Source organism: Winogradskyella psychrotolerans (genome assembly GCF_018860545.1).
Classification (GTDB): domain Bacteria; phylum Bacteroidota; class Bacteroidia; order Flavobacteriales; family Flavobacteriaceae; genus Winogradskyella; species Winogradskyella psychrotolerans_A.
This window is the reverse complement of record NZ_JAHKPN010000012.1, coordinates 115,343-167,665: the sequence shown is the minus strand read 5'-3', so window position 1 is coordinate 167,665 and position 52,323 is coordinate 115,343. Positions and strand designations below refer to the sequence as shown.

The 52,323-nt window shown below is 33.8% G+C and carries 36 protein-coding genes and 1 tRNA gene (1 of these 37 running past the window's edge); 28 read left to right on the top strand and 9 right to left on the bottom strand.

The window, feature by feature from the left end; translation table 11 throughout:
• Window positions 1-43 precede the first annotated feature (43 nt).
• From glmS to KO515_RS07135, 3 genes are read right to left on the bottom strand one after another with little or no spacing between them, the layout of a single operon-like run.
• Window positions 44-1,891 carry a glutamine--fructose-6-phosphate transaminase (isomerizing) gene (gene glmS, locus KO515_RS07145; protein ID WP_215935696.1) on the bottom strand — a complete coding sequence of 616 codons (1,848 nt, stop codon included), beginning with the start codon at window positions 1,889-1,891 and terminating at the stop codon, window positions 44-46.
• Between the two features lie 12 nt (window positions 1,892-1,903).
• Window positions 1,904-3,634 carry a DUF4270 domain-containing protein gene (locus KO515_RS07140; protein ID WP_215935695.1) on the bottom strand — a complete coding sequence of 577 codons (1,731 nt, stop codon included), beginning with the start codon at window positions 3,632-3,634 and terminating at the stop codon, window positions 1,904-1,906.
• An 8-nt stretch (window positions 3,635-3,642) separates the two neighbouring features.
• Window positions 3,643-4,455: a glycogen/starch synthase gene (locus tag KO515_RS07135; protein ID WP_215935694.1), complete on the bottom strand. Its 813-nt coding sequence runs from the start codon at window positions 4,453-4,455 to the stop codon at window positions 3,643-3,645.
• 109 nt (window positions 4,456-4,564) lie between these two features.
• Between KO515_RS07135 and panC the strand changes: the two genes are divergently transcribed.
• The 12 genes from panC (at window position 4,565) to KO515_RS07075 (ending at window position 22,764) form a co-directional block, all read left to right on the top strand.
• The gene (gene panC / locus KO515_RS07130; protein ID WP_215935693.1) at window positions 4,565-5,416 is read left to right on the top strand and encodes a pantoate--beta-alanine ligase; all 852 of its coding nucleotides are present in this window, start codon (window positions 4,565-4,567) and stop codon (window positions 5,414-5,416) included.
• A gap of 13 nt (window positions 5,417-5,429) precedes the next feature.
• Window positions 5,430-5,780 (top strand): aspartate 1-decarboxylase, encoded by a 351-nt coding sequence (panD, locus tag KO515_RS07125; RefSeq protein WP_215935692.1) that lies wholly within the window; start codon window positions 5,430-5,432, stop codon window positions 5,778-5,780.
• A gap of 4 nt (window positions 5,781-5,784) precedes the next feature.
• Entirely contained in the window at window positions 5,785-6,744 is a 960-nt protein-coding gene (locus tag KO515_RS07120) for a lysylphosphatidylglycerol synthase transmembrane domain-containing protein (protein WP_215935691.1), read from the top strand.
• A gap of 45 nt (window positions 6,745-6,789) precedes the next feature.
• Window positions 6,790-7,935 carry an alpha/beta hydrolase gene (locus KO515_RS07115; RefSeq protein WP_215935690.1) on the top strand — a complete coding sequence of 382 codons (1,146 nt, stop codon included), beginning with the start codon at window positions 6,790-6,792 and terminating at the stop codon, window positions 7,933-7,935.
• Between the two features lie 78 nt (window positions 7,936-8,013).
• Window positions 8,014-9,201, top strand: a complete 1,188-nt coding sequence (locus KO515_RS07110) for an alpha/beta hydrolase (RefSeq protein ID WP_215935689.1) — start codon at window positions 8,014-8,016, stop codon at window positions 9,199-9,201.
• A complete protein-coding gene (locus KO515_RS07105) occupies window positions 9,185-9,340 on the top strand; it encodes a hypothetical protein (RefSeq protein ID WP_215935688.1) in 156 nt (51 codons plus the stop codon). Before KO515_RS07110 ends, KO515_RS07105 begins: the two co-directional genes overlap by 17 nt.
• A 61-nt stretch (window positions 9,341-9,401) precedes the next feature.
• Window positions 9,402-10,760, top strand: coding sequence for a DNA repair protein RadA (gene radA / locus KO515_RS07100; protein ID WP_215935687.1), 1,359 nt, complete (start codon window positions 9,402-9,404; stop codon window positions 10,758-10,760).
• A gap of 187 nt (window positions 10,761-10,947) precedes the next feature.
• A complete protein-coding gene (locus KO515_RS07095) occupies window positions 10,948-17,337 on the top strand; it encodes a GEVED domain-containing protein (protein ID WP_215935686.1) in 6,390 nt (2,129 codons plus the stop codon).
• A gap of 175 nt (window positions 17,338-17,512) precedes the next feature.
• Window positions 17,513-20,914, top strand: coding sequence for an isoleucine--tRNA ligase (ileS, locus tag KO515_RS07090; RefSeq protein ID WP_215935685.1), 3,402 nt, complete (start codon window positions 17,513-17,515; stop codon window positions 20,912-20,914).
• Between the two features lie 4 nt (window positions 20,915-20,918).
• Window positions 20,919-21,299: a TraR/DksA family transcriptional regulator gene (locus KO515_RS07085; RefSeq protein WP_215935684.1), complete on the top strand. Its 381-nt coding sequence runs from the start codon at window positions 20,919-20,921 to the stop codon at window positions 21,297-21,299.
• 70 nt (window positions 21,300-21,369) lie between these two features.
• Entirely contained in the window at window positions 21,370-22,026 is a 657-nt protein-coding gene (locus tag KO515_RS07080) for a hypothetical protein (protein ID WP_215935683.1), read from the top strand.
• Between the two features lie 66 nt (window positions 22,027-22,092).
• Window positions 22,093-22,764 carry a lipoprotein signal peptidase gene (locus KO515_RS07075; protein WP_215935682.1) on the top strand — a complete coding sequence of 224 codons (672 nt, stop codon included), beginning with the start codon at window positions 22,093-22,095 and terminating at the stop codon, window positions 22,762-22,764.
• Here the strand turns inward: KO515_RS07075 and KO515_RS07070 are convergent.
• Genes KO515_RS07070 through KO515_RS07055 form a run of 4 tightly spaced genes read right to left on the bottom strand, consistent with a single transcriptional unit; the run spans window position 22,718 to window position 25,550 of the window.
• Window positions 22,718-23,281 (bottom strand): 5-formyltetrahydrofolate cyclo-ligase, encoded by a 564-nt coding sequence (locus KO515_RS07070; RefSeq protein ID WP_215935681.1) that lies wholly within the window; start codon window positions 23,279-23,281, stop codon window positions 22,718-22,720. The genes KO515_RS07075 and KO515_RS07070 overlap by 47 nt on opposite strands.
• Window positions 23,281-24,246, bottom strand: a complete 966-nt coding sequence (locus tag KO515_RS07065) for a succinylglutamate desuccinylase/aspartoacylase family protein (protein WP_215935680.1) — start codon at window positions 24,244-24,246, stop codon at window positions 23,281-23,283. The genes KO515_RS07070 and KO515_RS07065 overlap by 1 nt, the downstream gene beginning before the upstream one ends.
• A gap of 3 nt (window positions 24,247-24,249) precedes the next feature.
• Complete coding sequence (gene rimK / locus KO515_RS07060) at window positions 24,250-25,125, bottom strand: 30S ribosomal protein S6--L-glutamate ligase (protein WP_215935679.1); 876 nt, start codon at window positions 25,123-25,125, stop codon at window positions 24,250-24,252.
• The gene (locus KO515_RS07055) at window positions 25,122-25,550 is read right to left on the bottom strand and encodes an ATP-dependent zinc protease family protein (RefSeq protein ID WP_215935678.1); all 429 of its coding nucleotides are present in this window, start codon (window positions 25,548-25,550) and stop codon (window positions 25,122-25,124) included. Before KO515_RS07055 ends, rimK begins: the two co-directional genes overlap by 4 nt.
• 89 nt (window positions 25,551-25,639) lie before the next feature.
• Here KO515_RS07055 and uvrC point away from each other — a divergent pair, with 89 nt between their 5' ends.
• Both uvrC and KO515_RS07045 read left to right on the top strand, forming a co-directional pair.
• Window positions 25,640-27,433 carry an excinuclease ABC subunit UvrC gene (gene uvrC, locus KO515_RS07050; protein ID WP_215935677.1) on the top strand — a complete coding sequence of 598 codons (1,794 nt, stop codon included), beginning with the start codon at window positions 25,640-25,642 and terminating at the stop codon, window positions 27,431-27,433.
• Between the two features lie 23 nt (window positions 27,434-27,456).
• Complete coding sequence (locus KO515_RS07045) at window positions 27,457-29,694, top strand: patatin-like phospholipase family protein (protein WP_215935676.1); 2,238 nt, start codon at window positions 27,457-27,459, stop codon at window positions 29,692-29,694.
• Between the two features lie 73 nt (window positions 29,695-29,767).
• Here the strand turns inward: KO515_RS07045 and KO515_RS07040 are convergent, their stop codons facing one another.
• Both KO515_RS07040 and KO515_RS07035 read right to left on the bottom strand, forming a co-directional pair.
• The gene (locus KO515_RS07040) at window positions 29,768-30,397 is read right to left on the bottom strand and encodes a 50S ribosomal protein L25/general stress protein Ctc (RefSeq protein ID WP_215935675.1); all 630 of its coding nucleotides are present in this window, start codon (window positions 30,395-30,397) and stop codon (window positions 29,768-29,770) included.
• Between the two features lie 168 nt (window positions 30,398-30,565).
• Complete coding sequence (locus KO515_RS07035) at window positions 30,566-31,507, bottom strand: ribose-phosphate pyrophosphokinase (RefSeq protein WP_215935674.1); 942 nt, start codon at window positions 31,505-31,507, stop codon at window positions 30,566-30,568.
• A 143-nt stretch (window positions 31,508-31,650) separates the two neighbouring features.
• Here KO515_RS07035 and KO515_RS07030 point away from each other — a divergent pair.
• The 14 genes from KO515_RS07030 to KO515_RS06965 all read left to right on the top strand — a co-directional run.
• A tRNA-Leu gene (locus tag KO515_RS07030) sits at window positions 31,651-31,732 on the top strand.
• Between the two features lie 372 nt (window positions 31,733-32,104).
• Complete coding sequence (locus KO515_RS07025) at window positions 32,105-34,420, top strand: chondroitinase-B domain-containing protein (RefSeq protein ID WP_215935673.1); 2,316 nt, start codon at window positions 32,105-32,107, stop codon at window positions 34,418-34,420.
• Window positions 34,421-34,501: 81 nt separating this feature from the next.
• Window positions 34,502-35,557, top strand: a complete 1,056-nt coding sequence (locus KO515_RS07020; RefSeq protein WP_215935672.1) for a polysaccharide lyase family 7 protein — start codon at window positions 34,502-34,504, stop codon at window positions 35,555-35,557.
• A 172-nt stretch (window positions 35,558-35,729) separates the two neighbouring features.
• Complete coding sequence (locus KO515_RS07015) at window positions 35,730-36,827, top strand: NRAMP family divalent metal transporter (RefSeq protein WP_252723805.1); 1,098 nt, start codon at window positions 35,730-35,732, stop codon at window positions 36,825-36,827.
• Window positions 36,828-36,895: 68 nt separating this feature from the next.
• Window positions 36,896-37,990, top strand: a complete 1,095-nt coding sequence (locus KO515_RS07010; protein WP_215935670.1) for a type I phosphomannose isomerase catalytic subunit — start codon at window positions 36,896-36,898, stop codon at window positions 37,988-37,990.
• A gap of 421 nt (window positions 37,991-38,411) precedes the next feature.
• Complete coding sequence (locus KO515_RS07005) at window positions 38,412-40,691, top strand: alginate lyase family protein (RefSeq protein WP_215935669.1); 2,280 nt, start codon at window positions 38,412-38,414, stop codon at window positions 40,689-40,691.
• 19 nt (window positions 40,692-40,710) lie between these two features.
• The gene (locus tag KO515_RS07000; RefSeq protein ID WP_178986130.1) at window positions 40,711-41,088 is read left to right on the top strand and encodes a cupin domain-containing protein; all 378 of its coding nucleotides are present in this window, start codon (window positions 40,711-40,713) and stop codon (window positions 41,086-41,088) included.
• A gap of 292 nt (window positions 41,089-41,380) precedes the next feature.
• On the top strand, window positions 41,381-44,500 hold the full coding sequence (locus KO515_RS06995) for a SusC/RagA family TonB-linked outer membrane protein (protein WP_215935668.1): 3,120 nt from the start codon (window positions 41,381-41,383) through the stop codon (window positions 44,498-44,500).
• Window positions 44,501-44,529: 29 nt separating this feature from the next.
• A complete protein-coding gene (locus KO515_RS06990; RefSeq protein WP_215935667.1) occupies window positions 44,530-45,972 on the top strand; it encodes a RagB/SusD family nutrient uptake outer membrane protein in 1,443 nt (480 codons plus the stop codon).
• 25 nt (window positions 45,973-45,997) lie between these two features.
• Window positions 45,998-46,876: a PKD domain-containing protein gene (locus tag KO515_RS06985; RefSeq protein ID WP_215935666.1), complete on the top strand. Its 879-nt coding sequence runs from the start codon at window positions 45,998-46,000 to the stop codon at window positions 46,874-46,876.
• Window positions 46,877-46,983: 107 nt separating this feature from the next.
• Entirely contained in the window at window positions 46,984-47,685 is a 702-nt protein-coding gene (locus KO515_RS06980; RefSeq protein ID WP_215935665.1) for a FadR/GntR family transcriptional regulator, read from the top strand.
• Window positions 47,686-47,695: 10 nt separating this feature from the next.
• Window positions 47,696-49,012: an MFS transporter gene (locus KO515_RS06975; protein ID WP_215935664.1), complete on the top strand. Its 1,317-nt coding sequence runs from the start codon at window positions 47,696-47,698 to the stop codon at window positions 49,010-49,012.
• A gap of 46 nt (window positions 49,013-49,058) precedes the next feature.
• Complete coding sequence (locus KO515_RS06970) at window positions 49,059-49,823, top strand: SDR family NAD(P)-dependent oxidoreductase (RefSeq protein WP_215935663.1); 765 nt, start codon at window positions 49,059-49,061, stop codon at window positions 49,821-49,823.
• A gap of 495 nt (window positions 49,824-50,318) precedes the next feature.
• A protein-coding gene (locus KO515_RS06965) for a SusC/RagA family TonB-linked outer membrane protein (protein WP_215935662.1) crosses the window boundary here: on the top strand, window positions 50,319-52,323 show its 5' portion. Its footprint extends 1,034 nt past the window's final position; 2,005 of the gene's 3,039 nt are visible here — the first part of the coding sequence; it begins with the start codon at window positions 50,319-50,321; its stop codon lies beyond the right edge, outside the window.

Below are 52,323 nucleotides of genomic sequence, written 5' to 3'. Positions count from 1 at the left end.
TCAATTTTAAAGCGTTTTTAAAAAATTCTATAACGCTTTAAAGTTATTCTACGGTTACCGATTTTGCTAAATTTCTCGGTTGATCTACATTTTTATCTAACATTACAGCAATATGATAAGATAATAACTGTAAAGGTATCGTCGTTAATAATGGTGTTAAGCATTCTAAGGTTTCTGGAACTTCGATGACATGATCGGCTAATTCTTTAACACTAGTATCTCCTTTCGTTACAATACCAATTATTTTACCTTTTCTAGATTTTATTTCTTGAATGTTGCTTACCACTTTTTCATAGTGGCCTTTTTTAGTTGCAATGACAACGACTGGCATTTGTTCGTCAATTAAGGCAATTGGACCATGCTTCATTTCTGCAGCTGGATAGCCTTCTGCGTGTATATAAGAAATCTCTTTTAATTTTAATGCCCCTTCTAATGCCACTGGAAAATTAAATCCACGACCTAAGTACAAGAAATTAGTTGAGTCTTTATATATATCTGACACTGTTTTTACGTAAGCATCAGATTTTAATGCTTCTTCAACTTTGCTAGGTATGGTTTCTAACTCAATGAGGTGGTGTCTAAATTCTGAACTCGACATGGTGCCTTTAGCTCTGGCTAAACGCAATGCAATTAATGTCAACACCGTAATCTGAGTTGTAAAGGCTTTTGTTGATGCAACTCCAATTTCTGGACCAGCATGTGTATAGGCGCCTGCGTCTGTTTCTCTTGCTATAGTTGAACCCACAACATTACATACACCAAAAACAAAAGCTCCTTTAGATTTTGCTAATTTGATGGCAGCCAAGGTATCTGCAGTTTCTCCGGATTGAGAAATCGCAATAACAACATCTTTTTCTGTGATTACCGGATTTCTATATCTAAATTCTGAAGCATATTCTACTTCGACAGGAATTCTTGCTAAATCTTCAAAAATATATTCTGCAACTAAACCAGCATGCCAAGATGTACCACAAGCTACAATGATAATTCGGTCAGCTGCTAAGAATTTTTTCATGTTATCTTCAACACCTGCCAATTTAATTAAGGCTTCGTTGCTTAATAAACGACCTCTAAAGGTGTCTAAAATCGCACTGGGTTGTTCGTAGATCTCTTTAAGCATAAAGTGATCGTAACCTCCTTTTTCAATTTGCTCTAAATTAAGTTGAAGTTCTTGAACATAAGGATCTACTAAGGTATCATTCTTAATTTTTCTGACCTTTATATGTTTACCTCTTCTAATAATTGCCATTTCTTCATCTTCAAGATAAATAGCATTTTTGGTATATTCTATAAAAGGGGAAGCATCACTTGCAATAAAAAACTCATCTTCACCAATACCAATGGCTAAAGGGCTACCGAGTTTTGCTACAACAATTTCATTCGGTTTGTTTTTATCAAAAACGGCAATAGCATAAGCTCCGACCACTTGGTTTAGAGCGATTTGAACAGCTTTGCCTAGCTTTAGATTATCGTTTTTCTTTACTTCTTCAATAAGATTAATTAATACTTCAGTGTCTGTTTCTGACTGAAATGTATAACCGCGTTTGATTAATTCTTTTTTAAGTGAGTCGTAGTTCTCAATTATACCATTATGGATAATGACTAAATCCCCAGAGTTGGAGTAGTGTGGGTGAGAATTGACATCGTTTGGTACACCGTGTGTAGCCCAACGTGTATGGCCAATCCCTAAAGTTGCTTTTGTAGAGATTTCATTCTCTATTTTATTTTTAAGGTCAGAAACTTTGCCTTTAGTTTTTGATAGCTTAATCTCGTTGCCATCATATAAGGCAATACCAGCACTATCATAACCTCTATATTCTAGTCTTTGAAGACCTTTAATAATAATAGGATAAGCCTCTCTATGGCCAATGTATCCAACAATTCCACACATAGTTCTTTGTTTTTAGAAATTTGGTTCTGTATAATATATTTCTAAATATACACGTTTACTTTCATCAGATTCAGGTGTATTATTACCATACAATATTGTTCCTCTAGGTGATAGAATAGAACTTACAGGGACTGTTAAATCTAAATCGTCAACGGTTTGTACCTTGTTCTGCGAAATGCTAACACTTGGGTCTTCAATATTTACATTGAGAGAAACCGCTAAGCCAAGTTCAACATTTGTAGAATCTCTTAGTAATAAATTATTGATATGCTCGGTTATTCTCAATTTGTATTTTACACCTTTATTACTTGGTTCGTCATCTACACGTTCTAACCGACCAAGATGTCTAATTCTAGAATACGAAGGTAAAGAGCTATTAGAGGCATCTAAATAATAATCGATTAACGGTGTTTTATTTACTGCATCATACAAGTAAAGACGATTAGGTTCGTTGTCTGGGTCTTCATTTAGCATGTCTAATTGATCTCTATCTACATAAAAAACAAGATTTGCCTCGTTAACTAAGCGTTTAGAACTCTCGAATTTATTATCTTCTAAATTGACAAAATCACTTTTAAATTTGTCATAGATACTCATGCCAGCTTCATCATCATAACCTTCAAATAATTTGATGCCAGCAATAGCACCTTGTCCACCTTTTAAATAGATTCTACTATCACCAGCATCAGAATCTCCATCAGCTAATGGTAGAGTAAAATCATTTTCAAGAAAATTAATTTTATTTGAACCTAAATTAAGAACGTAAGTTGAGCTATCTCTTTCATCTGCATCGTCTGTGGTTGATGCCGTCAATTTTGAGTAATAAATTGTGATGTTTGCGTTGTTTGCGCTTCCTGTGTTTAAAATCATAAAACTACCATCATCATCTACGGCCTCCGCTTTAAAATAAAGACCTCTAAAATAATCTGTAAAATTATTTAAGTTACTTAAAACAGCATCACCTTCTTTTGCCAATATTTTATTTTCCCAAAACTCTGGGTCTAACATAATTCTTATTGCCGGAGGTTGATTTGATAATAACGTTTTATCACCATTTTCATCTAATTCATTAACGTCTTTTAAGCTATAAGCTTTCTCGTTTATGTCAATTTCATTACCCACTACCGTCATAATACTACCCGTGTTATCGTCATAGTCAACAAACGTAAGTTCTGTACCCTCTAAAGCAGTAGTTGCTATTGTTTCAGATGCTGAAGCGGTTTTATCTGAAAAATAAGCTTGTTGTTCTCCAAAACCAGCAGTTGGGTCAAAATCTCTAATAAAATAGTTGTTTTCAAAGATGCTTAACTTTATTTTACTGTAATCCTCTCCTTTTGATATTACTGAATCTAGGCTGTAAGTAAGATTGCCATCATCATCAGTTCCGGTAATAGTACTAAAATATGGGAGCGTTACAACGACAGAGTCAACCTTAGCTTCATCTCCAAAATCTGGATTATAGGTCGTTGGTGTTAATTGGGTTACAAAACTTGAGGTTGTTCTACCATATATGTCATCATAAATGCCTAATGTGGTTAATTGAAGACGATTTGTTTGGACTGGTGCTAGAGCTTTTGTGTAAGTAATTACGTCGTATTGATCAGTGTCTATATCAAAATTTGTGGCTATACCACCGTTGATAACATCCGACTCTAGGGTTGCATAATCATCGTCACAGGCAATAAAACTTAAAATAATAAGGCCAAAAGATATGATTTGAAGGACAATTCTATTTTTTTTCATAGGTAATATTAACTGTTTGATACAGTGTTATTATAAAACTCTGTGTAAGGATCTGCAAATTCTTCAATTGAATAATACTCTAATACAGGTTTGGTTAGATCGTTTAAATAAGTGTCTAATTCTTCAGGTAATTCCTCAGAACCTCTAATAATAGCATCAGAGTTATCTATAGCAACTTTCATTAAATTAATATAATCAGGTTGCTTCAGCAGTTCCGTTGTTTCGGCATCTAATCCATCAAAATTCACTTTAGAAATCATGTCTTTATCTAACGTGCCTTCAAAGCTTTGATTGTATACAGAGGTAACTATTTTACTTTCAGTGAATAAAGGTTCTGTTTTGTAAAATTCCTTTAAGTATAATGGTAATAGGGAGGCTAGCCAACCATTCACATGAATAATATCTGGTGCCCAATTCAATTTTTTAACAGTTTCTATAACACCTTTTGCAAAGAAAATGGCGCGTTCATCATTGTCTGAAAATAATTGGCCGTTTTCATCAGTTAAAGTTGCTTTTCTTTTAAAATAATCTTCATTATCTATAAAGTAAACTTGAATACGTTCTTTAGGGATAGACGCTACCTTAATAATCAATGGCATGTCTAAATCATTAATCACTAAATTAATACCAGAAAGTCTGATAACTTCGTGTAATTGGTGTCTTCTTTCATTAATATTTCCAAAGCGAGGCATAAATATTCTTATTTGACCTCCTTGTTTGTTTACCATTCTTGGGGCTTCAAAGGACATTGAAGAAATTTCAGTTTCTGGTAAATATGGAACAACTTCCGAGGACACATATAATATTCGTTTATCTTTCATAAATCTGCTGCTTTTGATATTGATAGTAAAAAACATGCAAAATTACAAAATTTTGGGCAGATTGCTAGTATTATATTATGTTTGCATGCGTTAAACTTTTGTTACGGCATTGAAGAACTTTAAAAATAAAGAAGAATTATCAGCTCATATTGGTGTGTTAAAAGCTAATGGTAGTACTATTGGATTTGTACCAACCATGGGAGCATTACATCAAGGGCATTTGTCATTGGTTAATAGCGGATTGTTGGAAAACGATCTTGTGGTGGTCAGTATTTTTGTTAATCCTACCCAATTTGATAATAAGGAAGATTTGGTGAAATACCCAAGAACTTTAGAGGCTGATATGTCACTCTTAAGTACAGTGAATTCTGATCGTATTATTGTTTACGCTCCGTCTGCTGATGATATTTACGGAGACCATATTGCGTCGGAAACTTTTACCTTTGAAGGTTTGGAACATGAAATGGAAGGTGCTTTTAGAAAAGGACATTTTGATGGAGTTGGCACCATTGTTAAGCGATTGTTGGAAATAGTAGCGCCACATCGTGCTTATTTTGGAGAAAAGGATTTTCAGCAATTACAAATTATTAGAAAACTTGTAGAATTACATCATATACCTGTTGAGATTATCGGCTGTCCAATTCATAGAGCAGCGGATGGTTTGGCTATGAGTTCTAGAAATGCAAGATTATCTCTAGACCATAGAATTGCTGCTCCATTTATATACGAAACGCTAAAAGCTGCCAAAGTAAAGTTTGGCACAAAAAGTGCTACAACAGTAACGGAATGGGTTAATTCGCAATTTAAAAACCAACCGCTCTTAGAACTAGAGTATTTTATAATTGCCGACATAGCAACTCTAAAACCAGTAAAACGAAAATCAACAAAAAAGTCATATAGAGCGTTTATAGCTACATATGCAGGCGATATAAGATTGATAGATAATATCGCTTTAAATTAATTATCTTTGTGGTATGCAAATACAAGTTGTTAAATCTAAAATTCATCGTGTAAAGGTTACAGGTGCCAAACTTAATTATATTGGTAGTATAACCATTGACGAAGACTTAATGGAAGCTGCTAATATTATACAAGGCGAAAAGGTTCAGATTGTTAATAATGACAATGGTGAGCGCTTGGAAACGTATTGTATTCCTGGTCCTCGTAATAGTGGTGAAATTACCCTTAATGGAGCTGCAGCACGCAAAGTGGCTGTAGGAGACACGCTTATTCTTATTACTTACGCATTTATGGATATTGAAGAAGCGAAAGTATTTAAACCTTCATTGGTATTTCCTGACGAAGCTACGAACCTCCTAAAGTAAACCGGTGGCTAAAGCTAAATCCACTCTAAAAGTTGTATTGCCATTACTCTTAGGAGTTGGACTGGTGTGGTATTCTTTATCTAAAATTTCTATTCCTACGTTAATTCAGTATTTTAAGGATGCTGATTACACTTGGATAGTTCTTGGTGTTAGTTTAGGTATTTTGAGTCATATGTCTAGGGCATACCGTTGGCTATTTATGGTGGAACCTTTGGGATTTAAACCAAAATTTGGAAATAGTTTAATGGGAGTCTATGCCGCCTATCTCATTAATTTCACTATTCCACGTGCAGGAGAGGTTGCAAGAGCTACGATTTTAAAGAATTATGAAGACATTCCGTTTGATAAAGGTTTTGGAACTATAGTTGCGGAACGCATAGCTGATACAATTATGTTGCTGTTAATTGTATGTATTGCCTTTTTTTTAGAATTCGAATTTATATATACTTTTTTTAAAGGTAAATTTAATTCAACGTCTTTAGTGTTAGTTGGAGTACTAATGTTTTTGGGAGCTTTGTTGTTATTCTTATTTATAAGGAAGGGTAGATCTAAATTCGCATTAAAAGTTAAAGGATTTGTTTTTGGTTTATTGGAAGGAGCACTTAGTATTTTTAAAATGAAAAAAAAGTGGGCTTTTATTGGGCATACTTTGTTTATTTGGGCAATGTATGTACTGATGTTTTATGTGACTACATTTGCCTTGCCTGAATTACAGAACATAACATTAGCTGCAATTCTTATTGGATTTATCCTCTCTAGTTTCAGTATTGCAGCCACCAATGGTGGCATTGGTTCATTTCCTGAAGCAGTTGTTATTGCTTTTTCATTGTTTGGAATGGCGGATGATCCGAGTAGAGCGTTTGGATGGATAGTATGGTCAACCCAAACGTTAATTATTATTGTTATTGGTGGGTTATCATTGTTATATTTACCTATTTACAATAGAAAGAAATCAATAGTATAAAAAATATTTTTATCTTACTTCAAATAATTTTTAATTATGCATAATATGAAGAAATTTCACCTACTTCTTATAGCTCTTTTTATCGGCTTTAATGTTTATTCCCAAGCAATTTATAAAACGATTGATTCTTATAAGCTCGAGGGTACACGCGAATTGAAAATTCAATTACCAAGGAATTATAATCCTGAAGAAAAACGGACGTATCCTTTGATTATCGTTTTAGATGGTGATTATTTATTTGAACCAGTCGCTGGTAATATAGATTACCAATCGTATTGGGAAGATATTCCAGACTGTATTGTTGTTGGTATTAATCAGGCAGATACAAGGGTAGATGATTTTTATTATGATGATGAATCTTATTTTCCATCACATAATGGAGCTTCTTTTTACGAATTTATGGCTGCGGAATTATTGCCGTTTATTGAAGAAAATTATAACGCCTCAAATTTCAGAATTATCGTTGGGCATGATTTAAGTGCTAATTTTATAAATTATTACCTCTTTAAAGATGATCCTATATTTAGAGCTTATGTGGCCTTAAGTCCGGATTTTGCGCCAGAAATGACAAACAGATTGCAACAACGCTTATCTATATTACAGAAAGAAATGTTTTATTATATGGCTACTGCAGATGCTGATATAAAAGCGGTTAGAGCTTCAGTTGTAGAAGGTCACTCGGTTTTGTCAGCTATAGAAAATAAAAATTTTCTATATAAGTTTGATGATTTTGAAGATGCCAATCATTATTCATTAGTGGGTAGAGGGATTCCTAAAGCGTTAAATCAGATATTTACACCTTTTAAACCTATTAATGCTAAAGAATATTCAGAGAAAGTACTCACCTTTGAAGGTTCTCCTTATGATTATTTGATTAAAAAGTATGAAGACATAGAACATTTTTATGGTTTTGAAAAAACATTGATTGAAAATGATATTAGAGCTATTGCAGCGGCTAGTAATAAAAAGGATGATTTAGAATCATTGCAAAAATTATCAAAACTAGTGAGTAAGAATTTCCCTAAATCCATGTTAAGTGCTTATTATTCAGGTATGATCAATGAAAAAGAGGGGAATTTAAAGCGAGCGTTACAGCGCTATAAATCTGGATTATTATTAGAGCCTTCTCAATATATCGATAAAGAAATGATGTTAGATAAAATGTATGAAATACAGGATAAAATGAAATAACAGTGCATTTCATCGAAAAAAATTGACAATTTAGCGATAATTAAGTATGTTTGAAGTCCCAAATCAAACCTACTTGTCATGAGAAAAACTATTTTTGTTGTTCTTGCCTGTTTAATTTGCGCATTTTCTTATGCACAAATCACTTATCAAGAAATATCTTCGGCTAAACTGAATGCCGTTCGAAAACTAAAAGTTAAACTTCCAAAGGATTATGATGCGAATGCTGACGTAAAGTATCCTGTAATCATTGTTTTTGATGGAGATTATTTATTTGAGCCGGTAGTGGGGCAAATCGATTTTCAAACTTATTTTGACAATATGCCTGGGTCTATAGTTGTAGGTATTATGCAAGGTGAAAACCGCTTTTACGATGGCTATTACGATCCTGCTACAGGATTACCTACAGAATCTGGTCTTCGATTTCACGATTTTGTTTCAGATGAATTACTACCTTATATAGACAAAAAATACAACACCAGTAAATTTAAAGTGGCTGTAGGTCATGATAATATGGGTAATTTAATTAACTCGTATTTATTTAAGGAGGATTTAGTATTTCAAGCGTATGTTTGTATTAGTCCAGATTTTATAGGGTCTTTAAATAACTTTATAGGCAAACGTTTAAATCTTTTTAAGAAAGATGTTTTCTATTATTTAGCGACTGCAGAAAAGGATATTCCACATCTTAGAGAAAGTATTTTGTCAACAAATTCGCAATTACAAGAACTGGATAATCAGAATGTGACTTATTATTTCGATGATTTTAAAGATGAAAATCACTATACGTTAGTGACCAGTGCTTTGGCGAGATCTTTTGAAAAGATTTTCGATATCTACAATCCCTTAAGAGAGAAGGAGCTTGAAGAAAAAGTATTACCTTACGAAGGTACCTTAGATAATTACTTGACGGATAGATATAAGAGAATAGAAAAATTATTCGGTATTAAAAAGGAAATTAGCATCGATGAAATAGAGAAAGTGGTTAAAATTGCTGAGCAGCGCGAAGATTTAAAATCTCTTAATAAATTAGGTGATTTAGCTAATAAACTTCATCCAGAATCTTTAATGGGTACTTATTATTTAGCACAATCTGCAGAAAAATTAGGTAAAACTAAAAAAGCAAAAAAATTATACGAATCCGCTTTAACATTAAATGATGTAAGTCATATAAATAGGGAGTTCATCTTTTCTAAGATTGATGAATTAACTGTAGCTGATTTAGATGAAGAGATTGATGATAGTGAAGGTGATGATGAAGAAAACTAGAAGATACAGACTATCAACGGATTATTTCTTTGAGGCGGTGTACGGCAAAGCTAAGGTGTATATGTTCTCAGATTTACCTGCAAAATTAGCGACCTTAAAAATTTTAGCTATTATGAGTTGGTTTAAAGACATCAATTAAAAATATCTTAATTTTACCATATTTATAATTTAAGAGAGTTCCGACGTCTCGGAAAATAGATATGGCTAAAATAAAAACAACATTTTTTTGTCAAAATTGTGGTAGTCAATATGCCAAATGGCAAGGTCAATGTACATCTTGTAAAGAATGGAATACCATTGCCGAAGAAGTTATTCAAAAACCCGAAAAAAGCGATTGGAAATCACCAACATCTACATCTAAGCGTACGTCTAAACCATTATTAATTAATGAAATTGATACATCTCAAGAAGCACGTTTAGACATGCAAGATGGGGAGTTTAATCGCGTTCTCGGAGGTGGAATGGTTAATGGGTCACTAACCTTATTAGGTGGTGAGCCAGGAATAGGGAAAAGTACACTGTTACTTCAAATTGCCTTAAAATTACAATACAAAACCCTTTATGTATCTGGTGAAGAAAGCCAGAAGCAAATTAGAATGCGTGCAGAACGTATCAGTTCTAATAGCAGTAATTGCTATATTCTTACCGAAACAAAAACCCAAAATATATTCAAACAAATTGAAGCTTTGGAGCCGGATATTGTGGTTATAGATTCTATACAAACGTTACATAGCGATTACATAGAATCATCTGCAGGGAGTATTTCTCAAGTAAAAGAGTGTACATCTGAACTAATTAAATTTGCCAAAGAAACGTCTACACCGGTATTATTAATTGGTCATATTACTAAAGATGGTAATATTGCAGGTCCAAAAATCTTAGAACATATGGTGGATACCGTTCTTCAATTTGAAGGAGATCGAAATCATGTATTCAGAATTCTAAGAGCTAACAAAAACCGATTCGGTTCTACAAACGAATTGGGGATTTATGAAATGCAAGGTTCAGGGCTACGTGAAGTCTCTAATCCATCCGAAATATTAATTTCTGAAAAAGATGGAGAATTATCTGGTAATGCAGTTGCTGCTACTTTAGAAGGAATGCGACCTCTAATGATAGAAGTACAAGCCTTGGTTAGTACGGCTGTTTATGGAACTCCACAACGATCTGCCACAGGGTTTAATGCTAAACGACTAAACATGTTGCTGGCGGTTTTAGAAAAACGCGCAGGTTTCCGCTTAGGAGCAAAGGATGTGTTTTTAAATATTACCGGAGGCATCACCGTTGATGATCCTGCAATAGATTTAGCCGTTGTTGCTGCTATTCTTTCATCTAACGAGGATGTGGCTTTGCAAAGTGATTTCTGTTTTGCAGCAGAAGTAGGGCTTTCTGGAGAAATTAGACCAATACAACGTGTAGAACAGCGCATTCTAGAAGCTGAAAAGTTAGGTTTTTCTACCATTTTTGTATCGAAATACAATAAAATAGCTTTAAAAAATACAGTAATTAAAATTAAATTGATTTCTAAAATTGAAGATTTAGTTGGGTTTCTAGTCTGATTTTCAAAGTTTTCCATTTTCAAAATAGTAAGTAAAAACTTTATAAAAATACATTTAAACGAGAAAATATGCACTTTATCGTGTTTTTTACGTTTTTTATCCTATGTTTGCCTCAATAAATATTGAGAATTCTTAACATATTGATAACTAGTGTTTGATGTAATTTGCTATGATGATAAAAAATAATTTGAAATTATTACTTATAATAATTTCTATATCCTTTCAGGGTTATGCGCAGTATTGTGAACCTGCTAATATCGGTACTTATAACATAAATTATATTTCAAATGTTCATTTTGGAAGTATCGATAAGTCTACAAGTGGAACAACGGGAGGCTATCAAGATTATACTTCAGAATCAACGGATATATCTGGAGGAGATGTTTTAAGTGGTTCTGTTACTGTTATGGTTAATAATTGGAACACTACCGTTAGAAATCAAATTACAGTATGGATTGATTTTAATCAAAATGGTAATTTTGAAGATGATGGAGAAAGTTTTGTGCAATCCTTTTCTGGAACAGGAGGGGCTACAAATGTACCAATAAGTATCACTATCCCTTCTAACGTACTAGAAGGAGTTACCAGAATGCGTATCGGTTTTAGGGATATAAAAGATAATGAGGATTACACCTCTTGTGATTATAGATCAAAAGCTGGAGAAGTAGAAGATTATTCAGTGAATATTACAGATTCAACTACTGAAACAGAACCTGGAGATATAACTTATTGTGACCCTACTAATATCGGTACTTATAACATAAATTATATCTCAAATGTTCATTTTGGAAGTATCGATAAGTCTACAAGTGGAACAACGGGAGGCTATCAAGATTATACTTCAGAATCAACGGATATATCCGGTGGAGATGTTTTAAGTGGTTCTGTTACTGTTATGGTTAATAATTGGAACACTACCGTTAGAAATCAAATTACAATATGGATTGATTTTAATCAAAATGGTAATTTTGAAGATGATGGAGAAAGTTTTGTACAATCCTTTTCTGGATCAGGAGGGTCTACAAATGTACCGATAAGTATCACTATCCCTTCTGATGTACTAGAAGGAGTTACCAGAATGCGTATCGGTTTTAGGGATATAAAAGATAATCAGGATTACACCTCTTGTGATTATAGATCAAAAGCTGGAGAAGTAGAAGATTATTCAGTAAATATAACAGGTTCCAATTACTGTATTCCAACAAGTAACTCTGGTGAGAATTATTATATAACTAACGTTCTGTTAGAGGGAGATATCTATGATATTAATAATGATTCTGGAGATGATGCTGGATATGCAAATTATTTTAATACTGGAGGCTATGCTGATTTAACGATAGGTAACTCATACGCGTTAGAGGTTTCTTCAGATGCTGATACTGAAAATTTGAGTTCTACTGTATTTATTGATTATAACCAAGATGGTGTTTTTGATGACGATGAGAATGTGTCATATATAGAAGATGTTTATGATGATGGAAACTCTATGAGTTTCGCAGTGCCTACTACTGCTAGTTTAGGGGAAACAGTTATGCGTGTAGGTATTAAGCATTATTATAGAAATACAGACGACCCTTGCGGTAATGAAGACGGTGCATTAGAAGAATTTGAAGATTATAAGATTATAATTAATGGTGAGGAAGATGATAATTATGCAGATATTGATAGTGATAACGATGGTATACTAGATATTAATGAAGGTTCTGTATGCAATGTAATTAGTAATAGTCTGACTTATGAGTTTTATGATCTAAGTGTCTCACCAAGCGTAGACAATATTCCAACGACTGGTGCTACAGCAACAGGTAGTGTGTCTGAAATCGATGTTGACGCGCTTTGGTCTTCTATTACGCCAGGTGATCATGATACCTTTGCAATACGATATAGTGGTTTTATTAAGATAAATACCACCGAAACATATACATTTTATACAGGTTCAGATGATGGTTCTAAGTTGTTTATCGATGGAAACGAGGTTGTTGATAACGATGGTTTGCATGGTATGGTAGAAAACTCTGGAACTATAGCGCTTAACCAGGGTATTTATCCAATCACGATACTATTTTTTGAAAGAACAGGAGATGAGACTTTAACTATGTCGTATTCTAGCGCAACTATTTCTAAAATATTAATTCCTTTTTCTGTACTATCAGAAAATAGTTGTTTAGATACAGACTATGATGGGATCCCAGATTATTTAGATTTAGATTCTGACAATGATGGTATATACGATGTAGAAGAAGCTGGTAATGGGAGTTTAGACACCAATAACGATGGAGTAATAGATAGTAACGATGCCTCTTTTAGTGATGGTAATAATAACGGTGCTGATGATATTGCTGAAGCAACGACACCAATTGATACTTCTGGGGATGGTCATTTCGACTTTCAGAATATAGATAGTGATGGTGATGGCTGTTATGATGTTATAGAAGCAGGTCATGAAGATAGCAATGCCGACGGATACGTAGATGGTACGGGCATTAACGCTAATGGTTTAGTTACAGGTACTTCAACGGCATATACTGGTACAACTACAAATGTGACAACCGCAACAGAAGTTATTGTAGATGCTACAGCCTTAGCGGATCAGTTAGTTGTAACAGGCGGAGCTACAAGTTTTACTATAACTAGTGCAACAGCGACAAGTACAACTACGTTTGCGACGGGAGGTGTGCCAGATTATTCAAGTAGCTCCTCAGATGTGAGTTCAGGCTTAAGCTACCAATGGCAATTAAATGGTGCAAACCTAACTAATAGTGGTGTTTATACAGGGGTTACATCTAATACTTTGAATATTTCCGATGTTACAGGATTAGACGGTAGTGTATATACTTTAGTTGTAACACATGTAGCTAATTTGTGTGTTCAAATAGAACATAGTGCCACGCTTACGTTGGATTCAGATATGGATGGTGATGGTATAGGTGATACTACAGATTTAGATAGTGATAATGATGGTATACTAAATATAGATGAAGGTGCGGTATGTGATGAAATTAATCATATTCTCTCTTATGAATTTTATGATATAAATGTCTCACCAAGTGTAGACAATATTCCAACTACAGGAGCCACAGCAACAGGTAGTGTTTCTGAAATCGATGTAGATGCTCTTTGGAGTCTAATCACACCTGGAGATCACGATAATTTTGCGATTCGATATACAGGCTATATTACTATTAATACAGAAGAAACATATACCTTTTATACAACTTCTGATGACGGTTCTAAATTGTTTATAGATGGTAATGAGATTGTTGATAACGATGGGGATCATTCTTCACAAGAGAGATCTGGTACTGTAGCGCTAACTCAAGGTATATACCCAATTACTATATTATTTTATGAAAGAGGTGGATTAGAATCTTTAAGCGTGTCTTATTCTAGCGCAACTATTTCTAAAACATTAATTCCTTTTTCCGTATTGTCAGACAACATTTGTACAGATACAGATTATGACGGGATTCAAGATTATTTAGATATAGATTCAGATAATGACGGTATACCAGATAATGTAGAGGCACAATCAACAGGTGGTTATATTTCTCCGAGTGGTCATGGAGCAACAATGGTAGATTTAAACAACGATGGTGTAGACGATAATTACGGATCTGGTTTTGCAAGCCTAGAAGATACTGATGGCGATACTATCCCAGATTATAAAGACTCAGATAGTGACAATGATGGAACTCCAGATATTCAAGAAAATGGAATGGCTAATACGCTATCAGGAAATGATGCCGATGAAGATGGTTTAGATGATAACTTTGAAACTACTAATATTAACGATGCTGTTTTAGACATTAATGAAGATATTGAGAATCCATTAGACTTATCTGTTTTGCCAGATACTGATGGAGATTTATCTCTAGGAGGGGAATTAGATTATAGAGATGATATTGATGTTTATTTTTCTTCAGGATCAGTAGATTTTGATGGTTTAGATGATTACTTAGACACACCTGCTTTTATTGAAGATTGGAATGAAGGAACCATAATGGCTTGGGTAAAAATTAATGCTAATACTGCAACTGGGAATTTAAGTTCTGTTTATAGTATTGCTGGTCAGGAAAACATGCGTTTGACGATAACGAAAGGAAGAAAACCAGCATTTGTTGTCTATACACAAGAACAAGTCACCGCTTCGAGTAATTATCCGAGTAACAGTCTTAATGTAGAACAACTTTCTACAGACAACAGAAAAATGGAAAATGATGTATGGTACCATGTCACTGGTGTTTTTGATTCTACAACAAACTCTTTAAAAGTATATCTTAATGGGGAGCTGTTAAATACTGAAACGGATGCTAATTTGAATTCAACGTTACTTACTAAAAATTATAATGGTACTGATCACATTTATTCAAGTAGACCATTTACAATAGGGCGTTATCCAACAAATACAAGCCCATCCGGATCTGCCCATTTTAATGGAACTATTGATGAAGTAAGGATTTTTGAAGATGCTCTTTCTGCGCAACAAATACAACAAATGATGTGTCAAGAGATTGAAAATAATGAAGGTAATGTTAGGGGTAATATACTACCTAAGACTATTCAGGATTCACAAACTTTAGAACGTGTATCTTGGGGTAATCTTCAAGCTTATTATCCGATGTCTAATATTCTAAAATCAGAAATGTTAGATGAATCAACTCATTCACATAATTTAAAAATGCATAATATTAATACGGTAAAGCCGCAAACAGCACCTATGCCTTATGTCACTAGTGCTGATGGAGATTGGTCTAGTCCAGAATCTTGGTTATATGGAGATGTATGGGATATCTCAGACGAGATATTTGAAAAAGATTGGTCAATTGTGCATATCAAAAATAATATCACCTCTACAACTTCTCATACAAGACTTGGACTTATAGTAGATACTGATAAAACACTTACTATTGATGGAGAAAACGAAATTAATAATACCTGGTATTTAGAACTTAATGGTGTCTTAGACTTAAAGAACGATTCTCAATTAATACAAGGAGTTAATAGTGATTTAGTAACGTCCGCAACAGGTAAAATTTTAAGACGCCAAACAGGAACATCCAACTCATTTCGATATAATTACTTTTCTTCTCCAATTGGAGCTGTAGGAGCAACATCACTTTTAGATAATAATACAGCTTCTAATAATGTTAATAATTCTAACTTTCGTATTAATACTTTAAAAGAAGGCAACACTAATGCGGTTGAATTTACATCCGCATACAATGAAATAGGGAAAATCAGTACGCGTTGGATGTATACCTTCTTAAATGGGATTACGTATTACGATTGGGAAAGTTACTCACCAACGACTCAATTAAATCCAGGAGTGGGCTATATTCATAAAGGAACTGGTAATGCAGGTACAACGCAAGACTATATATTTGAAGGAAAGCCAAATAACGGCACTATTTTAATAGCTGCAGATGACGTAGATGGTGATTCTGCTAACGAGAGTGAACCCGATGTAACGCTTACGACAACATTGGTAGGTAATCCTTATCCTTCTGCTATCGATGCACATCAATTTATTGATGATAATGCAGGTGTTATTGATGGTACATTATATCTATGGGAGCAATGGGCTGGTAACTCACATTATATAAGTGAATACGAAGGTGGTTATGCTATTATCAATAAAATGGCAAAAATTAAAGCTTATCAATTTGAAGGTTTAAGTGGTGGGAACAATGGTTCTCAAGATGGGACACTAACACCCACTCAGTATATTAGTGTTGGTCAGGCGTTTTTCACAGAAGTCATAAATGATGGTCATATTGAATTTAATAACGGTCAACGTATCTATAAGAAACAATCTACCGGAGAGAGTGTCTTTTTTAGAACAGCCAACACCGCAACAGAAGCTAATGTTAGTTCAGAAAATGTTGAAGATATAATGCAAAAGCTTCATTTAAAATTTGAAGCAGATAACGAATTTAGTAGAGAAATGGTTCTTGGTTTTAGTGATTTTACATCTGAAGGTTTTGATTATGGTTATGATGGGAAGATGTCAGATGTACAAGCAAATGATTTTTATACGCTGTTTGAAGGCAGTTCAATGGTTACACAAGCGTATTCAGGCATAACTTTGGATAAAGTGATTCCATTAATTTACAAATCGTCCGAACAACAAATATGTACTATTTCGGCAACAGATTTTGAGGATTTTGAGACGTCTCAAGCCGTTTATTTAAGAGATAATTACGAAAATAGTTATACAGATATTAGAAATTCAGATTATAGTTTTGTTAGTGAGTCGGGCTTATTTTCAGATAGATTCGATATCGTGTTCCAAAATGAATATGCGCTTAGTGTTTCAGAGGTGCAATTAAATGATGTTCAAGTGTATGTCAATAATAAAGAACGAAAACTATATATTGAAGGACTTGTAAGCGGAGCACAATCTGTAAGTATCATTAATATGTTAGGGCAAACCATACACCAATACCACAATAAAGACCAACAAGAATTGAGTAATGGTATTGATATTTCTAAAGTATCTACCGGAACTTATATTGTAAAAGTAGTGAATCAAACCAATCAATGGATTACGAAAAAAGTAATCATTAAAAGGAACTAAACAAAAGGTCAGTGTACTTATATACTGACCTTTTCTATTTATTTACAATATCTTTTGAGAAACAAATATTTCAAGCAGAAAAACTGAAATTTTCACATTCTATACATAGCCCACAAAACGTTTAACTATTTCCACAAAATTCTGTAATTTCGCTCACTTATAAGAAAACAGAATAATGAGTACAAAGTTCCCTGAATACAAAGGACTTAACTTGCCAAACGTTGCTGATGAAATCGGTAAGTATTGGGAAGCTAACGACATCTTCGATAAAAGTGTAACTACAAGAGAAGGAAAACCACCTTTTGTGTTTTTTGAAGGACCACCTTCTGCAAACGGTTTACCAGGTGTGCATCACGTTTTAGCGCGTGCGATTAAAGATATCTTTCCGCGTTACAAAACCATGAAAGGGTTTCAGGTAAAACGTAAAGCAGGTTGGGATACACACGGTTTACCCGTTGAACTTGGTGTAGAGAAAGAACTCGGTATTACCAAAGAAGATATTGGTAAAAAAATCACAGTAGAAGACTACAACGAAGCGTGTAAAAAAACCGTAATGCGTTATACGGATACATGGAATAACCTTACTAAAAAAATGGGGTATTGGGTAGATATGGACGATCCGTACATTACCTACAAATCCAAATACATGGAAACAGTTTGGTGGTTGTTAAAGCAGATTTACGAAAAAGATCTCATATACAAAGGCTACACCATTCAACCCTATTCGCCAAAAGCGGGAACTGGATTAAGTTCACACGAATTGAACCAACCAGGAACCTACCAAGATGTAACGGATACAACGGTTGTGGCGCAGTTTAAAGCCAATGCAGAGTCGTTGCCAGATTTTCTTAAAAATGAAGGTGATATTTTCTTTTTAGCATGGACAACAACACCTTGGACGTTACCGAGTAATACAGCACTAACGGTTGGACCAAAGATTGAATATGTTTTAGTTGAAACGTATAACCAATATACTTTTAAACCCATAAACGTGGTTTTGGCTAAGAATTTAGTCAACAAACAATTCGATGGGAAATTTAAGCGTGTTGAAACAAAACAAGAATTAATAGACTACAAAGAAGGAGATAAAAAGATTCCATACTTTGTAGTTAAAGATTTCATAGGTAAAGATTTAGTAGGTATTACTTACGAGCAACTTTTACCATATGCCTTGCCGAATGACAATCCGGAAAACGCCTTTAGAGTTATTTCTGGAGACTTCGTAACGGTTGAAGACGGAACAGGAATTGTACACACAGCCCCAACATTTGGAGCCGATGATGCCTTGGTTGCAAAACAAGCATCACCAGAAGTACCACCACTTTTAGTAAAAGATGAGAATGGTAATTTAGTGCCATTGGTGGATTTACAAGGAAAATTCAGACCAGAAATGGGAGAATTTGCGGGTAAATATGTAAAGAACGAATATTATGACGATGGTGAAGCTCCAGAACGTTCAATAGATGTTGAGTTGGCCATCAAATTAAAAACAGAAAATAAAGCCTTTAAGGTTGAAAAATATAAGCACAGTTACCCAAATTGCTGGCGAACTGATAAGCCAATTTTATACTATCCTTTAGATTCATGGTTTATAAAAATCACGGATGTAAAAGGGAGAATGCATGAGTTAAATACTGGAATTAACTGGAAACCGGAATCTACAGGAACTGGTCGTTTTGGTAATTGGTTAGCAAATGCAAACGACTGGAATTTATCACGTTCACGTTTCTGGGGAATTCCGTTACCAATCTGGAGAACAGAAGATGGTAAAGAAGTCATCTGTATTGGTTCTGTAAAAGAATTGAAGGCAGAGATGGTAAAGTCGGTTGAAGCTGGTTTTATGTCGGAAGATATCTTTGCAGATTTTGAAGTGGATAATATGTCTGAAGACAACTACGATAAAATTGATTTACATAAAAATGTTGTTGATAAAATTGTACTAGTTTCAGCATCAGGTCAACCAATGCATCGCGAAAGCGATTTAATAGATGTTTGGTTCGATTCTGGTTCTATGCCTTACGCACAATGGCATTACCCTTTTGAAAATAAAGCAAAGGTTGATGATACTTGGAGAAAAGCAGATTTTATTGCTGAAGGAGTAGATCAAACGAGAGGTTGGTTCTATACGCTTCACGCCATTGCAACGATGATTTTTGATGATGTTGCCTATAAAAATGTCGTATCAAATGGCTTGGTTTTAGATAAAAACGGACAAAAGATGTCTAAGCGTTTAGGGAATGCTGTAGATCCTTTTGAAACCTTATCAAAGTATGGAGCAGATGCCACACGTTGGTACATGATTAGTAATGCCAATCCTTGGGATAACTTAAAATTTGATAGCGAAGGGATTGCTGAGGTAAGTCGTAAATTCTTCGGGACACTTTATAATACCTATTCATTCTTCACATTATATACTAATATTGATGGTTTTGATTATAGTGAAGCTGATATTCCACTAAATGAACGACCAGAAATTGATCGTTGGATTTTATCTGAATTAAACACCTTGATTCAAAAAGTAGATAAATTCTACGAAGCATATGAGCCAACAAGAGCAGCGAGAGCCATTTCAGACTTTACACAAGATTATTTGAGTAATTGGTTTGTTCGTCTAAGTAGAAGACGTTTCTGGAAAGGCGATTACCAAGCCGATAAAATTTCGGCATACCAAACACTCTATACGTGTATGGAAACCATCGCGAAATTGGGAGCTCCAATAGCCCCTTTCTTTATGGATCGTTTGTATTTAGATTTAAACGCAGTGACTAAAAAGGAAACTTTTGAAAGTGTACATTTAGCAGATTTCCCTAAAGTAAATGAAAGTGCTATTGATAAAGTTTTAGAGCGTAAAATGGAAAGTGCGCAAACCATCTGTTCATTAGTGTTATCGTTAAGAGCTAAGGAGAAGATTAAAGTGCGTCAGCCGTTGCAAAAAATTATGATTCCTGTTGATAGTCAACAACAAAAGGAAGAAATTGAAGCCGTTGCAAATTTAATAAAACATGAAGTAAATATTAAAGAAATTGAGCTTTTACAAGACGCTTCGGACATTTTAGTGAAGCAAATTAAGCCTAACTTTAAGACTTTAGGGCCAAAATATGGAAAGGATATGAAGCTGATTGCTAGTGCTATAAGTGCTTTTGATGCGAGTGATATTAAAAACATTGAGCAAATAGGTAACATAGAAGTTGAAATTAACGGAAAAAAGATTAATTTAGGACTTGATGATGTGGAGATTACATCGCAAGATATTGAAGGATGGCTTGTCGCAAATGAAGGTCCATTAACTGTAGCATTAGATGTTACTATCAATGAAGAATTACGTAAAGAAGGAATTGCTAGAGAGCTCGTAAATAGAATTCAAAACTTACGTAAAGATTCAGGATTTGAAGTTACGGACAGAATTGACGTACAAATTCAAAAAAATGATCAGATTGTAGAGGCTATTTCTTCAAATGAAGCGTATATAAAATCCGAAACCTTAACCGAAGAATTACAAATTATGGACACCGTAAATAATGGTATAGAAATTGTATTTGACGAGGTCAATACCAAATTATTTATTCAAAAACATTGATAATATGAATACAGAAACGAATAACAGATATTCTGATAAAGATTTAGCAGAATTTAAAGCTATACTTCAAGATAAAATTAAAAAAGCAGAGCATGATTTAGAGCTTATTAAAAGTGCTTACATGAATGACTTTGATAACGGGACAGATGATACATCACCAACGTTTAAGGCTTTTGAAGAAGGCAGTGCAACCATGAGTAAGGAAGCGAATTCGGCATTAGCTATTCGTCAAGAAAAGTTTATTCGCGATTTAAAAAATGCTATTATCCGAATTGAGAATAAAACGTATGGAGTATGTCGTGTAACAGGAAAATTAATTGCTAAAGAGCGTTTAAAATTAGTTCCTCATGCAACTTTGAGTATTGAAGCTAAGAATATGCAGTAACATTCTTGAGACTTATACTGAACTAACTTGTTACAGTAAAGCAGGAGTCTTATGAAATTGAAATTATATTTTGAGAAAAAATAAAATCATAAAGCCATGGAATGTAAATTTCATGGCTTTTTTGGTGCTTTTTATTTTGAGTCCTCTAGGTATCAAAGCCCAGAATAGATTAGAAAAGCATATTCAAGCAGATGGTATTAGCTCCATTTCAATAAATGGAAATCAAATTTTTAATATTTCAGTTTCTACTTCAAAAACGAATCAAATTAAGATGACTTCTACCTTAGACGGAGAATATCAAAATGATTTTCAGATGGTATCAATCAAGGAAAGTAGTAGTCTTAAGTTAAATTTAGAACACTTATCATTTACGGAGATACCAGATGATAAGCGAAATGCTCATAAAGTTATAGCTGCAACTTTACATTTGGAAATTCCTGAAAACCTCTCTTTAGATATTGTAAGTGATATTGCTTCAGTCGATTTAAATGGGAAATTTAAGACCCTTTTTATTGAATTACAACAAGGACAGTGTAGTATTCATGGTAGTGTTGAAACAACCACAGTAAATACTTTTGATGGAGACATTAACGTTATAACTAAAAGTGCAATGATTACTGCACAATCTAATCATGGTAACGTTGTTTTAGATAAATTTTACGATTTAGATTCGATTTGGATATTGAAATCTATAAATGGAGATATAACCGTAGAAAAACAGATATAATCGGTTATTTTTGTCACAATAGGATTAGTTAATTAAAAACACATTCTCACTTCCGTGGGAAAAATTATGTCTTTAAAGAAAGCCTCACTTATTATCGTTACAATTTTATTGATTGATCAGATCAGTAAAATTTATATTAAAACTCATTTTCAATTAGGAGAAGATGTAACGGTATTTTCATGGTTTAAAATTGCCTTTATTGAAAATGACGGTATGGCTTGGGGAACAAAACTCAGCGATTTTATAAGTTTCATTTCTGATGAATCTGCGAAGTTAATTCTAACTTTATTTAGAATTGTTGCGGTTACCGGAATAGGATTTTGGCTATTAGACGTTATAAAAAAGAAGAAATCTAAAACTTTAATTTTTGCCATTTCTATAATTTTTGCGGGGGCCTTAGGTAATATTTTAGATTCAGTATTCTACGGAGTATTGTTTAATGATAGTATAATGCAAGTGGCTACATTTTTACCAGAAGAAGGTGGTTATGCAAAAGTATTTCATGGTAATGTTGTGGATATGCTTCACTTTCCGATTTGGAGTGGTGTAATGCCGGATAACCTTCCATTTATTGGCGGGAAATACTTTTCGTTTTTCGATCCTGTTTTTAATGTCGCAGATATGGCTATTAGTACAGGAATTGGGATTTTAATTGTGTTTAATAAGAAGGCTTTTGCAGAGCAAGATCATGCTAAAATTGAAGTACACGATTCGGAGTTACACAATAATCCAGCTTAACATCATCTTCCGAAGCTTCCAAAATTTCACTTTCAGGGTCAAAAAAAGATAAGCCAATTTTTAAAGCTTCTGGTTTGCATTGCGCTAAAAACCGATCGTAGAAGCCTTTTCCGTAACCTACCCTATTGCCTAATTTATCGTATGCTAAAAGCGGAATAAAGATCACTTCTAATTGAGATGGTTGTATTTGTATACCATCCATAGGCTCTGGAACATTATACTTGCTTTTTTTAAGCGTTGTGTTGTCGGTTAGCAGAAAATGTGTCATACTGTAATCTTTAAGGTCACTTTTAGATATGATGATATTTTTATCCTTTCCTGCTAAAATATTTAGAATGTAATCCGTGTTAATTTCTTTTTGTTCTTCAATAGTTAGGAACACATGATAAAAGGATTTATCCCAAATATCTAGCGTGAGCAACTGATTAGCAATTGCTATGCTGTAATCGTCAACTTGAGTGTCAGATAATTGTTGACGTAACTTTTTATATGTTTTTCTTAATAATGGCTTATTCATTAGTGCTCAATCTCAGTTGAAATATGAAAAATAGCATCACCTTGATATATGATAGGAGATTCATTAACATTAAAAATATAACCTGCATTTGGGGCCTTTACAAAAAAGTTAAAGCTACCATAGGGATCGGTAATATTACCTAAAACGTCTCCTTTGTTGACATAGTCGTTTATATTAGCAGTGGCTTTAAACATACCAGAATATTTAGCTCTTAACCATTTACTTTCTTTAATAATTACAGCATCAACTTTAGGTCTAGAGACTTTAAATTTGGTTCTCAACATACCTAAATGGTGCAATACACGCTTAGCTCCATTAACACCTGTGTTGGTAATGGTATTATGAATATTAAAGGATTTGCCTCCTTCAAATAATAGCATAGGTACACCCGCCTTATCACAAGCATTTCTAAAGGATTTAGTCAAATTCTGAGAATAATAAATAAATGGAGCACCAAAAACATGTGCTAGCTCTGTAAGGCGTGCATTGTCTCTAACAATTCTAATTTGCGCAGCATTAAACCGATCTGATCCACCAGTATGAAAATCCATCGCAAAATCGACATGAGGTACCAATTCTGTCATCACAAAATTTGCTACTCTACTCGCTAATGAACCATTTGAATTTCCAGGAAACACACGATTTAAATCACGCCCATCAGGAAAAAGCCGATCCATATTTAAAAAGCCAAATACATTTATGACGGGGACACAGATTGTGGTACCTGTCTTAGGTTTGTTAATCCCTTTTGCTATGATTTGTCTTACAATTTCAACACCATTAACTTCATCTCCATGGATGCCTGCAGTCATTAAAACAGTTGGACCAGGTTTTTTAGAACGTTCAATTATTATAGGAACTTCTAATGTGTTTCTGGTATGTAATTTAGCAACTTCAAAAGTTACTGTAACGCTTTTACCAGGAGCAACTTCAACTCCTAAAATATTCAAAATATCCTTTGGCATGTTTTATTTTCTGTTTCGTTCAATAAAGGTAATAATTGCTTTTGCAATATTTTTGTGCGTTGCAGCTTCAATCCCTTCAAGTCCAGGAGTAGAGTTCACTTCTAATAATAAAGGGCCTCTTGAAGACTGTAGCATATCTACACCACAAACCGGTAGTTTTAAAACTTTAGCCGCTTTCATTGCTAAATTTAGTTCGTCTTCATTTAATTTTATGATATTGGCAGAACCTCCACGATGTAAATTAGATCTGAATTCTCCTTCTTTACCTTGGCGTTTCATAGCACCAACCACTTGACCATCCACGACTAAAGCTCTTAAATCAGCACCTTTAGCTTCTTTAATAAATTCTTGTACAATAACTCTTGCTTGCAAACCATTGAAGGCTTCCAATACAGATTCAGCCGCATTCTTTGTTTCAGCCAATACCACACCAAGACCTTGTGTACCTTCTAGTAGTTTTATAATTACAGGCGTTCCTCCTACATAATTAATAACTTCCTCAACGTCTCTAGAATAATTAGTAAATACTGTTTTAGGCATACCAATTCCTGCTTTACTTAAGCGTTGTAAACTTCTCAATTTATCGCGAGAACGGGTAATTGCATCAGATGGAGCAATAGTAAACACTCCCATTTCTTCAAATTGTCGGACAACAGCGCAGCCGTAAAACGTTATTGAGGCTCCAATTCTTGGAATTATAGCATCGACATAATCTAAATAGCGATCCTTATAATAAATGGTTGGTTTTTCTTTTTCGATAATAATATCGCATTTTAGCGGATCAATGATTTCAACGGAATGGCCTCTTTTACTAGCCTCTTCAACAAGTCGTTGCGTAGAATAGAGTTCTGCATTTCGTGAAAGAATAACTATGTTCATTTAGTTGTGGTTTGTTTATAGGATTGGTTTTCTAAATCGACATCGACCAAGAATTTATGTTTCAAAAATTGACGACCAATTAATACCGGAAATTTCATATCGTCTCTGGTGCTTAAAGTTAGGTTAATCTTGTAACTTTTTCCAAAGAATACAACGGTTGTTTTAATTTTGTAGCGATTTTCCTTAAAGCCATTGCTGCTTTTTACGTCGGTATCGGTATATGTATTAAAAACGACTTCCTCACTTTTAAAATTAGGGTGCCCTTTACTTTCAAAGATACAATAGAGTTTATGGTCTTCCTCTCTAATTTTAGAGCAATGAATAGCAGAAGTGTACGCTCCAGTATCAATCTTAACATCAATAGTGTTTAGTTTCAATTCTGGAAAATTAACTTTATCAACACGACCTAAAATTTTTTTTGTCATAATTTAAATATATAAAAAAGAGGCGCAAGGTAATGATAAAGTGTATTAAAAATACATGAATATTTTTATGAATTAGTACCTTTGGTTTAATGCCAGAATCTACTCTAGATATACAGATAAAAACGCTTCCTCATCAACCTGGTGTCTACCAGTATTTTGATGCAGACGAACGTTTAATCTACGTCGGAAAAGCTAAAGATATAAAAAAACGAGTGAGTAGTTATTTTACCAAGCATCACGACTATGGTAAAACACGCGTGCTAGTTAAAAATATAGCGTCGGTAAAACACATTGTTGTAGAAACCGAGAATGACGCCTTGTTGCTTGAGAATAATTTAATTAAAAAGTACAAACCTAAGTATAATGTATTATTAAAGGATGATAAATCGTACCCATGGATTTGTATAAAGAAGGAGCGTTTCCCTAGAGTATTTCCTACACGTCGTGTTATTAAAGATGGATCAGAATATTTTGGGCCTTATACGAGCATGAAAACCGTAAAAACGCTTTTAGGACTCATAAAAGGCTTGTACCAATTACGAACTTGTAATTATGATTTGTCAGAATCTAAAATTGAAGCTGGAAAATATAAAGTTTGTTTAGAATACCATTTAGGAAATTGTAAAGGGCCTTGTGAAGGTTATGAAACGGAAGAAGAATATCAAGCTAATATTATTGCTATTAGAGAAATTTTAAAAGGAAATTTTAAAGATTCCTTACAGCAGTTTAGAATACAAATGCGGCAACATGCAGAAGCCATGCAGTTTGAAGATGCTCAGAAAATAAAAGAAAAATTAGAGGTTTTAGAAAATTACCAAGCCAAATCAACTATTGTAAACCCTAAGATTAGTAACGTAGACGTATTTTCAATAATTAGTGACGAGTCTTATGCCTATGTTAATTTTTTACAGTTAAGTTATGGCTCTATTATCAGGTCTCATACCTTAGAATTAAAGAAAAAGCTAGAAGAAACAGATGTTCAGTTGTTAGAATTAGCCATTACAGAAATTCGGCAGCGTTTCAATTCAACTTCTAAAGAAATCTATGTGCCTTTTAAAGTGAATTTAGGAGATGAAATAAAAATAACAATTCCGAAACTTGGTGATAAAAAAAGTATCTTAGATTTATCTATTAGAAATGCGAAGTATTTTAGAATGGATAAGTTGAAACAAATTAAAATTGTGGATCCCGATCGCCATGCCAACAGAATAATGGCCCAGATGAAAGCCGATTTGCGCTTGTCTGAGGAACCTAGACATATTGAGTGTTTTGACAATTCTAATATTCAAGGTACCAATCCTGTTGCTGCTTGTGTGGTTTTTAAAAATGGAAAGCCAAGTAAAAAGGATTACCGCCATTTTAATATTAAAACCGTTGAAGGCCCAGATGATTTTGCTTCAATGGAAGAAGTAGTTTATAGGAGATACAAACGTTTGTTAGACGAAGATCAGCCGTTACCACAACTTATTATTATCGATGGAGGCAAAGGGCAATTGTCTTCCGCATTAAAAAGTTTAGATGTATTAGGGCTGCGACAAGAAATTGCAATTATTGGTATCGCTAAACGTTTAGAGGAATTATTCTATCCAGATGATCCAATTCCTTTATATTTAGATAAAAAAAGTGAAACTTTAAAAATTATACAACACTTAAGAAATGAAGCGCATCGCTTTGGAATAGAACATCATAGAAACCGAAGAAGTAAAGGGGCGCTGACCACGGAATTAGAAAATATTCCAGGAGTGGGAGAACAAACTATTATCGATTTAATGAAACAATTTAAAACGGTAAAACGTATCGCTAATGCTAAGTTAGATGAGCTTGAAGCTGTTGTTGGAGTTTCTAGGGCAAATAAAGTTTATAATTATTATCATAAAGAATAATTTAAAGGCCGACTAGGTTTATAATGACATTGAAAAACATCCTAATAATCGTATTTACCATGGCGCTTTGTTCTCTAGAAGCACAGGATACTATCGGACATACAGAGCCAAAAGTAGGTTTGGTGTTAAGTGGAGGTGGTGCTAAAGGTTTTGCTCATATCGGTGTACTAAAGGTTATTGATAGTTTAGAAATAAAAATAGATTACGTTGCTGGCACGAGCATGGGAGCTATTATTGGATCGTTATACGCTTCAGGGTATTCGGGGAAACAATTGGAGGCCATATTCCGAGAACAAGATTTTAATGTATTGATTAATGATGAGTTTTCAAGAGCTTCTAAATCATTTTATGAGCGCGAAAATACGCAGAAGTATGTCGTTAATTTACCCTTTGATAATTTTAAGATTTCGCTGCCATCAGCCTTATCACGTGGGCAAAATGTTTATAATTTACTGTATTATTTAATGCTTCCAGTAAATGATGTTAGAGATTTTAGTCAACTTCCAATTCCATTTTTCTGTATGGCGACCAATATAGAAACAGGAGAATCTTTGCTTATGGACAAGGGTAGATTAGCAGAGGCGGTGACCGCTAGTGGGGCATTACCGTCGTTATTTCAACCTGTAGCAATTGATGATGCTATTTTAATTGATGGAGGTGTAACTAATAATTTTCCAGTTGAAGAATTGCGAGCAAAAGGCATGGATATAATTATTGGTGTTGATGTTCAAGATGCGTTAAAAGATCGTGAATCTTTGAAATCTGCTCCTGATATTTTAATGCAGATTAATAATTTTCGGACTATAAACGCCATGAAAGATAAAGCGGAACTTACCGATATTTATATTAAACCAGATATTAGCGACTATTCAGTTATTTCGTTCGATGAAGGAAAAGATATTATTGAACATGGTGAAATTGCGGCGAGAACGCAATTGTCTGAACTAGAAGCTGTAAAAGTAAATCAACCGAATTATGAAGGCAGAGCAGAAGTCAAATTATTAGATAGCCTAAAAGTTCGTCATGTTAAGATAGATGGAAATGAACGTTACACAAGGGCTTTTATGATTGGAAAGCTAAAACTTAAAGGTGACGAAAAAATAAGTTATTCAGATTTTAAACAAGGTGTAAATAGCCTTATTGCAACTAATAATTTTGATGCTTTTAGATATTATTTAGAGCCGACAGACAAGGAAGCTGAATTTGATCTTATAGGGAATATAAAGGAATCTGAAACTTCGACATTTCTTAGATTAGGTATTCACTATGACCGACTCTATAAAAGTGCATTGCTCGCTAATCTTACTAAAAAGAAACTCTTATTTAGTAATGATATAGCCTCGTTAGATGTTATTTTAGGGGATAATCCTAGGTATAATTTTAATTATTTTATTGATAAAGGGTTTTATATCAGTTTAGGAATTAAATCGCGTTTCAATAAGTTTAACAAAAATGTAAATCCTAGATTAGCTTTAGAAGAAGATTCTCCTTTATTAATTGGTTTAAATAAAATTGATGCTAAAATTTCAGATTTCACAAATCAAGTTTATTTACAAACAATTTTTAGAAAGGACTTTTCTTTAAGGTTGGGATTTGAACACAAACGTTTAAAAGTAACATCAGAAACCATTATAGAGGAAGATGAAGAAAATAGAACTGTTTTTGAAAACACAGATTATTTTAGTGTCTTTGGAAATTTAAAATTTGATAATTACGATAATTTTTATTTTCCTAAAAGTGGATTCTATTTTAATGGAACGTTTCACTTGTATCTAGATGCTTCTGGCTTTAATACCGATTTTTTAAATTTTTCAATAGCTAAAGCAGATATTGGTCATGCGGTTAGTGTTAATGATAAGTTAGTCTTAAAAACAGAAGCTAGTGGAGGATTTAGGATTGGAGACGAAAATACATCTGCATTGGGGTTTGCTCTAGGTGGCTACGGAGTTAATTTTATAAATAACTTTTATTCGTTTTACGGTTACGATTACTTAGCTTTAACAGGTGATAGCTTTCTTAAGGCAACATTTACCTTAGACTATGAAGTTTATAAAAAGCATCATATTTTATTAGCTGCAAATTTTGCCAATATTGAGGATGGACTCTTTGAGTCAGGGGAGTTCTTTACAACGTCAAACTATAATGGTTATGCCTTAGGGTATTCTTTAGAAACGTTCTTAGGACCTTTAGAAGGTAAATACACCTATTCTCCAGATACGGGAAACAGCTATTGGTTTCTAAATCTCGGGTTTTGGTTTTAATGTATTAAAAAATAGAACAAAAAAAAGAGACTATCCTTTCAGATAGTCTCTTTTATATTTAAAATAGTTTTATCTATTCTTGTGCTGCTTCAGCTGCTGGTGCATCAGTTCCTTCTGCTCCTTCATCTTCATCTTCATCATCTGCATCAATTACAGCTAATCTACTACGTCTTACTTGACAAACAACAGTGTTATCTGGGTGTAAGAATTTGTAATCTTCATTTGCTAATTCAGTGATGTAGAATTTACTTCCGATTTTTAATGGAGTAATATCTATCTCAACAAAATCTGGTAATTTTGAAGGGATTGCTTTTACTCTAAGTTTACGGTAAGGCATTCTTAAGTTACCACCATTCATTACACCTCTAGAAGAACCTACTGTTTGAACAGGAATTTCCATAGTAATTTCTTTGTCCTCGAAAATTTGGTAGAAATCGATGTGTGTAATTCTGTCGGTTACTGGGTGAAATTGAATGTCTTGCATTACTGCATTGTATTCTTCACCATTATCTAAGACAATCACAACTGTATGTGCGCTAGCAGTATATACAAGTTTTGAGAAAGCTAATTCTGGTGCTGAGAAATGGAATGCTTTGTCTCCTCCGTACATAACGCAAGGAACCTGACCAGCATTACGTAAGGCTTTAGTAGCTTTTTTGCCTACGCTTTCTCTTTGAGATCCGTTAATTGTAATTGATTTCATTTTTGAAATGTTTGTTATTAAATTTTTAATTCCCTCATTTTGAGGGCTGCAAATTTAGAAATTTTATATGAGAATACTAGTATTAGAGGACTATTTTTTAAAACACCCGTTTTTATTAGGGTGTAGCCCTTAAATCAATCTTAAAAAATCAAATAGTACGAGGTTAAATTACATTACAAATTTATTACTAATAGACGCGTTGTGATGTACATTGTACATAACTTCTGCAAATAAATCAGAACAACTTAAGACTCTTATTTTTTTACTTTCTTGTTTTAAAGGAATAGAATTGGTTACAATTAATTCTTCAAGTTTAGAATTTTCTAGCTTTTCGTAAGCATTTCCAGATAAAATAGGATGCGTACAAATGGCTCTTACACTTAATGCTCCACGTTCCATCATTAAGTCTGCAGCTTTAGTTAGTGTACCAGCGGTATCTACCATATCATCTACTAAAACAACATTTTTACCAGTAACGTCCCCAATTAATTCCATATGTGAGATCACATTAGCTTTAGCGCGTTGTTTGTAACAGATTACAACATCACTTTTTAAAGCTTTAGAATAAGCATAAGCACGTTTAGAACCTCCCATATCAGGAGACGCTATAGTTAGGTTATCTAAGTTTAAGCTTTTTAAGTAGGGTAAAAATATAGTTGAAGCAAATAGATGATCTACAGGTTTCTCAAAGAACCCTTGAATTTGATCGGCATGTAAATCCATAGTAATAATCCGTGTTGCTCCGGCAGCTTCTAGCATTTTTGCTACCAATTTTGCAGCAATAGGAACTCTAGGTTTGTCTTTTCTATCTTGTCGTGCCCAACCAAAATAGGGCATAACAGCCGTAATATGTCTTGCCGATGCACGTTTTGCTGCATCTATCATTAATAACATTTCCATCAAATTTTTTGGGCCAGGATGTGTTGATCCGATGATAAAAATTCGTTTACCCCTAATAGATTCTTCGTATGATGGCTGAAATTCTCCATCGCTATAAGTAGATGTAATTACTTTACCTAGTTTAACTCCGTAAGTGGCTGCTATTTTTTCTGCAAGGTAGGTGCTTTGTGAACAGGCGAAAATTTTGGCTTCAGGCATTTCGTATGGCATTTGATATCAGTTGTTTAGTTAGTGTGGTGATAGTATTTTTATGCACTTCAAATTTAGAAAATTATTTTACTACAAAAAGGATAAAACCTACTAATTTTAATAGTTTGACAGAAATATTTTTTATATTTTTGCAATCCGAAATCGCTCAAGTGGTGGAATTGGTAGACACGTTGGATTCAAAATCCAATGTCGCAAGACGTGCGGGTTCGATTCCCGCCTTGAGTACTGAGTAAAGCTGTGATAATCTATTAAATAGGTTTTTGCAGCTTTTTTTATGTTTATTTGGGCACTTGAGTAGAGTTTAAATAAGGATAACAAGATTAATAATGGCTAATTCTAGTTCAATAGCTCAACCCTCTCTTTTTTTTGATTTCGGTATATGCCTCATGATAGTTTCTAGGTAGACCTGCGTGTAACACCTATTTTATTTTATATATTAACCTTATTATATATAGAATTAACCCAATTACGTTTCGTAGTCTGAAAAATTATATTATTTTTGGTTAACCAGATTGGTTAACCAGTTAAGGATTTTGCTTTTTTTAAGTGAAATATTCAGAACTTAAAATTACGTTTTAAATTTAAAAGTATCAATAAATGAAAAAATATCTATTAGTTTTTGCCGTCGTATTTTCGTTGATTTCATGTGGCGAAAAATCAGCGGTGAAGTCAGGATCAAGTCAGATGATTTCTAATGCAACAGCATTAGAAGACGCAATTAAAAATGCACAACCTGGAGATGATATTGTTCTAAAGAACGGAACTTATAAAGATTTGCAAATTAAGTTTGTTGGTGAAGGAACGGAAGAAAACCCTATCACCTTAAGAGCTGAAACACCCGGAGAAGTCTTTATTGAAGGTATTTCTAATTTAGAGATTTCTGGAAAATATTTAATCGTTTCAGGTTTATATTTTAGAAATGGTTATACGCCTACGGGAGATGTCATAGCATTTAGAACAAGTAAAGAAAAAGTTGCCAACTATTGTAAGGTCACTAATTGTGTGATTCTAGATTACAACCAGCAAGAACGCGATAAAGATGATCATTGGGTTCAGCTTTTTGGGAAACATAATGAATTTAGTAATTCTTACTTAGCAGGTAAAACCAATGGTGGGCCAACACTTAGGGTAGATATAAGAGGAAATCAAAGTATTAGAAATTTTCACAAAATTATTAATAATCATTTTGGGCCAAGACCAAGAAAAGGAGGTGCAAGAGGTGAAACCATTCAATTAGGTGGTAGTTTTTCATCGATGTCTCCTGGTAATAGCTTTATAGCAAATAACCTGTTTGAGGAATGTAATGGTGAAGTAGAGATCATATCAAGCAAAACGAACTATAATGTCATTAAAAATAATGTCTTTTATAAAAGTGAAGGTTCAGTAGTTACAAGACATGGAAACTATAGTGTTGTGGATGGCAACTACTTTATTGGAGATGGTGTAAGTAAACAATATGGAGGTATTAGAATTGTAAATACAGGGCACTGGGTTGTAAATAATCTGTTTTACAATTTAAAAGGTGAGAATTTTAGAAGTCCATTAGCGATTATGAACGGAATTCCTAAATCTCCTCTAAACAGATATAACCAAGTTACAGATGTTGTAGTCGCATACAATACCTATGTAGATTCTAACTCACCATGGCAATTTGGTGTCGGTACAAATATTGATCAAAAAGGTGTGTTGCCAGATTCAGAAATTAGATCTGCAAGACCATTGAGAACCGAAGTAGTAAATAATGTTATTTATAATTCTGTTGGTGATCCCAATCCAATTATTGAACACGATAAAGCTGATGGAGTAACGTTTGCTAGTAATGTTATTGATAATAACGGTGTAGAATTTACAAGTAGGGAAGGACTAACACCTAAAGAATTAACATTAACCGATATAGGATCAGATATCGCTGTGCCAATCTCAGGGTTTGATGATGTTGAGATTTATAGCGGATTTGATTTTGAGAGCATTACCGAAGATATATTAGGGAATTCTAGAAGCAAGTCTAACCAAATAGGGGCAATTTTAAATTCTGGAACTGTTACGTTAGATATATTAGATAAAACGAAGTATGGAGCTGATTGGTATTCTAATGACGTTGAGCCTAAAGAAGCAAAAACACATATGGTATCCAATGCTGCGGAATTAACAGCTAAACTACAAGTCGCTGAAAGTGGAGATGTTTTACAATTGAATGATGGTGTTTTCCAAATTTCAGAATCATTGGTTATTAATAAATCCATTACGATTCAATCTAACGGAAATTCAGAAATTTTGTATAATGGAGCTGCTGAAACAACTGCCTTGGAATTGCATCCTTATGGAAAACTGACTTTGAAAAATATTAAATTACAAGGCACCAATTCTCAATATGCTTTTGCAAGTTTAAAAGAGCATATGTCTAACCATTTTGGATTAGACGTTATAGATTCTGACATCAGTAATTTTAACTATGCTCTAAAAGTCTACAAACAATCATTTTCTGAAGAAATTACGTTTAAAAACACATCAATATCTAATTGTGAAAACGGAATAGAGCTTTCTGAAGAAATAAATGACAGAGGAGATTATAACACTGAATATTTAACTATAGACAACTGTCAATTCACTAACGTACAACAAAATGTCATAGATTATTACAGAGGTGGCTATGATGAATCTACTATCGGTGGAAACTTATTGGTAACTAATTCTACTTTTACTAACTGTGGAGCTAAAGAGAAAAACAAGCGACTTTTAAATCACAATGGTATTGTCAATGTGAATATTACCAATAATACGTTTAAAAATAATCCAGTTCAGTTTGTTTCAATTTTATGGGGAGCTAAAAATAACGTGGCATCAGAAAACACTTTAGTTAATTCGGGTCAGATTAAGACGGAAGAAAACTTAGTCATGACATTAATGTATTAAAGTTGTTTCTACTACTTGTACTGAATATGTTTCAGTACGGCAGGAATTTCAAGATTTGTACGCAGATATAAAATATAAATAATGAAGAAGTTTGCACTCACATTAATATCATTTTTAGTCATAGTAGCTTGTAAAAACAATGCAGAAACACCTTCTGAACCTGTTGAAGGCGTAGTTTCAGTAAATGAAAAAACAGCAAAATACCCAAGCGATGTTATTCCGTTTATGGATGATTGGAAAATTCTTTTAGGAGACGGCACAAGTATAAAAGAGCTCGTCAATTACGAGAAGGAAAATTTTTTCTATGTTGAAACTGAAAATGATACGGATTGGATAGTGTATAAAACACCAAACTCTGGAATTACGTCGCGTACATCTAGCAATACAAGAACAGAATTAGGTCAAAAAAAGAACTGGACACCAAAGGTTGGAGGGAAATTAACAGGGACTTTAAAAGTGCAACATGTGTCTACGTCTGGTGACGCAAGAGTGGCTGCTTCGTATTCTGTGGTCGTAGGACAAATTCATAGTGATGATGGTCATGAAAATGAACCACTAAAAATCTTTTATAAAAAATACCCAGGACACACAAAAGGCTCTGTTTTTTGGAATTATGAAATTAATACAGCAGGTGATAATTCCGGAAGATGGGATTACTCCAATGCGGTTTGGGGAGATAATTTTGCTGTTATTGGTACAGGTCCCAATACTTATCCAGAAGAACCTAAGGATGGTATAGCATTAGGTGAAGAATTCAGTTATGAGGTTAATGTTTATAAAGGCATCATGTACCTTAAGTTTACAAGTGATGGTCACGACACAAGAACGTTTACCAAAAACTTATTGAAATCAGATTTTGCAACAAAAGAAGACATTCCGCAACAAATCAGAACGTTGTACGCAGCTATTGGTCGCGATGGAATTGAGCGTGAAAATGCGTATGCTGGTGAAAAACAATATTTTAAACAAGGTGCATACAATCAAACCAATGGAAAGAAACCGGAAGATAATATCGTTTGGAATACTGGTGCCGAAATCTACGAAGGTGATATAGCTAAGCAATATGCTAACGGAAGCTATGCTGAAGTTTGGTTTAAACGAGGAACTTTAGAAGAAGCAACACCTCCAATTGAATAAATTAAAACGCTAATAATTATGGCAAAGAATCTTTCTTTTTTAGATAAAATAAAAAAAAAAGCTTAAAGATTTTGGGCCAGCTTTTTTCATTATAGGCTATGTCGTTGGAACCGGAAGCGTAACCTCTATGGTTGTTTCTGGTGCTAAGTTTGGGTTAAGTTTAGCTTGGGCGTTGTTGTTATCTTGTTTTTTTACGTATTTCCTGCTCATCTCTATAAGTAAATTAACAATTGTTTCGGGACATACCTTAATGTTCAATTTTAAAAAGGCATTCGGAAAACCAATCACTATTTTTATTATTACAGCACTAGGTATTTCTATTGTGTCTTCGGTTATAGGAGTGATGGGCGTAGTAGCTGAAGTTACTATGGAATGGATTTCTGTAAAAACCTCTATTTCATTTTTAAACAAACCTGTAATTGCTGTTTTCTTTACGGCATTATTAATTGCTCTTTTTTGGACAGGTAAACATGGGAATTTTATTAAAGCAATGAGTATTATGGTTGGCTTAATGGCCCTTGCATTTCTTTTTACGAGTATTATGGTCTTAAAAGAATCTGGAAAATCAATACTAGATTTTTTTCCAGAACTACCTAAGGGAGATCATACCGGTTTAATAATTGCTGGAATAGTTGGGACAACAATGGCTGGAGTAGCATTAGCTTCACGAAGTATTTTGGTTCAAGAAGAGAATTGGGGAATTAATGATTTAAAAAAAGAGAATAAAGATGCAAAGTCTGCTATGGTTCTGACGTTTTTAATTAGTCTAGCTATAATGATTAGTGCGACTGGCACACTTTATTTTAGCAGTACCAAGGTAGATGACGCTACGGATATGATGAGTGCATTGGGGCCTTGGGCGGGAGATTTTGCTTTAACCTTATTTACATTGGGAATTATTGGAGCAGGATTATCTTCCATTTTTCCAAATCTTTTATTATTTCCGTGGTTAATAGCGGATTACTCAGGCAAACCTCGTGACATGAAAAAACCATTATTTAAGCTCATTGTGGTTTTAGTGGCATTATCGGGTTTAATTATTCCCGTTTTAGGAGGAAAACCAGTTTGGATTTTAATTGCTTCTCAAGCGTTTAGTCCATTCGTAATGCCCTTAATAACCTTATTTCTTATTATATTATTAAACAAATCAGAACTTATGAAAACCTATAAAACCAGTCTGTGGATGAATATTGCATTAGGCGCAACGTTTGTTTTCAATTGCTTTATGTTATATATTTCAATTACAGGTTTCACTGAGTTTTTTAAATAAATTGATATAAAGCGTTATTGTATTTTGATTAATATTACACCCTAAACCTATTAACTATTTTTAAGATTATGAACAAACATTTACAAGCATATGCACATATCCCTTTAAGGCAACTTTCAAATAGAGTATGGAGAACGTATGAAGGAGGTGCTTTAATTGATAGATGGAAAAAGTCAGATCTAGAAGTAGATGGTCAAATGCCAGAACAGTGGATAATGTCTACAATAACGGCACGTGGCAATGGCAGGCCTGAAAATGAAGGGCTTTCGGTAATAGAGACTAATGACGGAAATTTTCCCTTAAAAGAATTAATTAATTCTGATCCGGAATTGTATTTAGGGAAAGAACTCGCGCAAAAATATGGAACAACGGGAGTTCTTATTAAGATGCTCGATTCCATGGAGCGTTTAACCATTCAAGTACATCCAGATAAAAAATACGCTAAATCAATATTGAATTCTGAATTTGGTAAAACCGAATCTTGGTATGTTTTAAATACACGTGAAATTGATGGCGAAAAACCTGTGGTTTATATGGGGTTTAAAGAGCACGTGACCAAAGATATTTGGAAATCGCACTTTGAAACTCAAAACATTGAGGGCATGCTAGATTGCTTGCATAAAATTGAAGTAAAAGCTGGTGATGCCTTTATGATTTATGGAGGAGTGCCACATGCCATAGGTGCTGGTTGTTTTTTAATGGAAGTTCAAGAGCCTACGGATTATACGATGCGCGTAGAAAAAACAACACCTGCAGGTTTAAAAATTGGACCAGAATTAATTCATCAAGGAGTTGGAGAGGATGTCATGTTAGACTGTTTCCATTATGATACCTATGCTTTAGAAGACGCTTTAGACGCATGGAAAATAACTCCAGAAGTATTAGACAGTTCTGATGCGTTCACTTTAAAAACACTTTTCAATAAAAAGCATACAGATTGTTTTGGTTTAAATGAATTAAGCTTAGATGGAAATTTTACTATAAAAGGAAACGCTTGTTTTTATGTTGCTGTTATTTATTCTGGTGAGGGAGTTATAACCTGTAATGGCGTTGATTATGAATATACCCAAGGTGATGAACTATTTATTTCGGCAGCCATTCCAGAAATCACGTTTCAATCTAAAATGGCTTCTAAAATTTTGCTTTGTTATCCTCCGAGCTAATTAAAAGTTGTATGTTTCAGCTTACTTTTTTCTTGTTAAAACGCGCTAGTTTTTGCAAGTAAATTACCTCTTTTCTATATTAAATTCACTATTTTTTCATGTTTATGCTTTGATGGCATAGGTAATAAGTATATATTTGGTAAACCAATCTGGTAAACCAATTTTAATAATATGAGAAACGATGTGATTTTTAGTTGCTTATCAGTCATTAATTTAGTGCTTATTACAGTTGCTTTTAGAGTTACTGAACTTAGTATTTTGTTGATAGAAAACAAATCAGAAAGTAATTAAACGGTTGAAAAATCAAAATACCATTAACGAAATTCAGTGCGTCAATAGTGATTTGAAACTTCCGGAATTAGTTCTTAAAAAAAATAGGAACGGTGAGCAGTAATATTGGAACAATTTTTAAAACATAACTATGAAATTAATTAAAAACTTCATAATTAAATTTGCTTTAGTCGCAATTGTAGTCAGTGCGTTTTCATGTAAGAAAGAAAACGCATTTGATACAAATAATGGCAATGAAACAACTGCAAATGAAGCGCATCCCAAATTAATTCTCACAGCACAAGGGGTAAAAGATATTAGAGCCCAACTAGGTAACATACCAATTTTTGATAATACTTTAGAAAAAGTAAAAGAAGAAGTTGATGCCGAAATTGCTTTAGGTATCGAAGTTCCAATTCCGCTAGATTATTCTGGTGGTTATACGCATTCTAGACACAAACAAAATTGGTTTGTAATGCAAAAAGCGGGTGTGTTGTATCAAATATTAGATGATGAAAAATACGCCAAGTATGTAAAAGATATGCTTATGCAATATGAAGAAATGTATAAAACATTGCCTTTGCATCCTAAAACCAGGTCTTATGCTAGAGGAAAATTATTTTGGCAATGTTTAAATGATTCAAATTGGTTAGTATATGTAAGTCAAGCTTATGATTGTATTTATAATTATTTAACGGAAGAAGAACGCAACAAACTAGAAACAAACCTATTTAGACCATTTGCAGATCATATCTCGGTAGATAGTCCGCAGTTTTATCAACGTGTTCACAATCACAGTACTTGGGGAAATGCAGCAGTGGGTATGATTGGTTTAGTAATGGATGACCAAGAACTAATAGACCGTGCTTTGTATGGTACTAAAGGTGTAAACTTAGATAAAAACGCTAAAGATGACGATGGTGGGTTTTTAAATAAAGATGGTAAAGCTGGTTTTTTAGCGAACATAGAAGAGCCTTTTTCACCTGATGGATATTATAATGAAGGGCCTTATTATCAGCGTTATGCGATGTATCCTTTTTTAATATTTGCAGAAGGTTTACACAATGTAAAACCGGAGTTAAAGATTTTTGATTACAAAGAAGGAGTGCTATTAAAATCTATTAATGCCCTTTTAAATTTATCTGATGCTGATGGTGACTTTTTCCCACTCAATGATGGGCAAAAAGGCATGTCATATTATACGAATGCTTTAGTAACAGCAGTTGATATTTCTTATCATTATGGAGGTCAAGACCCAGGATTGTTATCTATTGCAAAGCTACAAGATAAAGTTCTGTTAGATGATTCTGGTTTAGCTGTAGCTCTTGGAATTAAAAATGGTGAAGAAAAACCTTTTAATAAAAAATCTATTAATTTGTCTGATGGGCCGGATGGAACACAAGGAGGAGTAGGGATCTTAAGAAGTGAAGATTTAGAACTCGTTTTTAAGTACGCAGCTCAAGGATCTAGCCATGGACATTACGATAAATTGTCCTATTCTTTGTATGATAATGGAGAAGAAATTATTCAAGATTATGGATTAGCACGTTTTGTAAATATTGAGCAAAAAGGTGGTGGAAATTATTTAAAAGAAAATAATTCTTGGGCAAAACAAACAATTGCGCATAACACGGTAACTCAAAATGAAACGTCTCATTTTGGAGGTAAATATGAGATTGGAAGTTTGCACCATTCAGATTTAAATTATTTTTCTTCAGAGCATGAAAATATACAAGTTGCAAGCGCCATTGAAAAAAATGCCTATCCTGGAACCGAAATGCTTCGTACAATGGCCATCATTAAAGATGAAGATTTTGAAAAACCATATATGCTAGATATTATGAAGATTACTTCCAATAAAGCAAATCAATATGATTTTCCATATTACTTTATGGGTCAAGTTTTGCAAACAAATTTTGACTACAACACGCCTGAAACATTAAAAGTGTTGGGTAATAAAAATGGATACCAGCATCTATATGTAGAAGCTACTGGTAAAGCAGCTAGTGAGAACTCTAAGTTGTCATGGTTAAATAAAGGTAAGTTTTACTCTCTAACGACGGTTACAAATACCAATGATGATTTATTATTTACTAGAATTGGCGCCAACGACCCGGATTTTAACTTACGACGCGAAGCTGCTTTATTATTGAGGCGTAAAAATGTTACTAACACAACTTTTGTATCTACAATAGAAGCACATGGCAGTTACAGTCCTGTTACAGAATCTGCTTTTAATTCTAATAGTAGTATTGTGGATTTAAAAGTGGTTTTAGATACAGAAAATTATACAGCGGTTTTAATTACCAATGTTAACGGTAATACAAAACTATTTATTACGGTAAATGCAAACGCTTCAAAAGAATCAAAACACTCATTAAATATAAATGATAATAATTACCAATGGACTGGTTCTTATTATTTTAAATAACCAATTAAAATTAAAAATTATGAAAAGATTTAGCGAAAAGTATATCATCACAAAGGATATGGAATGGGAAGTTCTTGGAGGTGGAGTGTCCAGAAAATTCCTAGGCTACGATAACCAAATTATGATGGTAAGAGTAAAATTTGAAGAAGGTGCATTGGGCTCACCACATCAACATTTTCATACGCAAGCAACCTTTTGTGTTTCAGGAAAGTTTGAATTCGAAATAGATGGCGTTAAGCAAATCGTAGAGGCAGGTGATGGCGTATATATCGAGCCAAATTTATTGCATAGCGCAGTTTGTTTAGAAGCCGGTGAGTTAATTGATACATTTAGTCCAGTAAGAGAAGATTTTCTAACTGGAGGCGGAGTCTCTTATTTTGGAGATAAAGAAGCATAACTAACACATTTACTACGCTATTCCTTGCTGAGGTATAGCGTAGTATCACAATTCTTTACTCTAAGTTTATGCTTACGCTTTTAACATAAAGAGCGTCTCTTTTAACATATATAACTTCGAAAACGTTGTAATTAACAAAATTTTACATATATTTGGTAAACCAGATTGGTAAACCAATTTTTTTTGCGTAATTTTAAATAGTCTAAACCGAAATTGCAAAGTGTGAATTTACCTTTAAGGTTTTAAAAATGAACTAAATAACAATCAAATAAGTAACAACTAACTATTCATTATGAAATTAAAAATCAAATCAACCTTGATTATTTTTGTTCTGATGTGCTTCTCTTTAAATGCACAAGAGGTCGTAAATATTAAAGGTCAAGTAGTTTCTACAACAGATGGTATGGCGGTCCCTGGTGTAAATATAATAATTGTAAATACCACCAAAGGAACCACAACAGATTTTGATGGAAATTATCAAATTCAGGCAAGTAAAGGAGATATCTTACAATTTTCTTATTTAGGTTTAGCTACACAACTCGTTACCATTGGTGATGAGACTACAATTAATGTGAGTTTAGCTGAGGACGCAAGTGTATTAGATGAGATTGTAGTTATAGGTTATGGTACGCAAAAGAAAAGTCATACAACGGGTTCTATATCAAAGGTCGTAAATGATGATTTAGGTCAAATCGCTGTTTCTAGGGTAGATGATGCTTTAGTAGGACAAGTCTCTGGTGTGAATATTCAAGCAACCGATGGTGAGGCAGGTGCTGCACCTACTATTACAATACGTGGTGTAGGTTCCATGGCAGGTGATTCTACTCCCTTAATTGTTGTTGATGGAGTTATTGTAGATCCAGACTTTTTAGGGTCTTTAAATATGAATGATGTTGAATCGTTTGAAATACTTAAAGATGCTGCTTCTGCTGCAATTTATGGTTCAAAAGGTTCAAATGGTATCATTATGATTACTATGAAATCTGGTTTAGAGGGTAAAACGAGAATTACTTACAGTACGTATACAGGTTTTAAAGAAGCTAGAAAAAGTGATGCTTATGGCTACACTACGCAGAGTTGGGCAGACCAACAAATGGCGGATAATGGTGAAATCTCTATTTATACACAAGCGCAATTACAAACTGGTACAGACCGTTCTTGGCAAGATGTGTTTTTTGATGGAGGAACTATTACAAGTCATGCACTGTCATTTAGAGGTGGTAATAAAAGCACAAAGTTTTCAGCAAGTTTAAACTATTCTGATGATGAAGGTGTATTGTTAGGTGATAACTATACAAAATATGGAGCAAGATTAAAGCTTGATAATAAAATAAATGATAAGGTCTCTATTGGAGTTAATTTGAGTCCTTCATATACGGATAGAGTGCGGTTTTCAGAATCTGTACATAACGTTGCAAGACATCAACCTTGGTTGCCTATTTATCATGATGAGTATACATTGCAATTAGTAGATCCAGTGGCGTTTCCTGTTGAAGTTGGAGATTACGTTAGACAAAATCATTTTACAATATTTGATTTTAATGGCGATGGTGTATATGACGAAGAGCTTTTTAATATTGGTAATAGTACCAACCAAAACCCTTATGCTCGAGTTACTGAACGCAATAGAATGGATAAAAAATTCAAGATGTTTGGTAGTGCTTATGGTAAATATAAAATTGCAAAAGGTTTAACTTATACGACAACTTTATCGGGATCTATTCAAGATACTAAAAGAACAGATTATATGGGTACTTTGGCTAGAGAACAAACTACTGATGCTTATATGGTTGAAACTAACCAAAAGGAACAATACTATATTTTTGATAATTTTATTAACTACGATGTAGCTTTTGGTAAACATGAATTGGGTGTTACTTTAGGTAATTCTATTGAGACGAGGGATTATTTCTTCTCTACGATTAAAGGTATAGGCTATGAAAACGATATTGTGCAACAAATTTCAGGTGCAACGACGATAGTTGCCGAAGAAACATTTGGTATGGAATGGCAAAAAAGAGGTATTTCGTACATCTCTAGATTAAACTATGCATACGATGATAAGTACTTATTATCATTTAGTATGCGTCGCGATGGTAGTTCTATTTTCGGATCAGATTTTAAATACGGTAATTTTGCGGCTGCATCGTTAGGATGGAATGTAGCAGATGAAAACTTCTTAAGAGATAGTAATATTATTTCAACACTTAAATTGCGTGCAAGTTATGGTGTTACAGGTAATGATCGTTTAAATACAGGAAGTGTTGATCCAGATGCTCAAGGTAGTACCTCTGTACTAAGTTCTGATAATGTGTTACAAGATTATTATCCACATTTATCATTATTAGATTTAACATCTTATGTTGTAGATGGAACGATAACTACAGGATATTCACCTTTAAATTTAGCGAACCCTGAATTAAAATGGGAGCGATTAGTTGAGATTAATCCTGGTGTTGATTTTGGATTTTTAAATAATAGAATTACAGGTTCTGTAGATTGGTATCAAAGAACAAGTGATCAATTATTATTGAATAACCCAGTGTCATCTACTACAGGTTTTAATAGTGCCTTAGTTAATTTAGGTGAAGTAAAAAATGAAGGTTTTGAGTTTGAGTTAAGAACAAGAAATATAAATAAAAGAAATTTCTCATGGCAGTCTACCATTATCGCGACAACTAATGAAAATACCTTAGTTGATTTTGCAGATTCAGATGGTCAAATTACAAGTATAGATCCTTCAAGACCAGCAGAATGGATTAATCAAGAAGGGCAGCCTATATCCTCTTTTTATGGTTATGTTGTAGAAGCCGAAGTGCCGATTGAATATAGAGATAGACCTTATAGACATGTAGGTAATCAATTTGGATTAGTACAAGTAAAGGATTTGAATGGTGATGGTGTATTAGATGATGAAGATAAAACTATTTTAGGTAATCCATATCCAGAATTAATTTGGAGTTTTACTAATGATTTTAAAATCGGAAACTTAGATTTTTCAATTATGTTCCAAGGATCTCATGGAGCAGAGGTAAGAAATATTGGTGACCACTACTTATTTAGTCATAATAATAACAGAACGTTGATTTCTGATGTGGTTCCAGATAGTTACAATACTGATTTCTTAGTAGATAAATATTTTACAAACAGTGTTATACAAGACGCATCTTACATTGCTTTAAGAAATGTAAATATTGGGTATAGTTTCCCAGAGGATTTAGTAGCGGATTTAGGGCTTTCTAAATTAAGAGTATATGCATCAGGTCAAAATTTAATGTATAAAACTGCGGATGGTTATACGGGTTGGAATCCAGAAGCTTTAGATAAAACCAGTCCAACGCAATACGGATACCAAAGAGGTGGATCTCCTATATACAGAACAATCTCTTTTGGGTTAGACGTAGATTTTTAAAAAAAATTAATTGCTTAATACACTATATTATGAAATTTAAAAAATATATACAGATTCTATTAATAGGAGTTATAGCAACTTCGTGTAGCGATTTTTTGGAGCCTGCACCAAGCTCAGCAATAACATCAGAAAATTATTATACCACTGTTGATGAATTAGAAAGTGCTCTATTGGGAGCATATGATGCCATACAAGGAGATGGCAGTTATGATAAGGATGAAAATCACGGTGTGCAATATGAGTTTTACATTACAGAGATGCGAAGTGGTAATACAGCAACTAAAATTGCAGATCCAGATGATTTTTCCGACTCAGGGCAATTTGAATCATTTGATGTACTCGCAACCAATGGTCTTGTAGCAAATTATTACTCTAGTTTTTATGAGGTTATTTTCAGAGCCAATGTCGTTTTAGAAAATTTAGGAAATGTAGATGACGATACCTCTGCTATAGAAGCAGAAGCAAAATTTATTAGAGCTTATGCGTATTTTAACTTGGTAAGATTATTTGGTGATATTCCATTAGTCGATCATGTATTATCACCTTTAGAAAAAGACACGCAATTTATTAGAGTGGATACAAGCTTAGTGTATGATTTAATTGTAAGTGATTTACAAACGGCGGTTTTAGGATTAGATAATACCTATAAAACTAGAGCTTCAAAAGCTGCAGCTCAAGGATTATTAGCAAAAGTTTATCTTAGTTTAGAAGAGCCAGAATATGCTCAAGCGCGAGTATTACTCGAAGAAATTATAAATGGTGGTGAATATAGTTTGGTTGATTTTTACGATGTGTTTTATACAGAAGGTAATAGTGAAGTTATTTTTGCTATTGGCTATGAAAGCATTAATGATAGTCAGACGTTTTCAGCACAATGGATGAATGGAGTTGGTAATTCTAGTGGTTTAAATTATGCGACTTATGATTTAGTTGATGATTTCAACGAATTTGGAGGAGATAGATCACAATATTCTTTCAGACAAGATCCTGTTCATTTAACTTCTGTGAGATATCAATGTGCTAAGTATTTTCCTGATGGAGATAATGGAGGAGATACACCTACAGCTGATTTTACAATTAGTCAAAATCCAGAATTAGCAGGAAATGATTGGATTGTATTGCGTTATGCTGATGTGTTATTATTACATGTAGAAGCTATTATGGCGGGTGCTGAGCAAACAAGTGCGACGGCTGCTTTAGCATCTTTTCAAGAAGTTAGAAACAGAGCGGGTCTAACGGATCCTGTTTCTGAAATTACAGTAGATGATTTATTATTAGAAAGACGTATGGAATTAGCTTTTGAAAATCACAGACTATTCGATTTAATTCGTTTAGGAAAGGCGCAAGAAGTACTATCTGCTTATTCTGACCTTAATGGATTTGGGTTTACGTCATCAGATTTATTACTGCCTTTACCTCAAAATGAGGTTAATATAAGTGATGGGCTAATGACTCAAAATCCAAACTATTAAAACTATTAATTAAAAACATTTTAAAATGAAAACTATTAATAAATTTAAAATACGTGTTTCACAAAAGCTAATGGCCACTTTACTATTTGTAGTTAGTGTTGTGATAGTGTCTTGTGACCCAACTATTGATGCTTTAGCATATGATTTACCAGACGCTAATTCAAAAGAAGATTTAACACCTCCTTCAGCTGAGTTTACAGCTTCGGTAACTGCAGATTATTTAACCTATACGTTTGCTAATGAATCTATAAGTGCAACATCGTACTTATGGAACTATGGTGATGGTAATAGCTCAACCGATTTGGATGGAATGAATACGTTTCCTGATGAGGGGACATATACGGTAACGCTTACAGCAACAGATGACTTAGGTGTTTCTAGCTCGTATACTGAAGAAATAGAGGTCGTAGAGCCAGAAGTTCCGCCTACATTAATTCCTGTAATTCTTGAGGCTGGTTTTGATAATGGAAATGACAGTAGAGATCCTTGGAGAAACTCTGACTTAGGAGGGGTAATTCAAATAACGTCTTCTAACGGTTATCATGAAGGGTCTAATGCAGCAAAATTACCTCCTTCAGGAGATAGAATTGGTTATCAGTTAATAGGGGAATTTACGCCTGATACGCTTTATGAATTAAAATTTAAATATACGTTTAGGGACCAAGACGATGCAAGTAATGGTAGTTTGACCGTTGCAATGGTTCAGGCTATGAGTTCCATAGATCAGCTAGAAGACAATACCATTAGTTCAATAACGTTTACTGAAGATGTTGCAGGAGTTGGATCCTTGGTTAGTGGTTCATTAATATTTGATTCAGGTGGGAATACATCTTTAGCGATATTCTTCTATAATAATTTAGATGAAGCTTATATCGATTCTTTTGAAATTGAAGCATTAGAATAAGTTTAATACGTTTTTTTTATTGTAATAAATTAAAGATGAAAATTTAGATATAACAATTACTGTCTTATTTTTGGACAGAAAATAGATTCATTATTACAAATTTTTATATGAAGTTAGATACACAAACAAAGTCGGAAAGTTCAAGTATTCAAAATGAGATTATCTCTAACATTGGAGAATTAATAAATGTAAAAAATCTTGAACCAGGTGATAAGCTACCCTCGGAACGAACGTTATCCGAAAAGTTTAATGTATCTAGAAGTGTAATAAGAGACGCTATTCAAAAATTAGAACTTTATGGTCTATTAAAATCAAGACCACAAAGTGGCACTTTTGTAGCGAATATCGGAGTCATTGCTATGAATGGTATGATTGACGATATTCTAAGATTAGAAGATCAAGATTTTAAAGCTTTAGTAGAAACAAGAATTCTTTTAGAATTAAAGACAGTGCGTTTAGCCTCTACAAGAAGAACAAAGGAGGATTTAGAGAATATGAAATCCGCGTTAATGGCCTATTCAAAAAAGGTGAGTAATGGAGAACCTGCCGTTGAAGAAGACCTTTTGTTCCACTTAGCCATAGCTAAAGCTAGTAAAAATGCGACCATTAACACATTTATGTTAATGATAACTCCAGAGATTATTACAAATTTTGAAACACATCATGTATGTGATAAAGGTTTAGCTTTAAAGGGAATAGAAGAGCATGAAGCGATTTATAATGCTATTGAACAACAGAATCCCCAATTGGCAAAACAAAAAATGAAAGATCACTTTAGTGAGTTGTATCAGTATTGTTACAATGTTTAATATTAAGTAAATGAAAGAATTAGGTAAAAAACTAAAAGGTTTAAGATGGTGGGTAATTGGCTTAATTGCTTTGGCTACTGTTATTAATTACATAGATAGACAGGCATTGCCTGTATTGTGGCCAGACATTTCAAAAGATTTGTATCCAGAAAAAACCATAGGCGAGCGAAAGGAAATATATGCAATCATTTCAAATATATTTATACTGTCCTATGCTTTTGGTCAAGCGATTTTTGGTAAGATTTTCGATAAATTTGGAACTAGAATAGGATTCGTTTTATCTATAGGTTTTTGGTCAATTGCTACAGCGTTACATGCGTTTGCAAAGGGGATAGTTACGCTGAGTCTTTTTCGTTCATTATTAGGGATGTCAGAAGCAGGAAACTGGCCAGGTGCAGCAAAAGCTAATGCAGAATGGTTTCCAACTAAGGAACGCGCATTTGCACAAGGACTCTTTAATTCTGGTGCCGCCATTGGTGGTATCATCGCTTTCCCTACAATTGGGTTACTATCCGTATACTTTGATTGGACATGGATTTTTATTTTAGTAGGTATAACAGGACTGATGTGGCTTATTCCATGGTGGATTGTAGTAAAATCACCTCCTAAAAGTCACCCATGGATAACGGAAGAAGAACGTGAATATATTTTGACTGGTCAAAAAAATCAGGATAAAGATGAAGATGGTGAATTTGATGAAGGTTACAATCCAGATACAGGAACAATTTTAAAACATAAAGAAAGTTGGGGTGTCATATTAGCTTCAGCAGCGATAGATCCAATTTGGTGGTTATTTATCTTTTGGATTCCAATCTATTTAAATGAAGTGTATCAAATGGATGTTACGGCAATTGGTTTTTATGCGTGGGTACCTTATGTAGGAGCTATGTTAGGAGCTTGGTTCGGAGGTCTGTTGGCTCAAAACCGTATTAAAGCAGGTTGGACTGTGAATAAGACACGTAAGTTTGTAATTACATTAGGTTGTTTAATTATGTTACCTATGTTATTCGCTATGGCTAGTCCAGGAGGCCCAACAACAGCAGTAATCTATATGGCGATTATTTTGTTTGGTTTTCAAACAGCTATTGGAAATGTGCAAACATTACCAAGTGATTTATTTGGTGGAAAAACAGTAGGTACATTGTCTGGATTTGCGGGTACAGCTGCTAAGTTAGGTGCATTTGGGTTAACGGCATTGGTGCCATGGTTAACAATGGGAGGAAACTATGCTCCTGCTTTTATTATAGGTGCATCTTTAGCTGTCATAACAATGCTGAGTGTTTGGGTATTGATTCCAAAAATTCAACCACTAAAAGAAAAAAAATAAATTGAAATATTAATAAGTATAATTTTAAAGAATAAATTCAACAAAGATGAGTAATAACAAAGGAAAAGTAGCAATAGTAACAGGAGCTACAGGCGGAATTGGTTTTGAAGTAGCAAAACGATTAGGAACTGACGGATACACTGTAGTATTAAACGGTATTGATGATGAAGCTGGTGTAGAAAAAGTAAAGGAGCTTACAGAGGCTGGAGTAACTGCTGAATATCTTGGCTTTGATGTTACGAAAGAAGAAGAAGTAACTTCAAATATCACTAAGATTGGTGAGAAGTATGGTAGAATAGATGTACTTGTAAACAATGCAGGTGGTTTAGGTGGAAGATCTAGATTTGAAGAAATGACAACAGATTTTTACAGATTTGTAATGGCATTAAACTTAGATTCTGTGTTCTTTGCTTCAAGAGCAGCAATACCTTTCTTGAAAAAAGGTGAACACCCTTCTATAATTAACTATACATCAAATGCAGGATGGACTGCTGGTGGGCCAGGTGCTGGTATCTATGGTACGTCTAAAGCAGGTGTTCATGCCATTACTAGAGCATTAGCAAAAGATTTAGCTGAATACGGAATTAGAGTAAATGCAGTATCACCAGGGACTATTGATACACCATTCCACGCGCAGATTAAAGCAACCAAACCAGAAGTTTTTGCTTCTTGGGCTAACAATATTATGTTAGGAAGATTAGGTCAGCCAGAAGATGTTGCTGGTGTTATTTCATTCTTAGCAAGTAAAGATGCAGCTTTTATTACTGCTGAAACAATTCAAATTGGTGGAGGCCAAGCTTTAGGTATCTAAATCTAAACAATATATCTTATTATTTAAGCGCTGTTATATACATATAATGGCGCTTTTTCTTTATGTAATCGAGCTTAGCGGAAAATCAGTATGAGTCTTTTAATTTTCTTAGTGAAAAAGGCTTCTTTCCAATGCTCTGGTTTTGTTTCTTAAATCAGCAGTGTAATTCCTCTTTTATATGGTTTGCTACATATGTTCTAGAAACGTTGATTATATAGTATCAGGTGTTTAGGGGTGAAACGCCAAATTTTATATCGATTTATCAATATTTCTGAAAAAAATAAATTTAAAGTTACTAAAACGTTGTAGTTAACAGAAAATTAACTAAATTTGGTAAACCAGTTTGGTATACCAATTTGGTTTACCAATAATAACAGGTCGGTTTTTTACTTATTTCTCTACACTATTAACAATGAGTAAGGAATCGCAATTATAAAAAACGAATTAATAATTAAAACAACTAATCTTATGCAACAACAGCTCAAATTTTTCAACATGAAGTGGATACCCTTAGTGGTGTTTATTTTATTTGGCTCAGTATTATATGCTCAGCAAACAGTTACAGGTACTGTTACTAGTCAACCTGACGGATTACCCTTACCAGGAGCCAATATTCTTGTTCAAGGAACTGCTATTGGTTCTACCACAGATATGGATGGTAATTATACTATTGAAGTACAAGATGGTACGGCTGTATTAGTATTTAGTTATGTTGGTTTTACCCCTCAAAACGTTACCGTAGGTGACAAAACAGTAATAGACATAGTATTAGTAGAAGATGCTAGTCAACTTAACGAAATAGTAGTCGTTGGTTATGGTGCTCGTAGAAAAAGTGATGTAACAGGGTCTGTATCCTCTGTGAAAGCCGATGAATTAACCGCTTTTGCTGTCTTAGATGCAGAACAAGCACTTCAAGGACGTGCCGCTGGTGTCGTAGTACAATCTAATAATGGTGGTGAGCCAGGTGCTCCAATTAAGATAAGCATTAGAGGTAACACGTCTATCAACGCTAGTAGTGATCCTCTGATCGTTGTAGATGGATTTGTAGGTGCCAATATGCCTCAAGCAGGTGATATTGAATCATTACAAGTTTTAAAAGATGCTTCTGCAACTGCTATCTATGGTTCTCGTGGATCCAATGGTGTTGTTTTAGTTACAACTAAAAAAGGTAGAAGTGGTAAATTAGTTGTGGAATTAAATACAACTTATGCGGTTCAAAATACAGCCAACAGCTTAGATTTATTAAACGCTAGTGATTTCGCAGATTATCAAAATCAGATTAGAACTAATCAAGGTAATACTACTCCTTACGTTCAAGGAGATTATGATACAGATTGGCAAGATTTAATATATAGAGCAGGTAGCACTTCTAATACACAACTTTCTTTTTCTGGCGGTACAGATAAAGTAAATTATTATGCTTCGGGTACATACTTTAAACAAGAAGGTATACTCGTTAATTCTGATTACGAGAGGGTATCATTCCTATCAAATATAGATGCCAATATTACAGATAAATTAAAAGTTGGATTGAATTTAACAGGTGGAATAAATAAAAAATCTGGGGTACCAACACAATCAGATGGTTCTGTTACTGTTGGTGGTGATGATGTTGTGTCTTTAGCAATGCGTTTTGCTCCAGATAAAGGCATATATAATGATGACGGTAGTTTTTCAACAAACGATAGAATAGGTGATGCGGTTGATAACCCATACGCTGTAGCGACACAAAGAGATGATGATACTGAAATAGAAAATTTCAGAGCAAATTTCTATGCAAATTATGACATTATTGAAGGGCTTACCTTTAAAACAACATTTGGTATTAGTACTGAGAATGAATTTAGAGGAATTTACATGCCAAGAACATTGGAAATTACAGCAGGTGGTACTACACAGGGTAGAGCTATTATGATGGAAGATAAAAGTAAGAGTGTCTTAAGTGAAAATTATTTAACCTATACGAAAGAGATTGGAAAAGGTAACTTAACGTTATTAGCGGGTTATTCTTATCAAAACTCAACGCGTAAAGGGTTTTATAGTGAAGGTACAGGGACACTTTCAGATTCATTCTCTTACTATGGATTATACACTGCCACAAGTTTAATAAATGGTACAAGTGGTGATATTTATTCCACTGAAACTGAAATTCAATCGCAATTTGGTAGAGTAAATTATGATTATGATGACAAATATTTATTTACAGCTACAGTAAGAAGAGATGGGGCTTCTAACTTTGCTGAAAATGAAAAATATGCTATTTTCCCTTCAGCTGCTTTAGGCTGGAAAATTTCTAACGAAGATTTTTTAATGGATAATGAAACTATTTCTAACTTAAAATTAAGAGTTAGTTATGGTGTAACGGGTAACCCTTCTATTGGAGCATACGAATCATTAGCTAGTTTAGCTAGTTTATATGCTTCTAGCAATGGTATTACAGTACCAGCGATTACTCCATACCAAACAGCAAACCCAGATTTAAAATGGGAGTCTTCTTACC

What these genes read in the sequence shown, in the direction of transcription:
- glmS (WP_215935696.1), bottom strand. Translation starts at nt 1,891, where the DNA reads ATGTGTGGAATTGTTGGATACATTGGCCATAGAGAGGCTTATCCTATT.
- KO515_RS07140 (WP_215935695.1), bottom strand. Translation starts at nt 3,634, where the DNA reads ATGAAAAAAAATAGAATTGTCCTTCAAATCATATCTTTTGGCCTTATT.
- KO515_RS07135 (WP_215935694.1), bottom strand. Translation starts at nt 4,455, where the DNA reads ATGAAAGATAAACGAATATTATATGTGTCCTCGGAAGTTGTTCCATAT.
- panD (WP_215935692.1), top strand. Translation starts at nt 5,430, where the DNA reads ATGCAAATACAAGTTGTTAAATCTAAAATTCATCGTGTAAAGGTTACA.
- KO515_RS07115 (WP_215935690.1), top strand. Translation starts at nt 6,790, where the DNA reads ATGAAGAAATTTCACCTACTTCTTATAGCTCTTTTTATCGGCTTTAAT.
- KO515_RS07110 (WP_215935689.1), top strand. Translation starts at nt 8,014, where the DNA reads ATGAGAAAAACTATTTTTGTTGTTCTTGCCTGTTTAATTTGCGCATTT.
- KO515_RS07105 (WP_215935688.1), top strand. Translation starts at nt 9,185, where the DNA reads ATGATGAAGAAAACTAGAAGATACAGACTATCAACGGATTATTTCTTT.
- radA (WP_215935687.1), top strand. Translation starts at nt 9,402, where the DNA reads ATGGCTAAAATAAAAACAACATTTTTTTGTCAAAATTGTGGTAGTCAA.
- ileS (WP_215935685.1), top strand. Translation starts at nt 17,513, where the DNA reads ATGAGTACAAAGTTCCCTGAATACAAAGGACTTAACTTGCCAAACGTT.
- KO515_RS07085 (WP_215935684.1), top strand. Translation starts at nt 20,919, where the DNA reads ATGAATACAGAAACGAATAACAGATATTCTGATAAAGATTTAGCAGAA.
- KO515_RS07075 (WP_215935682.1), top strand. Translation starts at nt 22,093, where the DNA reads ATGTCTTTAAAGAAAGCCTCACTTATTATCGTTACAATTTTATTGATT.
- KO515_RS07070 (WP_215935681.1), bottom strand. Translation starts at nt 23,281, where the DNA reads ATGAATAAGCCATTATTAAGAAAAACATATAAAAAGTTACGTCAACAA.
- KO515_RS07065 (WP_215935680.1), bottom strand. Translation starts at nt 24,246, where the DNA reads ATGCCAAAGGATATTTTGAATATTTTAGGAGTTGAAGTTGCTCCTGGT.
- rimK (WP_215935679.1), bottom strand. Translation starts at nt 25,125, where the DNA reads ATGAACATAGTTATTCTTTCACGAAATGCAGAACTCTATTCTACGCAA.
- KO515_RS07055 (WP_215935678.1), bottom strand. Translation starts at nt 25,550, where the DNA reads ATGACAAAAAAAATTTTAGGTCGTGTTGATAAAGTTAATTTTCCAGAA.
- uvrC (WP_215935677.1), top strand. Translation starts at nt 25,640, where the DNA reads ATGCCAGAATCTACTCTAGATATACAGATAAAAACGCTTCCTCATCAA.
- KO515_RS07045 (WP_215935676.1), top strand. Translation starts at nt 27,457, where the DNA reads ATGACATTGAAAAACATCCTAATAATCGTATTTACCATGGCGCTTTGT.
- KO515_RS07040 (WP_215935675.1), bottom strand. Translation starts at nt 30,397, where the DNA reads ATGAAATCAATTACAATTAACGGATCTCAAAGAGAAAGCGTAGGCAAA.
- KO515_RS07035 (WP_215935674.1), bottom strand. Translation starts at nt 31,507, where the DNA reads ATGCCATACGAAATGCCTGAAGCCAAAATTTTCGCCTGTTCACAAAGC.
- KO515_RS07025 (WP_215935673.1), top strand. Translation starts at nt 32,105, where the DNA reads ATGAAAAAATATCTATTAGTTTTTGCCGTCGTATTTTCGTTGATTTCA.
- KO515_RS07020 (WP_215935672.1), top strand. Translation starts at nt 34,502, where the DNA reads ATGAAGAAGTTTGCACTCACATTAATATCATTTTTAGTCATAGTAGCT.
- KO515_RS07010 (WP_215935670.1), top strand. Translation starts at nt 36,896, where the DNA reads ATGAACAAACATTTACAAGCATATGCACATATCCCTTTAAGGCAACTT.
- KO515_RS07005 (WP_215935669.1), top strand. Translation starts at nt 38,412, where the DNA reads ATGAAATTAATTAAAAACTTCATAATTAAATTTGCTTTAGTCGCAATT.
- KO515_RS07000 (WP_178986130.1), top strand. Translation starts at nt 40,711, where the DNA reads ATGAAAAGATTTAGCGAAAAGTATATCATCACAAAGGATATGGAATGG.
- KO515_RS06995 (WP_215935668.1), top strand. Translation starts at nt 41,381, where the DNA reads ATGAAATTAAAAATCAAATCAACCTTGATTATTTTTGTTCTGATGTGC.
- KO515_RS06990 (WP_215935667.1), top strand. Translation starts at nt 44,530, where the DNA reads ATGAAATTTAAAAAATATATACAGATTCTATTAATAGGAGTTATAGCA.
- KO515_RS06985 (WP_215935666.1), top strand. Translation starts at nt 45,998, where the DNA reads ATGAAAACTATTAATAAATTTAAAATACGTGTTTCACAAAAGCTAATG.
- KO515_RS06980 (WP_215935665.1), top strand. Translation starts at nt 46,984, where the DNA reads ATGAAGTTAGATACACAAACAAAGTCGGAAAGTTCAAGTATTCAAAAT.
- KO515_RS06975 (WP_215935664.1), top strand. Translation starts at nt 47,696, where the DNA reads ATGAAAGAATTAGGTAAAAAACTAAAAGGTTTAAGATGGTGGGTAATT.
- KO515_RS06970 (WP_215935663.1), top strand. Translation starts at nt 49,059, where the DNA reads ATGAGTAATAACAAAGGAAAAGTAGCAATAGTAACAGGAGCTACAGGC.